This window comes from Massilia forsythiae, assembly GCF_012849555.1.
GTDB lineage: Bacteria > Pseudomonadota > Gammaproteobacteria > Burkholderiales > Burkholderiaceae_D > Telluria > Telluria forsythiae.
Genome location: NZ_CP051685.1, coordinates 3,734,352 through 3,792,022, shown reverse-complemented (window position 1 = coordinate 3,792,022; position 57,671 = coordinate 3,734,352). Strand labels below are relative to the sequence as shown.

Here is a 57,671-nt window from a genome sequence, read left to right as displayed (position 1 = left end):
CATCGACCTGCACGTCAGGGAAGGCGAATTCGTGGCGCTGATGGGGCCGAGCGGCTGCGGCAAGAGCACGCTGCTGAACATCATCGGTCTGCTCGACCGGCCGGGAAGCGGCAGCGTCGAGGTGGGCGGCGCGGCGGTCGAGCGCATCGGCGAACGCCGGCTGGCGGCGCTGCGCAACCGCAGCTTCGGCTTCATCTTCCAGAGTTTTCATCTGATCCCGGACCTGCGCGTGATCGACAACGTCGAGCTTCCGCTCTTGTACCGCAAGGATGGCGCGGGCAGCGCCGAACGGCGCCGGCTGGCGCGCGCGGCATTGGAAAAGGTCGGCCTGGGCGCGCGCATGGACCATTACCCGAACCAGCTGTCCGGCGGCCAGCAGCAGCGCGTGGCGATCGCGCGCGCCATCGTCGGCCAGCCGCAGGTGCTGCTGGCCGACGAGCCGACCGGCAACCTGGACAGCAGGATGGGCGCCGAAGTGATGGACATCCTGCTCGGCCTGAACCGCGAGGGCACCACCGTGGTGATGGTCACCCACGACGAACAGGAAGCACGCCGCGTCAACCGCATCGTGCGCGTGTTCGACGGCCAGCTGGTGGATACGGAGCACGTCCATGCTGCGTAACTACCTGCTGACCGCGTACAAGGTCTTCATGCGGCGCAAACTGTTTACACTGATTAATCTCACCTGCATCGTGCTCACGCTGGTGGTGCTGATGGTGATCACCGCGCTGCTGGAGACCGCATTCTTTCCCACCGGCGTGGAAGGCAAGAGCGGGCGCATGCTGCAGGTGTACGGCATCCGCAGTTCCAGCGCCGACGGCCACAACTTCCGCACCACCCTGCTGGGCTACAAGACCATCGACCAGTACCTCAAGCCCATGCAGGGCGTCGAACGGGTGTCGGCGATCACGGTGCCGGGCGAGGTCTCGGCCTACCAGGGCGACCGCGTCAGCCAGCTGCAGTTGCGGCGCGTGGATGCCGATTACTGGCAGATCCTCGACTTCAAGCTGCTGGCCGGCCGCCTGCCGGACGAGGACGACGACCGCAACGGCCGCCTGGTCGCGGTCCTCAACGCCACCACCGCGCGCCAGCTGTTCGCGGACGGCGCGGCGGTGGGCCATACCCTGAGCGTCGGTGGCCAGGTGTTCCAGGTCATCGGCGTGGTGGCGGACGTGCTGCACGTGAACGCCTTCGCCGACATGTGGGCACCCCTGTCCAGCTTTCCCTCGACCGCCTACCAGGGCGAACTGACCGGCAATTTCGCCGCCCTGCTGCTGGCGCGCGACCCGGCCGACCTGCCGCGCATCCGGCGCGAGGTCGCGCGCATCGCCACCACCTTCGTGACGGAGGACCCGCGCACCTTGTCGAGCACCGTGTTCTGGGCCGACAGCAAGCTCGACGTGTTCGCCCGCGTGCTGCTCGAACGACAAAGCGATGCCGATTCCGGCGCCGCCAGGCTGCTGGCGATCATCGGCGGCGCCATGCTGGCCTTCATGCTGCTGCCGGCGCTCAACCTGGTCAATTTGAACATGGGCCGCATCCTCGAGCGCAGCAGCGAGATCGGCGTGCGCAAGGCCTTCGGCGCCACCAGCGCGCAGCTGGTCGGCCAGCTGGTGGTCGAGAACGTGCTGCTGTGCCTCGCCGGCGGCCTGCTCGGCCTGGCCTGCAGCCGGCTGGCGCTGTGGTGGCTGGAAGCGTCCCGGTTGATTCCCTATCTCGAGGTCCACATCGACCTGCGCGTGTTCGGCGTCGGCATGCTGCTGGCCTTTTTGTTCGGCCTGCTCTCCGGCGTGATCCCGGCCTGGAAGATGTCGCGCCTCGATCCCGTCCATGCCCTGAAAGGAGCCGCCTGATGCTGCGCCACCTGTTGCAACTGACCTGGAAACGCAAGTCCAGGAACCTGATGCTGAGCCTGGAGATCCTGCTCGCCTTCGCCATCGTGTTCGGCATTGCCGCCTTCGTCCTGCGCAGCTGGCAGCTGTACCGCGAACCGATCGGCTTCGACGGCACCGACGCCTGGTCGGTGCAGGTCGCCACCGGCGACGCCAAGGCCGAGAGCATCCCGGCCGACGTCTACGACAAGCTGCGGCGCGCCCTGCTGGCGCTGCCGGCGGTGCGCGAAGCCGGCTTCGCTTCCTACTCGCCCTACACGAATTCGACCTGGACCACCGACGTCGATTCGCCGGCCACCGGCGCCAAGGTCAGCACCAACATCCTGGAAGCCAGCGACGGCTTCGCCGCGGCGACCGGCATGCGGGTCGCGCGCGGGCGCTGGTTCTCCGCCGCCGACGAGGGCGCGGCGGTGCAGCCGGCGCTGCTGAACCGGCGCCTGGCGGCGGTCCTGTTCCCCGGCCAGGATGCGCTCGGGCGCCGCTTCACCCGGACCGACGGCCGCGTCACGACCACGCTGGAAGTGATCGGCATCGTCGACACCTACCGCCACCGCCACCCGCTGATGACGCCGGTGAACTTCGTCTTCACCCGGTTCGCGCCGCAGGCGAGCGCGGCGCGCGTGCGCACGATGCTCGTGAAGCTGGCGCCGGGCACGCCGCGCAGTGTCGAGGCGGCGCTGAACCGGCAATTGCGGCTGGTGCGCAACGACTGGTCGTACACGATCCAGCCGTTGGCGGCGATGCGCGCGTCGCAGATGAAGGAACAGCTGGTGCCGCTGGCCGTGATCGCCGTGATCGCCGCCTTCATGCTGGCCATGGTCGCCTTCGGCCTGTTCGGCGTGCTGTGGCAAAACACCACGCGGCGCATTCCCGAGATCGGCCTGCGCCGCGCGGTCGGCGCGCGCGCCGGCGACATCTACCGCCAGATCGTGCTCGAACAGCTGCTGCTCAGCTCCGTCGCCATGCTGCCCGGGCTGGCGCTGCTGGCGCAGCTGCCGCTGACCGGCGCACTGGGCGCGAGCCTGGACTGGCCGGTGTTCCTGGGGGCGGCGGCGCTGTCGATGGGCGTGATCTATCTGCTATCCTTGCTGTGCTCGCTCTACCCGGGCTGGCGCGCCAGCCGCCTGCATCCGGCGCAGGCGCTGCACTACGAATAACGATCACGAACATCGCATGGAACCACATCGCAGGCAGTGCGTCCTGATCGTCGACGACGACGGCGCGGTGCAGGTCTCGCTGGCCCTGCTGCTCAAGCAGGCCGGCTTCGCCACCGTGTGCGCGGACGATCCGCGCCAGGCATTGGCCCGGCTGGCGGCGACGCCGGTCGACCTGGTGCTGCAGGACATGAATTTTTCCCTGCGTACCGACGGCGAGGAAGGCCTGGCGCTGCTCGCGCAGGTCAAGGAACGCCATCCCGGCGTGCCGGTGCTGTTGATGACGGCCTGGGGCTCGATCGCCCTGGCCGTGCGCGGGGTGAAAGCCGGCGCCGCCAACTTCTTCACCAAGCCCTGGGACAATGCGCAACTGGTCGAGCTGGTCGAGGCGACCCTGCAGCTGGCGCCGGATGCCGCCCGCGCCACATCGAACCCGCCGCGATCGGCGCGCGCCGCGCTGGACGCGCGCTTCGACTTCGGCGCCATCGTCGGCGAACACCCGAAGCTGCTGAAGGTGCTGGAGACCATCGGCCAGGTGGCGCGCACGCGCGCGCCGGTGCTGATCCTGGGCGAGAGCGGCACCGGCAAGGAACTGGTGGCCGACGCCATCCACCGCAACAGCCCGCGCGCGGCGCGGCCGGTCGTCAAGATCAACATGGGCGCGATCACGCCTTCTCTGTTCGAGAGCGAGATGTTCGGCCACGTGCGCGGCGCCTTTACGGACGCCAGGAGCGACCGCAAGGGCCACGTCGCCAGCGCCGACGGCGGCACCCTGTTCCTCGACGAGATCGGTGAGCTCAACCGCGGCGACCAGGTCAAGCTGCTGCGCGTGCTGCAGGACCAGCGCTACCAGCCGGTCGGCGCCAGCCGCGCGGAGCAGGCCGACGTGCGCGTGGTCTCGGCCACCAACCGCGAACTGGCCGAGCTGGTGGCGAGCGGGGAGTTTCGCGAAGACCTGTTCTACCGCCTCAACCTGATCACGATCCGCCTGCCGCCGCTGCGCGAACGGCGCAGCGACATCCCGCTGCTGGCGCGCCATATCGGCGCCGGCGTGTGCGCCGCCTACGGCCTGGACGACATCAAGCTGGCGCCGGCGGCGCTGGACTGGCTGGCGGCGCAGCCGTGGCCGGGCAACATCCGCCAGCTGCGCCAGACGCTGGAGCGCACGCTGCTGCTGGCCGGCCAGGACCGGCCGGGCGGCCGGCCGCTGACGCAGGCCGACTTCATCGCGACCGCCGCCGTCGACGAAGGCGTGCCGGGCGCGCGCCTGGGCGTGGACGGCATGACGCTGGAACAGGTGGAGCGCCACATGATCGAACAGGCGCTGCAGCAGCACACCGGCAACATCTCGCGGGTGGCACGCATGCTCGGGCTGTCGCGCACGGCGCTGTACCGGCGCCTGGAACGGCACGGCCTGGGCGATGGCGAGGCCGGCGACCGCAGCAACGAATGACGCGCCGCCTTCACTTTGCGCATCACGGTAGCGCGCTGCGGCGAGACGCATGCGCCTGCCCGTGAATCCGCGCCTGAATTTGCGTATGAATCTGCGCATGCCTCTGCCGCCGACGCTGCGCACCCGCTTCACTGCCTACCTGCTGGCGCTGCACCTGCCCTTGTTCGGCTGCGCCACCCTGCTGCTGCCGGCGCGGCCGGCGCTGTTCGTCGGCGCCGAGGCGGCGCTGGCAGCGAGCCTGGCGCTCGGCTGGCTACTGCTGCGGCGCGCGCTCGAACCGCTCGGCTACACGCGCCGCTTCCACGAGCTGCTGCAGGACCAGCAGTATGCCGGCCGCCTGGCCGCGCCCGGCATGCGCGAGCTCGACGACCTGGTCGGCATGTTCAACGCCATGCTGGACGCGCTGCACCGCGAGCGCCTGGCGCTGGGCGAACAGCAGGGTTTTCTGGACCGCCTGCTCGAAGCCACGCCGGGCGCGGTGCTGGTATTCGACTTCGACCGCCGCATCAGCCTGCTGAACGCCGGCGCCGCCGCCCTGCTCGGCCTGGCGCAGCCGCTGGGCCGGCCGTTGTCGCACTGGGCCGATGAGGGCAGCGGCGATGGCGATTTCGACGGCGCGTTCGATGCGCGGGCGCGCGAACGCAGCCGCGACCTGGCGCGCCAGCTCGACGCCCTGCCCCTGCACGCCAGCCTGCTGCTGACCGATACCGGCGGGCGGCGCTACCGGGCACGCCGCGGCCAGTTCTTCGACCGCGGCTTCGCGCGCCACTTCCTGCTGGTGGAAGAACTCACGGCCGAACTGGAAGACTCGGAACGCGCCACCTACGAGCGCCTGATCCGCGTGCTGGCGCACGAAGTCAACAACACCGTGGCCGCCACCGGCTCGGTGCTCGATTCGCTGCTGTACTACCGCGGCCAACTGGCGCGGCAGGATGGCGACGACTTCGCCACCGCCATCGTCGCCGCGCGCCGCCGCAACGCCAGCCTGGGCGAGTTCATCGACCGTTTCACCCACGTGGTCAAGATGCCGGCGCTGGCGCTGCGCGCGGCCGCGCTCGGCGACGTGGTGGACGATATCCTGTGGCTGAACCGCGAAACCTGCCAGCGGCGCGGCATCGCGCTCGGCTGGGGACGGCGCGACGCGGCGGCGCCGATGGCGCTCGACGTGCAGCTGGTCGAGCAGGCGCTGCTGAACATCGTCAAGAACGCGATCGAGGCGGTGGAGGCGCGCCGCGCCGCCTTGGCTCATGCGGAAGCGGCGCAGATGCACGATGCGGCGCCGGCGCCGCAGGACTTCATCCGCGTCGAACTGGCGCACGACGATGCCGATGGCGGCAGGCGCATGCGCCTGTCGGTGATCGATTCCGGCGGCCAGCTGGGGGCGGTGCCGGTGCGGCGCCTGTTCACGCCCTTCTTCAGCACCAAGAAGGGCGGCCAGGGCATCGGCCTGATGTTCGTGCGCGAAGTGCTGAACCGGCACGGGTGCACCTATTCGCTGGCGCCGGGCGCGGACGGCGAGACGCGCTTCGATATCTGGTTTCCGGCAGATGAGCGGACGAGACACCGGTAGGGTGGACGGCTGTGCCGTCCACGCGGTGATACGCGGCGGTTGCGTCGTCAAACACGTGACTGGAACCGATATTGATGGCGCGCGATATGCACGCGTCGCATGAACGCGTGGACGGCATAGCCGTCCACCCTACGCACCCACAAATGAAAAACCGCGCCGGGATCGCTCCAGGCGCGGTTTCATCGATGACGTATCGGTTATTGTTTCGGATACTTGATCGTCATTTCCTTGAGCAGGTTGTCGGCATGGTCGACTTCCTTCATCACCCACAGCATGTAGCGGATGTCGACGTGGATCGCGCGCGTGATGACCGGGTCGAAGTACCAGTCCTTGGTGATCGACTCGTAGGTCGAATCGAAGTTCAGGCCGACCAGTTCGCCGCGCTTGTTCATCACCGCCGAACCGGAATTGCCGCCGGTGGTGTCGGCGCTGGACAGGAAGTCGACCGGCACCGTGCCCAGTACCGGGTCCTTGAACACGCCGTAGCGCTTGTCGCGGATCGCCTGCAGCAGGTTGGCCGGGGCGTTGAACGGCTCCTTGTTCGTCGCCTTTTCCAGGATGCCCTGCACGGTCGAGAACGGCCCCTTGACGATGCCGTCGCGCGGTGTGTACGGCGCCACCGTGCCGTAGGTCACGCGCAGCGTCGAGTTGGCGTCCGGGTAGACCGGCTTGCCCTGCGACTTCTTCCAGGCGATCACCGCTTCCATGTACTGCGGCACCACGCGCTCCAGGTTGCCGTCGACTTCCTTGCGGCGGTCTTCCAGCGCCATGCCGCTGTCCTGCAGGCGCACCGCCAGCTGGATGAACGGGTCGTTCGACGCGCGGAAGGCGGCCGGGTCCTTGCCGATCCAGGCCAGGCGCTTGTTGGTGTCGCCCAGCTCGGTCGACTTGTACAGCGCCGGCAGGTTGTTCGGTGCCGGCAGCAGCGCATCCAGGCCCTGCGGGCGCAGCTTCGGGTCGATCTTCGCATAGCGGTTCAGGGCGGCGGCGTAGCGGGCCTGGTCGACGCTGGCCACGAACGACTGCTCCAGGCGGGTCAGGCGCGCCTTGATGAAGGAGAGGTCGCGTTCCTGGTAGCCGGCTTCGCGCTGGGCGTCCGGCTTCTGGCGTTCCAGCGCCAGGCGGTACAGGGTGCGCGCGCTTTTCAGCAGGTCGCTGTGGGTGGCCTCAAGCCAGGCGCTTTCCTGCTGGGTGGCGCGCATGTCGGCGCCGATGGCGGTGTCGAGGTCGCCCAGCAGCGAACCGCCCTTGCCATGTTGTTTATACCAGTTGCGGAACTCGGCGTCCTGCACGTCCTTGATGGCGGCGATGTCCTTGCGCGCGAAGCCGTCCAGCAGGCCCTGCGTCTTCTTCAGCACGTTGTTCAGGCTCTTCGCCACACTGGCGTAGCGCACGTCGTAGTTCGGGTTGCCGAGGGTGGAGGCGGCGATCACCGACAAATCGGCCGTGATCGACGCCACCTTGGCCGGATAGTCGACGTCGCGCGCGAAGCGGATTTCCGACGGCAGCTTGTAGCGGCTGGTGCGGCCCGGGTAGCCGGCCAGCAGGATCGGGTCGCCATTCTTCAGGCCCTCCGCCGAGACCACCAGGAAGTCCTTCGAGCGGTACGGCACGTTGTCGGGCGACGGGTCGGCCGGGCGGCCGTCCTTGCCGACGTAGGCGCGCAGGAAGGAAAAATCGCCGGCCTGGCGCGGGAATTCGTAGTTGTCGATGTCGCCGCCGAAGTTGCCGACCGCGTCGGCCGGCGCGTACACCAGGCGCACGTCGCGAATCAGCAGCTGGCGGATGCGGTAATACTCGCCGCCGCGGTGGAAGGCCGGCACCGAGCAGCGGTACGACTTGTCGGACTCGCATTCGGCGATCAGCGCCTTGATGCGACTTTCCACCTGCTCGTGGCGCTCCTTGCCGGACAGGTTCGGCGCCAGGCCCTTCAATACGCGGTCGGTGACGTTCTCGACCTTCTCGGTCACGTACACCAGCGTGTTGGGGCCGCCCGGCAGTTCCTCGGCGCGGGTCTTGGCCAGGAAGCCGTTGACGATGTAGTTATGCTCCGGGGTCGCGTTGCGCTGCACCGCGCCGTAGGCGCAATGGTGGTTGGTGACCACCAGGCCGTCCGGCGATACGAACGAGGCCGAGCAGCCGCCCAGCGACACCATCGCGCTCATCGGATGCTTCGACAAATCGGCCAGTTTCTCGGCCGGGATGGTGATGCCGATGCGCTTGAGTTCGGATTTCAACTGCGGCAGCTGGTGCGGCTGCCACTGGCCTTCGTCGGCGTGGGCGGCCGTGACCACCCCCATCAGCGCGACGGGCAGGACAATGGATTTGAACAAAATGAGACCCCAGTAAATAAAAGCAAGCGCGAGTATAGTCGCCCTGCTTATATCTGGAAATAAGTTTGTCACACAAAACCACCGCACCGCCATTCGGGGTCAGGGCCGAATGCCGATTCGGGGTCAGGGCGGAATACGGGCGGTTTTCATCGGTAGGGCACGAGCCCGAGCACGAACGCGAACAGCGCCGCCGCCGCTGCTGCGCGCCGGCGCGGATGAGGCTAGAATCATGGGTCCGGCGTCCCTCCCGCCCCACGTCTCCTGCCGCTCATGCCATCCTTCCTGCAACGGTCCACCGCTTCCCTGCGCCGCCTGGCGCCCGACACCTTCACCCTGTGGCTGCTCGGCACCGTCGCGCTCGCCAGCGTGCTGCCCTGCAGCGGCCAGACCGCGGTGGTGCTGGGCAAGGTGACCACGGTCGCCATCGGCCTGCTGTTCTTCCTGCACGGCGCCAAGCTGTCGCGCGAAGCCATGCTGTCCGGCCTGACCAACTGGCGCCTGCACCTGCTGGTGCTGGCCTCGACCTTCGTCATGTTCCCGCTGCTCGGGCTGGCCCTGAAGCCGCTGGCCGGCAGCGTGATCGACGCCAACCTGTACATCGGCATCCTGTTCCTGTGCACCCTGCCCTCGACCGTGCAGTCCTCGATCGCCTTCACCTCGATGGCGCGCGGGAACGTGGCGGCGGCGGTGTGCAGCGCTTCGGCCTCCAACTTCGTCGGCATCTTCGTCACGCCGCTGCTCGTGTCGACCCTGATCGTACGCGGCTCGGCGCACGGCCCCGGCTCGACGCTGGATGCGGTGTGGAGCATCGTCGAGCAGCTGCTGCTGCCCTTCCTGGCCGGCCAGTTCCTGCGCCCGTGGATCGGCAAATGGGTCGACCGCCACAAGCCGATGCTGAAGATCGTCGACCAGGGTTCGATCCTGCTGGTGGTGTACACCGCCTTCAGCGAATCGGTCAACGAGGGCCTGTGGCACAAGCTGTCGCCCGGCTCGCTGGTGACGCTGGGCGTGGTGTGCGCGCTGCTGCTGGCGGTGGCGCTGGCGCTGGCTACCTGGACCAGCCGCCGCCTCGGCTTTTCGCGCGAGGACGAGATCACCATCGTGTTCTGCGGCTCCAAGAAAAGCCTGGCCAGCGGCGTACCGATGGCCAAGGTGCTGTTCGCGCCGGGCGCGCTGGGCATGGTGATCCTGCCGGTGATGCTGTTCCACCAGATCCAGCTGATGGTGTGCGCGGTGCTGGCGGCGCGCTGGGCGCGCCAGGCGGAGGCGCGCGCGCTCGAGGCGGACGCGGTGCAGCGCGGTCTGCCGCTATAATCGCATCACACCGGGAGGACGGCCTCCCCCATCGTGGAACATGTCCGGGACGGCCCGGCTCTTGCAAGGAGAGCCGCATGCGCTCGCATTTCACTTCCGTCCTGTCCGCCAACCTCGCCTGGATCCTGTTGCTTGCCGCCGGCCTGCTCGAAGTCGTGTGGGCCTACACGCTCAAACTGTCGGACGGCTTCGGCAGGCTCGCTCCCTCGCTCGTCACCCTGGCCGCCATGGCCGCCAGCTTCGGCTTGCTGTCGGTCGCGATGCGCAGCCTGCCGCTGGGCACCGCCTACACCGTCTGGACCGGCATCGGCGCCATCGGCAGCTTTGCCGTCGGCATCGTCGTGCTGGGCGAAGCCGTCACGCCCATGCGCCTGTGCGCCGCCGCGCTGATCGTCGGCGGGCTGGTGTTGATGAAATTGTCGTCGGGACATTAACGAAATTCGGGGTCAGAGCACTTTGCACGGCCGATTCGGGGTCAGAGCACAATGCGCAGTGCAGCCGAAACACGACACTGCCGGTTTCGCGAGCACCCGCTTCCCTCTGAAGCAGGATGCTACTTTGTTTCCGTAACATTGATCGACAAAGTGCTCTGACCCCGAAATGCAGCGCCAATGTGCTCTGACCCCGAATTGACTGCGCCATGGCGGTCAGGGGGTGTGCCAGCCGCCGCCGAGGGACTGGATCAGGGCGATGGCGGTGGTCTGGCGGTCGGCCTGTACCTGCACCAGGGTGCGGCGGGCGCTCAGGGCGGTGATCTGGGCCTGCACCACCTCGGTGTAGCTGACCTGGCCGGCCTTGTAGCGGTTGGTGATCTGCTGCTCGACCTTGTCGGCGGCTTCCGAGGCCTGGCGGCGCAGGTCTTGCTGCTGGGCCAGCACCTGGGTGGCGGACAGCTGGTTCTCGACGTCGGCGAAGGCGGCCAGCACGGTCTGGCGGTACAGCGCGGCGTAGCGCTCCTGCTGGGCGCGCGCGCTGTCGACGGCGGCGCGGGTGGCGCCGGCGTTGAACAGGGTCTGCGCCGCCGACAGGCCGAACGACCAGGCCGCGGCCGAGGCGTTGAACAAATCGCCCACCGTGGTCGCGGCGGTGCCGTAGGATGCGCTCAGGCCGATGTCGGGGAAGTAGGCCGAGCGGGCGATGCCGATCTGCTCGTTGGCGGCGGCCACCGCGCGCTCGGCGGCGGCGATGTCCGGGCGGCGCTGCAGCAGCGTCGACGGCACCCCGACCGGTACCGCCGGCACGACCGTGTTCCACGGCGCCGGTGACAGCGCGAAGTCGGCCGGCGCCTTGCCGACCAGGACCGCGATCGCGTGCTCGAGCTGGGCGCGCTGGCTGCGCAGGCCGAGTTCGTCGGCGCGCGCCGTGGAGAGCTGGGTCTGCGCCTGGTAGACGTCCGAATGCGGCACGATGCCGACGTCGAAGCGGTTGGTGGTGATCTTCAGCTCGCGCTCGTAGGCGGCGATGGTCGTATTCAGGATCTCGCGCTGGGCGTCGATCGAGCGCAGCGACAGGTAGTCCAGCACCAGCTCGCCCTGCGCCGACAGGCGCGCCGACGCCAGGTCGGCGGCGCTGGCTTCGGCGCTGGCGCGCGCGGCATTCACGCCGGCGCGCAGGCGCCCCCACACGTCCGGCTCCCAGCTGCCGCCGATCGACAGCCGGTAGTTGTTGCCGACACTGCCGCCGCCGCTGCCGCCGACGATGTTGCCGTTGGTGTCGACACTGGCGCTGCCGCCGCCGCCGCGCGTGCCCGAGCGCGTGCCGGAACCGCTCAGCGACACGGTCGGGAACAGCGCCGCGCGCTGCTGGGCCACCAGCGCGCGCGCCTGGGCATAGGCGGCCACCGCGGCCGCCACATTCTGGTTCGAGACCTCGACCTGGGACGCCAGCTGCGACAGCAGCGGATCGCCGAACAGGTCCCACCACGGCCCGCGTTCGAGGGCATCGGCCGGCGCCGCCGGGCTCCAGCCCTGCAGTTCCTTGAAGGCGGCCGGCGCCGGCGTGCTCGGGCGCTGGTAGGTCGGGCTGACCGAGCAGCCGGCGGCCAGCACGGCGCAGGCCAGCGCCACAGCGTTGAGTGCCGGACGCAAGGCGGGACGGAAGGAGGATTTGTTGCGCATCGCTGCTTTCATGCTCATAAGGTCAGGAATGGGTGGGCGCCGGCTGCGCGTCGTGCGGGTGGCGCGCCAGTTCGTGCTCGTCGGGCTTGCGGCTGCGCAGCTTGTCGAGGTAGACGTACACCACCGGCGTGGTCAGCAGGGTCAGCACCTGGCTGGCCAGCAGCCCGCCGATGATGGCGATGCCGAGCGGCTGGCGCAGTTCGGAGCCTTCGCCGAAGCCGATCGCCAGCGGCAAGGCGCCCAGCGCCGCGGCGAGGGTGGTCATCAGGATCGGGCGGAAGCGCAGCAGGCAGGCTTCGCGCACCGCCTCGGTGGCGGAGATGCCGCGCGCGCGTTCCGCCTCCAGCGCGAAGTCGATGATCAGGATGGCGTTCTTCTTGACGATGCCGATCAGCAGGAACACACCGATCAGCGCGATGATCGAGAAGTCCAGCCGGAACATCAGCAGCGCCAGCACCGCGCCCACGCCGGCCGACGGCAACGTCGACAGCACGGTGACCGGGTGCACCAGGCTTTCGTACAGGATGCCCAGCACGATGTAGATGACCACGATCGCCGCCAGGATCAGCAGCGGCTGCTGCTTGTTCGATTCCTGCGCCTGCTTGGCCTGGCCCTGGAAGCTGCCGCGCACGTTGTTCGGCATGCCGATGTCGGCCTCGGCCTGGCGCACGGCCGCCTGCGCTTCCGACAGCGAGACGCCCTGCGCCAGGTTGAACGAGATCGTGGTCGACAGTTCGCCGTCCTGGTGGTTCACCGAACTCGGAGTCGAACGCTCGGCAAAGCGCGCGATCGCCGACAGCGGCACCATGGTGGTGGCGCGGGTCGACAGCGCCGAGCCGCTGGACGGGTCGCGCGCCGCGGTCAGGTTGGTGGAACTGGTCGGGGTGCCGCCGCCACCGCTGGTGGACGCGGTAGTGGCGGTCGCCGTCGAGCTGGCCGTGGCGGTGCTGGCGGTACTGGTGGCCGCGGTGGAAGTGGTGGAAGCGGCAGCGGCCGGCACGTAGACGTCGTCCAGCGCTTCCGGCGACTGCGCATACTTCTGCGCCACGCCCATGATCACGTGGTACTGGTTCAGCTCGTCGTAGATGTTGGCCACCTGGCGCTGGCCGAAGCCGTTGTACAGCGCATTGTCGATGTCCTTGGCCGAGATGCCCAGGCGCGAGGCGCTGTCCTTGTCGATCTCGACGTAGGTCTCCACGCCGTTCTCGGCCTGGTCGGTGTCCACGTCGATCAGCTCCTTGCGGGTGCGCATGGCGTCGGCCAGCCTGGTGGCCCAGTTGCGCAGGTCGACGCGGCTGTCGCTCTTCATCGTGTACTGGTAGGTCGAATTGCTCTGGCGCCCGCCCATGCGCAAGTCTTGCACCGGGTTCAGGAACAGCTGCACGCCGGTGACCTTGGCCAGTTGCGGGCGCAGGCGCGCGATCACGGCCTGGCCGCTCTCTCCCTTCTTGCGCTGCGAGGCCGGCTTCAAATTGACGAACATGAAGCCGCCGCCGGCGCGCGAGCCGCCGGTGAAGCCGACCACGGTGTCCACCGCCGGGTCGCGCCGGATGATGTTGACCAGTTGGTACAGCTTGCCCTGCATGGCCTGGAACGAGATGCTCTGGTCGGCGCGCATGCCGCCGTTGATCTGGCCGGTGTCCTGCTGCGGGAAGAAGCCCTTCGGCGCGCTTGAAAACAGGAACACGTTCAGGCCGACCACGAAGGCCAGGATCAGCATCACCAGCAGCTTGGCATCCAGCGCCCAGTCGAGCGCGTGCTCGTAGCCTTTCAGGATCTTGTCGAAACCGGCCTCGGACCAGCGCGCCAGGCGGCCGGGCTGCTTTTTCCTTTCGCCTTCCTTCGGCGGTTTCAGCAGCATGGCGCACAGCATCGGCGTGGTGGTCAGCGAGATGACCAGCGAGATCATCACCGCCACCGACAGCGTCACCGCGAATTCGCGGAACAGGCGCCCGACCTGGCCGCCCATGAACAGCAGCGGGATGAACACCGCCACCAGCGACAGGCTGATCGACAGCACGGTGAAACCGACTTCCTGGGCGCCCAGCAGGGCCGCCTTCATGCGGTCCATGCCCTCTTCCACGTGGCGGCTGGTGTTTTCCAGCACCACGATGGCGTCGTCGACCACGAAACCGGTGGCCACCGTCAGCGCCATCAGCGACAGGTTGTTGAGCGAGAAGCCGAGCATGTACATCACGCCGAAGGTGCCCAGCAGCGAGACCACGGTGGCCACCGCCGGCACCACGGTGGCGCGCACGCTGCGCAGGAACACGCTCACCACCAGCACCACCAGCAGGATCGAGATGCCCAGCGTGGCCTCGATCTCGTGCAGCGACGAGCGGATCGAATTGGTGCTGTCCGAGGCCACCTGCAGGCTGACGTCCTGCGGCAGTTGGGCCTGCAGCGACGGCAGCAGCGCGCGCACGCCGTCCACGGTCTCGATGATGTTGGCGCCCGGCTGGCGCGTGACCAGCACGATCACCGACGGCTGGCCGTTGAACAGGCCGAGCGTGTTGATGTTCTCGACGCTGTCGGTCACGTCGGCGATGTCCTGCAGGCGGATACCGGCGCCGTCGCGCCAGGCCACGATCAGGCCGCGATAATCCGCCGCGGTGCGGCCGCCCGTCGGGGTGTTCGCCTGCGAATAGATCTGAAGGCGCATGCCGCTGCCTTCGAGCGCGCCTTTCGGGCGGTTCGGATTGCTGGCCTGGATGGCGGCGCGCACGTCTTCGCTGGACACGCCGTAGCGGTTCAGCAGGTACGGGTTCAGGTCGACGCGCACCGCCGGCAGCGAGCCGCCGCCGATCTCGACGTCGCCCACGCCCTTGACCTGGGCCAGCTTCTGCTGCACCAGGTTCGACACCTCGTCGTAGATCTGGCCGGGGCTGCGGGTCTTCGAAGTCAGCGCCAGGATGATCACCGGCGCGTCCGACGGATTGGCCTTGCGGTAGGTGGGGTTGCTGCGCAGCGTGGACGGCAGGTCGGCGCGCGAGGCGTTGATCGCGGCCTGCACCTCGCGCGCGGCGGCGTCGATCTGGCGGTTCAGCTCGAACTGCAGGCTGATGCGGGTCTGGCCGTTGCCGCTGTTCGAGGTGATCTCGTTGACGCCGGCGATGGTCGCCAGGCGCCGCTCCAGCGGCGTCGCCACCGACGACGCCATCGTGTCCGGGCTGGCGCCCGGCAGGTTGGCGCTGACGGAAATCGCCGGAAAATCCACCTGCGGCAGCGGCGACACCGGCAGCACGAAAAAGGCGGCGATGCCGGCCAGCGCCAGCCCGATCGTCAGCAGGATGGTGGCGATCGGCCGGTTGACGAAGGGCTTCGACAAATTCATGCGTCGGCCTCGCGCGCATTCACCGGCGGTTTCAGCAGGGCCGGCTCTTGCGGCTGGTGTTCATGCGGCGGCTTGCCCTTCTGCCCGCCGTCCGGTCCGGGCTTGGCGCCGCTGTGCGGCTTGGCCGGCGGCTGGCCGCCCCAGCGCCGCGCCAGGCGGTCGAACGACAGGTAGATCACCGGCGTGGTGAACAGGGTCAGCAGCTGGCTGACGATCAGGCCGCCGAAGATGGCCAGGCCGAGCGGCCGGCGCAGCTCGGCGCCCTCGCCCCAGCCGAGCATCAATGGCACGGCGGCGAACAGCGCCGCCAGCGTGGTCATGATGATCGGGCGGAAGCGCAGCATCGCGGCCTGGTGGATCGCGGTGCGCGGGTCCTTGCCCTCGTCGCGCTCCGCCTCGATGGCGAAATCGATCATCATGATGGCGTTCTTTTTCACGATGCCGATCAGGAGGATGATGCCGATGATGCCGATCACGCCCAGGCCCTGGCCGCTGATCATCAGCGCCAGCAGCGCGCCCACGCCGGCCGACGGCAGCGTCGACAGGATGGTCAGCGGGTGGATATAGCTTTCATACAGCACCCCGAGCACGATGTACACGCACACCACCGCCGCCAGGATCAGCCACAGCTGGTTCGACAGCGACGACTGGTAGGCGCCGGACGCACCCAGGAAGGTCATCGTCACCGAGGCCGGCAGCTTGATCTCGGCGGCCGCTTCCTTGATCGCGGCGACCGCCGTGCCCAGCTTCACGCCGGAGGCGGTGTCGAAGCCGATGGTGGTGGCCGGGTACTGCGCCACGTGGGTGATCTGCAGCGGCGCCGCCTGCTCGGTGACGGTGGCGATGGCCGACAGCGGCGTGGCCGATCCGGACCCGGTGCGCAGCTGCAGGTTGGCCAGCGATTCCAGCGACATCTGCTCGTCCTGGCGCGCTTCCAGGATCACGCGGTACTGGTTGGTTTCGGTGAAGATGGTCGAGACGATGCGCTGGCCGTAGGCGCTGTACAGCGCGTCGTCGATGTTGGACGCGGTCACCGACAGGCGCGAGGCGCTGTCGCGGTCGATGTTGACGTAGGCCGCCGCGCCGGTGGCGCCGGCATCGGTCACCACGTTGCGCACTTCCTTGCGGCGCGCCATCGCCGCCGACAATTTGCCGGCCCACTCGGTCACGGTTTTCGTGTCCGCGCCCTCGATCGACAGGCGGTACTGGGTCGGCCCGCTCTCGGCGTCGATGGTCAGGTCCTGGGTCGGCTGCAGGTACAGCGTGGCGCCGGCCACGTTTTGGGTCACGCGGCGGCGCAGGCGCTCCATCAATTCTTCCTGGCCGGCGCGGTCTTCCTTCAGGTTGATCAGCATGGTGCCGGTGTGCAGCATGGTGTTGTTGGCGGCGTCCACGCCGACCGTCGAGCTGATCGAAGCCACGTCCGGGTCGGCCAGCACCTGGCGCGCCACGCGCTGCTGCATCTCGGCCATCGCGGCATACGAGATCGCTTGTCTCGCTTCCACGCGCGCCTGCAACTGCCCCGTGTCCTGGGTCGGGAACAGGCTCTTCGGGATGAAGGTCCACAGCAGCGCGGTCAGCGCCACCGTGCCGAGCGCCACCAGCAGCGTCAGGCCCTGGCGTTCCAGCACCCAGTTCAGGCTGCGGTCGTAGTGCTTGATGACCCAGTCGAAGAAGCCCTGGAATTTCTTGGCGAAGCCGCTTTCGTGCGACTTGTCTTCCTGCTTGAGCCAGCGCGCCGACATCATCGGCACCAGCGTCAGCGAGACCACCGCCGAAATCAAGATCGTGATCGCCAGCGTCACCGCGAATTCGCGGAACAGGCGGCCGACCACGTCGCCCATGAACAGCAGCGGGATCAGCACCGCGATCAGCGATACCGTCAGCGAGATGATGGTGAAGCCGATCTGGGTCGCGCCCTTGAGGGCCGCGTCCATCGGCTTCTCGCCTTCCTCGATGTAGCGCGAGATGTTCTCGATCATGACGATGGCGTCGTCGACCACGAAGCCGGTAGCGATGGTCAGCGCCATCAGCGACAGATTGTTCAGGCTGTAGCCGAGCAGGTACATCACGCCGAAGCTGCCCACCAGCGAGATCGGCACCGCCAGGCTGGCGATGACGGTGGCGCGGACGCTGTGCAAGAAGGCGAAGATCACCAGCACCACCAGCAGCACCGCCAGCACCAGCTCGATCTGCACGTGCTCGACCGAGGCGCGGATGCCGGTGGTGCGGTCGGACAGCACGTCCAGGCGCACGTTCTGCGGCAGGCCGGCCTGCAGCTCGGGCAGGCGCTCCTTGATGGCGTCCACGGTGGCGATCACGTTGGCGCCCGGCTGGCGCTGCACGTTGAGGATGATGGCCGGCTTCATGCCGGCCCAGGCGCCCAGCTTGACGTTCTCGGCGCTGTCGACCACCTGCGCCACGTCGGACAGACGCACCGGCGCGCCGTTGCGGTAGGCGACGATCAGCCCCTTGTAGTCGGGCACCGTCAGCAGCTGGTCGTTGGCGTTGATGGTGTAGGCGCGCGAGGGGCCGTCGAAGCTGCCCTTGGCGCTGTTGGCGTTGGCGTTGGTGATCGCGGTGCGCAGCGTGTCCAGGCCCAGGCCGTAGGAAGCCAGCGCATCGGTATTCGCCTGGATGCGCACCGCCGGGCGCTGGCCGCCCTGCAGCGACACCAGGCCGACGCCGGTCACCTGGCTGATCTTCAGCGCCAGGCGCGTGTTGACCAGGTTCTGCACCTCGGTCAGCGGCATGGTGTCCGAGGTGATGGCCAGGGTCAGCACCGGCGCGTCGGCCGGATTGACCTTGGCGTACACCGGCGGCGCCGGCAGGTCGGTCGGCAGCAGCGAGCCGCCGGCGTTGATCGCCGCCTGCACTTCCTGCTCGGCCACGTCGAGCGTCTCGCCCAGGCCGAACTGCAGCGTGATCACGGACACGCCGGCGGCGCTGGTGGAACTCATGCGCGACAGGCCGGCCATCTGGCCGAACTGGCGCTCCAGCGGCGCGGTGACGGTGCGCGCCATCACTTCCGGACTGGCGCCCGGATACAGCGTCTGCACCTGGATGGTCGGGAAGTCGACCTGCGGCAGCGCCGACAGCGGCAGCAGTTTATAGCCGACCAGGCCGGCCAGCACGATCGCCAGCATCAGCAGCGCGGTGGCGACCGGGCGGCGGATGAAGGGTGCGGATGGACTCATGGCTGCTCCCGGCGCGCGCGTTGTTCAAACCTCATTGCGCGCTGCCCTCCTGCTGGCGGCGGCGCTGCTGGCGGTCGCCCGCGCCCGTGCCGCTATGCGCGCCCGCCGGACGGTCGCCCGGCAGCGTCACCTTGGCGCCATCCTTGAGGCGGTCGGCGCCTTCGGTGATCACGGTCTCGCCGCCCTGCAGGCCTTCGGTGATCTGCACGCGCTCGTTGGCGGCCTGGCCGCGCTTCACGTTGGTCAGCGCCACCGTGCGGTTCTGCTGGTTCAGCACGTACACATAGTCGGCGTTGGAACCGTGGCGCAGCGCCGTCACCGGCACCGTCACGGCATTCTTGATGGTATTCACCTGCAGCTTGACGTTGACGAACTGGCTCGGGAACAGCTTCAGCCCCTCGTTGCCGAAGCGCGCCTTGGCGCGCACGGTGCCGGTCTGGGTATCGACCTGGTTGTCGAGCGCCATGAAGCGGCCCTCGGCCAGCTTGTCGGTGCGGGTGCGGTCGAGCGCGCTGGCGGCCATGGTGGCGTTGTCGTTGATGCGCTGCTGCAGCGCCGGCAGCTGGTCCTGCGGCACCGCGAACTCGACATCGATCGGCGATTGCTGGGTGATCACGGCGATGCCGGTGCTGTCGCCCGAGCTCACCAGGTTACCGATGTCGACCGTGCGCAGGCCGACGCGGCCGGCGATCGGCGCGCGCACCTGCGTGTAGCCGAGGTTGATCTGGGCGATGCCCTCGGCGGCGCGGTCGGTGGTGACGGTGCCTTGCAGCTGCTTGACCAGCGCCGCCTGGGTGTCGACGTCCTGGCGCGCGATCGAGTCCTGGTCCAGCAGCGTGCGGTAGCGCTGCAGCAGCACCTGTGCGCTTTCCAGCTGCGCCTGGTCGCGCTGGCGCTGGCCGGTGGCCTGCAGCAGCGCCATCTGGGCCGGACGCGGATCGATCATCGCCAGCACCTGGCCGGCCTTGACCAGCTGGCCCTCCGTAAAATTGATCTTCTGCAGCACGCCCGATACCTGCGGGCGCACGGTGGCCACCGCCGCCGGCGTGACCGTGCCCAGCGCGTCGAGGATGATCGGGATATCGGTGCGCTCCGCCTTGCCGACGCCGACCGTGGTGGCCGGCGCGCCGCGGCGCCCGCCGCCCTGGCCGCCGCCGGGGCCGCCCGCGCCCGGCCCGCCGCCGCCCTGCCCGGCCTGGCCCTGCGCCCCCGCCCCGCCCTGCGGATCGCGGTGGGTCAGGTGCCAGGCCAGCGCACCGAGCCCGGCCATCGCGAGCACCGCGACGATGGTGCCGATCACGCGCGAGCGGCGCGAATGCTTGGGCTGGGTGGAAGTCTTTTCCTTGTCGGGTGTGACGGTCGAATCCATGCTGGTCCTTGGCGGGCGGGCGTGCGAATGCACGATAAAAAAAGTCCAGCGACTGTAGCATGGCGCGGGCCGCGCTTATGTTTCATTTCGTATAGAAGATAGCCGGAGCGGCAATATCGGCGGCACGGCGGCGTGCGTCGGCGGCGGGGGCTTTACACGATTTGACACCGATGACTGCCTGAAGGCGGGAAATGGAAACAAAAACGGGCGCAACAGCCGTTGCGCCCGTCATGCCGGCAGGGGTTTGCCGGTGTACATACTGTTACAAACCCATACCCCGTCGTCCCCGCGAAGGCGGGGACCCATACTGAGCGACCAAATTCGATATATCGGAAATTACTCGAATACTTTGACGATGCCGACTTTGTAGACTCAGCATGGGTCCCCGCCTGCGCGGGGAGTCGTTTCAGGCAATGCCTGGAACGACGGTTTTTGGGCCATCAACTCAAAACGCCTTCAAGGAATCTCGCACAAGCAATGCGTCACCGCCGCGAACGGCTCGCGCCGTGCGGCCACGCGCGACAGCCAGCCGAGGTCGCGCGCCACGCCGCCCACGGCGCCGGCCGACAAGGCGGTGGACGCCAGCGCCGCGTCGGCGGCCGGGTCCGGCAGCAGGCCCAGTTTCACCTGCACGTTCAGCACCTGCACGTCGGAAAAGCCGAGGCGTTCCAGGAAGCGCTCGGCCAGCGAGCCCGGACGTTCGGCATAGGCCACGCGGAAGTCGTCGCCCAGGTGGGCGCGCTTCGCCGCCGAACGCAGGGCGTCGTCGTAGCTGCCCAGGCGGTCGACCAGGCCGCGCTCCCTGGCTTGCGCGCCGGTCCACACGCGGCCCTGGCCGACGGCGTCGATCTTTTCCGGCGAGGTGCGGCGCGCGATCGCGGCCTTGGTGGTGAATTCGTCGTACACGTGGTTGATGCTGGACTGGATCAGCTGGCTGAAGCGCGGGTCCAGCGGACGCAGCGGGTTGTAGGCGTCGGCCAGCCAGGTGGTGGTCACGCCGGCGGTGTGGATGCCCAGCTTGTCGCCCACCTTTTCCGCGGTCGGCAAGATCGCGAACACGCCGATCGAGCCGGTCACGGTCGACTGGTCGGCGATCACCTCGTCAGCCGCCATCGAGATCCAGTAGCCGCCGGAAGCGGCCACGTCGCCCATCGACACCACCACCGGCTTGCCGGCGGCGCGCGCCAGTTCCAGCTCGCGCCGGATCAGTTCCGAGCCGAAGGCGCTGCCGCCCGGCGAATTCACGCGCAGCACGATCGCCTTGACCTGCTTGTCCTCGCGCGCGGTGCGGATCAGGTTCGAGGTGGTCTGGGCGCCGACCATGCCGGGGCCGCCGGTGCCGTCGGTGATGTCGCCGGCCGCGACCACCACCGCCACCGCGTCGCCGGTCATCTTCGGCTGATGGCGGCCGACGTAGTCGTCCAGGCCGACCTGGCGGAAGGTCTTGTTGGCCTCGTCCCAGGCGCCGCGCTTGACCATCATGGCGCGCACTTCGTCGCGGGTCTTGACGCCGTCGATCAGCCTGGCGTCGAGCGCCACCTTGGCGGCGTTGCCGTTGGCCGCCGCCATCAGCTGCGGCAGCTGCTCGATGCCGGCCGCCAGCGCGCCCGGCGCCAGCTTGCGCGCCTTTTCCACCTCGTTCGTGTAGTTGGTCCACAGGGCGTTGTACAGGAAGCTGTCGGCCTCCTGCGCCGCCGGCGACGGGCCGTTGCCGATGTACGGCTCGGCAAAGCTTTTATACGTGCCCACCTTGATCAGGTTGACCGTGACGCCGACCTTGTCGAGCGCGTCGCGGTAGTAGTTGCGGTGGTGGCCGAAGCCCTCGATCATCACCATGCCCATCGGGTGCAGGTAGACCTCGCTGGCGTGCGACGCCACCAGGTAGCGCTTCTGGTCGAAGCTGCCGCCCCAGGCCACCACCGGCTTGCCGGCCGCTTTCACCCGCTCGACCGCGGCGCCGATCTCGCGCAGCGAGGCCAGGCCGCCGCCATCCAGTTCGTCCAGCAGCAGCACCACGCTGTTGATGCTGGCGTCCTTGGCGGCGCTGTCCAGTGCGGTGAGCACGTCGCGCAGCTGCACCAGGTGGCGCGCATTACCGCTCAGGCCGGCCACCAGCGAATCGCGCACGCTGCCGGCGCGTTCCTCGACCAGCTCGCCCTTCAGGTCCAGCACCAGCGCCGTCTTCGGCGCCAGCGGTTTCAGGCCGCCGCCGAAGATCGCCCACAGCAGCACGATCAGGAACAGCAGGAACAGCAGGTTCAGCAGGAAACGGCGGGTGGCGTCGAGGCCGCGCCAGAACGCGCCGATTCCGCGGCGCAGGGAAGACTTGGGCTTGGATGACATCGAAACTCCGCTTGGTTGAAATTGGATTGGGCCGGTCAGCCGGCGAGCTTGCCGGAAACCGCCGGGGCGGCATCGGCATCGGCAGCGGCCTCGGCGTCCGTGCGGCGGCGCGAGATCGCCAGCAGCCCGGCGAACACCAGCGCGCCGTTGACGATCAAGAGTTCCAGGCCGAGGCGGTAACTGCCGAGCAGGATACGCTGGTTAAACTCCAGCAGCGCGCACAGCAGCGGCGCGCCGACCGTCACCAGCGGCACCAGGCGGTCCGCCAGCACGCGCCGCGTGAACATGCCGAAGGCGAACAGGCCCAGCAAGGGACCGTAGGTATAGCCGGCCAGTTTGAGGATCACGTTGATCATGCTGGGATTGTCCACCAATTTGAACACCAGCACTATCACCAGGAACAGCAGCGCGAACGCCAGGTGCACGCGGCGGCGCAGGCGCACGCGGCCGGCTTCGGACAGGTCGGTGCGGCGCTGGATGCCGAGGATGTCGATGCAGAAGGTGGACGTCAGCGCGGTGATGGCGCCGTCGGCGCTCGGGAACAGCGCCGAGACCAGCGCGACCAGGAAGACGATCTGCACCGCCGCCGGCAGGTGGCCCATCACGATCGTGGAAAAGATCTTGTCGCCGCTCGCCGTCACGCCCACCGTGGGCGCAACCAGGTACAGCAGGCCGCCCAGGAACAGGAACGAGCACAGCACCACCACCAGCACCGCAGTCAGGGCGAGCAGGTTCTTCTGCGAGTCGCGCAGGGTCTTCACCGAGATCGTCTTCTGCATCATTTCCTGGTCCAGGCCGGTCATGGTGATGACGATGAAGATGCCGGCCACGATCTGCTTGAGCCAGAAGCCGGGGCTGTTCGCATCCAGCGTGAACACGCGCGCCAGCCCCTGCTCGTGCATGCGCGCCAGCGCCTGCGCCGGCGACAAATCGAGCTGGCCGAGCAGCCAGGCCACGCAGGCGAACAGGCCGAACAGCATGCAGCTGGTCTGCAGCGTGTCGGTCCAGACGATGGTCTTGACGCCGCCGCGGTAGGTATACAGCAGGATCATGCCGAGGATGACCAGGGTGGTCAGCCAGAACGGCACGCCCAGGCTGTCGAGGATGATCGATTGCAGCACCGCCACCACCAGGTACAGGCGCGCGGTGGCGCCGAACAGGCGCGAGAGGATGAAGAAGCCGGCCCCGCTCTGGTAGGCGCGCCGGCCCAGGCGCACGTCCAGGTAATGGTAGATCGAGGTCAGCCCCATGCGGTAATACAGCGGCAGCAGCAGGTAGGCCACGGCGACGTAGCCGGCCACGTAGCCGATCAGGATCTGCAGGTAGCCGAAGCCGTCGGCGCCGACCGCGCCCGGCACGCTGATGAAGGTGGCGCCGGACAGCGTGGTGCCGACCATGCCGAAGGCGACCAGCATCCAGTTGCTGCTCTTGTTACCGATGAAAAAGGCGTTGTTGTCGGCATGGCGCGCGGTGGCCCAGGCGACGCCGAGCAGCAGCGCGAAATAGCCGATCAGGATGCAGAACAGTAAAGCTGGAGACATGCCGAAGAATCAATGTGGTCGAACCGACCGGCAATATACACCATGGCCCGCAGCCGCCCGGACGGCGCTGCGGAAGGCGTCAATGGACCTGGTGCCCGGACGCCGCTTCGCTCAGCAGGGTATCCACGCGCGCCGGCTTGACCAGGTGCGCGTCGAAACCGCAGGCGGCGCTGCGCGCGCGCGCCTGGGCATTGCCCCACGCCGTCAGCGCGACGATGCGCGGCGCCGGCAGCCAGGCGGCGCGGCGCAGCGCGGTCGCGACTTCGTAGCCGTCCATTTCCGGCATGCCGATATCCAGGAACACCACTTCCGGCACGAATTCCCTGGCGACGGCCAAGGCCTCGCGGCCGCCATGCGCCACGGCGACGGCGTAGCCCTGCAGCGACAGCAGTTCCGCCACCAGTGCGGCGGCATCCGAATTGTCGTCGACGACCAAAACACGGCGGGAAGAATAGAGCTGGCCCATGGCTTGCCTATCAAAAATTTCGCTGTATGTGCCGATTATATGCCCGAGTCGCATAATATTGACAACTGTTGCATTCAATCGAACGCCGGTCCCGGCTGTCCGGCCGCGCGGCGACAGGCATGCTCAGCGAATTGAATGTAAAATCATGCCCGCAACATCGACATGCCGTTCGCCCAGCCCCGCGGCAGCATACCGCGCCTCCGGCGCACGCGCCGTGCGGCCGCGGTCCATCAACGTCCGCACGCCGGCTTTCCATCGAGCACTTCATGAACCTGGCTACCGACCAAAATTGCAATGAGCGCGGCTTGTCCGCAACGGCGCGGCAATTCCTCGCCCTGCGCGATGCGACCATGACGCGTTGGGAACGCGAGATCCGCTCGCGCGTCGAAGGCGCCGACGCCCTGCGCAGTCCGGTGCTGACCAACACCCTCCCGGCGTTTTTCGACAATATCGCGGAAGCGCTCAGCCCCGGCCATTGCCGCCAGGATGCCACCAGCAACACCAACGCCGCCGCCGTCCACGGCAGCGAGCGCGCGCGCATGACCCCGTTCGGCCCCGACCAGGTGATCCACGAATACCAGATCCTGCGCGAGTCGATCGCGGCGGAAGCGGACGGGCGCGTCGCGCTGACGGCGGCCGACTGGAACGTCATCGACCGCTCCATCAACCATGCGGTGCGCGAAGCGGTGCGCGAATTCGTGCTCATCCAGGACGACCTGCGCCGCAAGCTCGCCGCCTCGCTGTCGCACGACATGCGCACGCCGCTGGCGGTGATCATGAACGGCGCCGAAGTGGTGCAGATCGCGTCCGATCCCGCCATCGCCAGGCGCGCCGCGGCCAAGATCGCATCCAACGCGCAGCGCCTGGCGCACATGATGACCGAGCTGCTCGACGCGCTGACCTCGAACGCCGGCGAACAACTGCCGCTCGAACTGTCTGCATTCGACATGGCCGACCTGGTCGCCGAAGTGTCGGCCGAGTACCGGCAATCGGGCGGGGTCGAGGTCTGCGCGCGCACCGAGCCGATCCACGGCTTCTGGTGCCGGCGCACCATGCGCCGCGCGCTGGAAAACCTGATCAACAACGCCATCAAGTACGGCGACGGCGGCGCTGTCGGCATCGTGGCGGCACATACCCGCGGCCGCCTGATGCTGTCGGTGCACAACACCGGCAACCCGATCCCGAAGGAGCGCTACGGACCGATCTTCGACTACCTCACGCGCGACGGCGCCGCCGCAGCGGCCGAGGGCTGGGGCGTGGGCCTGCCGTTCGTCAAGCGCGTGGCCGAGAGCCACGGCGGCAGCATCGCCGTGGACAGCGCGCCCGAGACCGGCACCACCTTCCTGATCGACATACCGGTGGATTGCACGCCCTTCGTCGGCAGCGCCAGCGGCCATTCGCTGGCGGCGCGCTAGCGCACGCCCGGCAGCAGCGTCAACCAACCATGCGAACGACGATTTCCAATGGCTAAGCTCCTGATAGTCGACAGCGATTCCGAGGTGAGCGCAGCGGTGCGCGACATGATGCGCCTGAAGGGGCACGAGGTCGCCGTGGCGCGCACCGCCGCCGAAGCGCTGGCGGTCCTGGCGCAGCAGCGGGCCGACGTCATCTTCACCAACATCGACCCGGTCGACCAGCACGGCCGGGCGTTCGCGGCGGCGGCGCGCGCGCTGCAACCCCTGGCCGCCCTGGTCACGACCAAGGCAAGCGCGGCGCAAGGCGGCGTACCGGACGGATTCGACATGGCGCTGCCCAAGCCGTTTTCGCTGGACGAAGTCGAAGCCGTGATCGCATTGCTGCAGGCAAAACACACCTGGCGCCACGGGTAGCGCGGCGCCGGCTGCGCGGCGCATGGCGCACGCGGCCGCAACCCGTCAGCCCTGCGGCGGCGCGTCGATCAGCGCCTGGATGCGCGCCGCCATGGTGTCCATCGCGAACGGCTTGGTCAGCACCGCCATGCCCGGATCCAGGTGGCCGTTCCTGATCACGGCGTTTTCCGCGTACCCGGTAATGAACAACACTTTCAGGCCGTGCCGCTGGACGCGCGCGGCATCCGCCATCTGGCGGCCGTTCATGCCGCCCGGCAGGCCGACGTCCGTGATCAAGAGGTCGATCGCCCGGTCCGACGCGAGGATCTTCAGGCCCTCCCTGCCGTCGGCCGCCTCGATCGCCGCATACCCGAGTTCTTCCAGGATGTCGACCACCAGCATGCGCACGGTGGCGTCGTCGTCCACCACCAGCACCGTGGCGCCGCGCTGCGCATACGGCAGCGCGCCCTCCCCGGCGGCCGCGCCGGCATCGGCTTCGCCCCGGCGGCGCGGCAGGTAGATGCACACGGTGGTGCCCTCGCCCACTTCCGAGTAGATGCGCACCTGGCCGCCCGATTGCTGGGCGAAACCGTAGATCATCGACAGGCCCAGGCCGGTGCCCTCGCCGATCGGCTTGGTCGTGAAGAAGGGTTCGAACGCGCGCGCCACCACTTCCGGGGTCATGCCGGTGCCGCTATCGCTGACGCACAACGACACGTAGTCTCCTTCCGGCATGTCGAGCAGGCGCGCCGCGCGCGCATCGAACCACTTGTTCATGGTTTCCACCGTGACGCGGCCGCCATCCGGCATCGCGTCGCGCGCATTGATGCACAGGTTCAGCAAGGCATTCTCGAGCTGCGACGGGTCCACCAGCACCGGCCACAACCCGGCCGCGCCCACCACCTCCAGCGCGACGGCGGGGCCGACGGTGCGCTGGATCATGTCCTGCATGCCGCCCACCAGCCGGTTGACGTCGGTGAGTTTCGGATCGAGCGTCTGGCGCCGCGAGAACGCCAGCAGCCGGTGCGTCAGGGCGGCGGCGCGCCTGGTCGCGCCCTGCGCCGCCGTGAGGTAGCGGCCGAGATCGGCGAGACGCCCCTGCTGCATCCTCATCTGCATCAGCTCGATGGATCCGGAAATGCCGGCCAGCAGGTTGTTGAAATCGTGGGCCAGGCCGCCGGTCAGCTGGCCGACCGCTTCCATCTTCTGGCTCTGGCGCAGCTGTTCTTCGGCCTGTACCAGGCGCTCGGCGGCTTCGCGGGATGCGGTCACGTCGCGCCCGATGGCAAAGATCTCATCGCCGCCCGGCGCCGCCGCCCACTGGATCCAGCGGTAGCTGCCGTCCTTGTGGCGGAAACGGTTCTCGAAGGACGGCAGCGCATTGTTCTGCGCCAGCCCGAGCGCCGCCTGCGTCGCCGCGCTGTCGTCCGGGTGCGCCAGGTGCGCCGCGCCGATACCGGCGAGCTCGGCCGGCTCGTAGCCGAGTACCGTTTTCCAGGCCGGATTCGCGCGCCGGTAGGTGCCGTCCGGGGCCATGACGACCATCAGGTCCGGCGAAATGTTCCACATGCGGTCGCGTTCGGCGGTACGGGCCTCGACCTCGCTTTCCAGCCTGGCGTTCAGGTCGTGCAGGTCCAGTTCGGCGCGCCGCCGCTCGCTCGCCTGGCGCAGGCGGTCGGCGGCGTCGCGCACGAACGCGACCTCGTCGTCGCGCCAGGCGCGCGCGTGGGCATCGTTGACGTACAGGACGGCGACGATGCGCCCCTGCTCGACCACCGGATGGTTGATCAGCGCGCCGACCGACAGCGCCACCAGCGGTTCCGGATCGGCGGCGGTGCGCGGGTCGACGCGCACGTCGTCGATGACCACGGTCCTGCCGGCGCGCAGGTCGGCGGCGTACAGGCCGTAATCGTCCAGCCGGTAGGCGCCGGCCAGCGAGGGGAAGCCGGACGCGGTCCAGTCCTGCGGCACGGTGAAGGTCTGGTTGTCCGCGGCCACCAGGCCGTAACCGACCCGGCCGGCCTCGAGCGTGGCGCCGATGACGCCGGTCGCGGCCGCCTGCATGGCGGCGACGTCCTGCAGGTCGCGCAGGCTGTCGCTCAGCTGCAGCAGGGCCGTGCCGAATGCCTCCGCCTTCTTTTGCGCCTGATCGCGCCGGCGCTGCTCCGACACGTCCTGGAAGGTGCAGATCGCCCCCTGCAGCACGCCGTCCTGCAGGATCGGCGTGGCCCGGTACTCCACCCACAGCGGCGCCCCATGCAGCGGAAAGAACAGTTCCTCCTTCACATGGGCGGGAATGCCGGCGCTGGCCGCCAGGTAGATCGGACAGTCGGCCTCGGCATAGGGCGCACCGCCCGGGTGCGAATGGTGGATCAGGTCGTGCAGCCTGCTCCCGACCACGTCCTCGACCCGGGCGAAGCCCATCATGCGCAGGAAGGCGGCGTTGCAGGTGGTGGTCAGGCCGTCGCGGTCGACCGCATAGAAACCTTCGCCGATCGTGTCCAGCAACAGGCGCAGGTTGGCTTCGTTACCGCGCAACATGCCGTTCAGCTGGCGCAGGTGGTCCTCGCTGTCCTTCAGCCGGGCATCCTTGGCGCGCCGCAGCGTGATGTCGCTGAACAGGACCGCGACCACGCGCTTGTCCGGGTCGCCGACGCGGTAGGCGAACACTTCGTAGCGCCGCCCGAGCGCCTGCGACGGCAGTTCGAAGCGCGCCGACTCGCCCGTCAGCGCGATGCGGGCGTAGATGTCGAACCAGTGCTGCTCGTGCTGCGGCAACAGGTCGCGCACCCAGGCGCCGACCGCGTCCGCCAGCCCGGTGTGGCGCTCGAACGCGGCGTTCGTTTCCAGGAAGCGGTAATCGATCGGCCTGGCGTCGTCGCCGCAGCGCACTTCGATCAGGCAGAAGCCCTCTTCCATCGCATCGTGCAGGGTGCGGTAGCGGTCTTCGCTTTCCACCAGCGCGGTGGCGACCTCGTGCTGCGCGGTGCGGTCGCGCAGGATCTTCATGTAGCCTTCCAGCTCGCCGCGCTCGTTACGCAGCGGCATGATCTCGCCATTCCCCCAGAAGCGCGAACCGTCCTTGCGCAGGTGCCAGCGCTCGTCGATGCCGCGCCCGGTGCGGATGGCGGCGCTCATCTCGGCGGCCGGGATGTGCGCATCGACGTCTTCCGGCGTGAAGATCATCTGCGCCGGCCGGCCGATCGCCTCCCTGGCCGACCAGCCCATGACGTTGGCGGCGCCGACGTTCCACGAGGTGATGACGCCGTGCAGGTCGAGGCCGATGATGGCGTAGTCGACCGCATTGTCGATGATCAGGCGGGCTTGGCGGTCGGTGATGGTATGGCTGTCGGGCATGGGCGGGCGCCGTCCGGGGCGCGATGGAAGGGGAACGGTATGGCGGAGCGCTGCCTATTGCTTGCAGACGCAATGGGCGACAGGATACACAATATCGTATGGACAGGACAATCCGGAAAGGCGGGCGCTGCCCGGCGGCCGGCGCCGGTTGCAGCGATGCCACAAGCCGGCGCCGCCATCCCGGCGCTGCGCCCGGGAACGAGGATCAGATGCCCTGGCCCGGCATGCGCTCGAACGGGCCGATGCAGGCGGCCATGGTCTCGTCCTGGCACATCACGAAGCGCGCGCCGGACGGGTGGAAGCGCAGGAAATTGGTGGCGCGCGTGCCGACCTTCATGATCTCGCCCGAGCAATCCTGCTTGCCGTTGTCCTTGACGATGCGGTCCTGCAGCTTGTAGAAGCCCCTGGCGCTGGGTTTGACGTCCACGGTGAACTCGCTCTCGGAGATCTCCTGCGCGCTCTTGACCAGCGTGGTGCCGTCGCCGCGGAAATGATAGGTTTCCGAGCAGCCGAGCTGGGGGATGCTCAGGGTCCAGATGCCGAGCAGCGGATGGGATGCGGGCGGGGCGGTGGCAGCGGATGCCGGCGCCGCGCATGCCGGCTGCAGCGCCGCCGACACAAGACAGGCAGCGGCAAATGCGGCGGCCAGCGCAACGGGCTGGCGCGCGATCGATGCGGAGGGCGTTCGCATGGCGGCTCCTGGCAGTGGCAGACGGAATGCAGGGACGCCGGCGCCCCTGCATTGTCATTATTGCACACGGGCGGCGCCGGCCGGCGCGCCGCGCGCGGGCGGATCAGCCGTTTTCCGGCGTGGCCTTCGGCTTGGCCGGACGGCGCGAGCGCGCGGCCGGCTTGCGCGACGGCGCCTTGTGGGCCGGACGCGACGACTTCTTGCGCGCTGCCTGGTCGGCCTGGGCGTCCTCGCCTTCGCCCGGCTCGGCGTCCGCGGCAACATCGGTGCCGAGCGCCGCAGTGCCGGCCGCCGCGGTTTCGACCGCCGCGGTGTCGACCGCCGCAGCCGTCGCCGCGGCGCCGTCCTGCTGGTGTTCCGGCTCGGCGGCGCCCGCTGCCGCGCCGTCGCCGCTGGACGATGCGCTTGCCGGCGCGCCGGCGGCATCGGCCGGCGGCGTCACGGCGGCCGGCGTGGCGGCTGCGGCGGTGTCGGCGCCCTGTGCACCGGCATCCTTGCGCGCCGCCGTCTTGCGCGGTGCGCGCGGGGCGCGGCGGCGTTCCTTCGGCGACGGCGTGACGTCCGCCGGCGGCTGCTGCGCGCCGGGCACCTGGTCCGCCGCGTCCACCGCCCGGGAGGCAGCCTCCGGCTGGCCGTCGCCCGCATCCGGCATCGTGGCGGCCGCTGCGGCCGCGGCGGCATCGATCAGCGAAGCCACCGGCGAGGCCTCGACCGGCCCGGCTTCCGCCAGGTCCGGCGTCGGCGCCGTCCACGCGCCCGGCGCCTGCACCGCCGCGTCGTCGGCGCGCACGCCATCGTCGCGCGCGCCCGGCGCCGCAGCGGCGCCGCTGGCTTCGGACGGCTGCTCGGCCTGCTGCTCGCGGCCCTTGCGTCCGCGCCCGCGGCCACGGCCGCGCGCTTCGCGTACCGGCGCTTCCACGGCCGCCGGCGCGGCATCGGCGCCCTGCTCGGCAGCATCCGCCGCTTCCGCGTCGAGGGCGCCCGGCGCTGCCGCCTGTTCCAGCTCCACGCCGCCGGGCATTGCCTCGGCGGCCTGGCTGGTGCGGTACACGTAGGTGCCGGACTTTTCGTCGCGGCCGAATTCGAACAGGCCGCGCGTCTGCGCCTCTTCCAGCAAATTGCCGAAAGTGCGGAAGCCATAATAAGTTTCCGAGAAATCCGGACGGCGGCGCTTCAGCGTGTCCTTCAGCAGCGAGGCCCAGATCTTGCCGGTATCGCCGCGCTCCGAGACCAGCGCGTCGAAGGTCTCGACCACCATTTCCAGCGCCTGCAGCTTGCGCGTTTCCATTTCTTCGCGCTTGCGGTTGGCCTCGTCGGACGGACGGCGCTGCTGCGGCTGGGCGCGGCGCTCGTCGCGCTTGGCGGCCGCGCGCCGCACTTCGCGCGCCAGGTCGTCGTAGAAGATGAATTCGTCGCAGTTGGCCACCAGCAGGTCGGAGGTCGATTGCTTGACACCGACGCCGATCACCTTCTTGGCGTTTTCGCGCAGCTTCGACACCAGCGGCGAAAAGTCGGAGTCGCCGCTGATGATCACGAAGGTATCGACGTGGGCCTTGGTGTAGCACAGGTCGAGCGCATCCACCACCATGCGGATGTCGGCCGAGTTCTTGCCGGACTGGCGCACGTGCGGAATCTCGATCAGTTCGAAATTCGCCTCGTGCATCGGTCCCTTGAAGCTCTTGTAGCGATCCCAGTCGCAATAGGCTTTCTTGACCACGATGCTGCCCTTGAGCAGCAGGCGTTCGAGGACCGGCTTGATGTCGAATTTCTCGTAGTTCGCATCGCGCACGCCGAGGGCGACGTTCTCGAAGTCGCAGAATACCGCCATGCTGATGTTTTCAGAAGATGAAGCCATGAATTGTTGTTGGGTAGTGATGAAGGACAAACTTTGCGGCGATTATACGCAAGGTGACAAAAACCACACCAAAAATGCCGATCATCCCGATTTCTTCACCTTGTCCAAAATTTTCTTTCAACTACCTCATCAATTTCATTGAATCGCATACAATCTTGGTGGTTTGATTGCGCATGTTGCTTCTTCATTGCATGCCGCCGGCGTAGCGCCATTCTCACGGACCTGTTTATTTCCTTTCGCTTTAGTATTGAACATGTTGGAAGTTTCTTCTAGCAGCCCTGCGTGGCCGGCCGACGGCGGCGAACTGGGCGCCATGATCCGTGGTTTCGACTGGTCGTCCACGCCCCTCGGACCGATCGGCGCCTGGTCGCCGGCGCTGCGCACGCTGGTCGACCTGGTGGTGCATTCGCCGATTCCCACGGTCCTGCTGTGGGGTGCCGAACTCATCCAGATCTACAACGACGGCTATGCCAAGGTATGCGGCCCGCGCCATCCGCGCGCACTCGGCCAGCCCAACCGCGAATGCTGGCCCGAGGTCAGGCCGTTCATCGATCCCGTCAATGCGGATGTGCTGCAGGGCCGTTCGCGCCAGTTTTTCCACCAGAGCGTGGTGCTGGAGCGTAACGGCGTCCCAGAGCAAGCCTGGTTCGACCTGGTCTACAGCCCGGCCTACGACGGCGCACGGGTCAAGGGCGTGTTTGCCACCGTCATCGAAACCACCGAGAGCGTGCGCGCCACCCAGGCGTTGCAGTTGAACGACGAACGCTTCCATACCTTCGCCAGCGCCGGCGTGGTGTACAGGATGAGTCCGGACTGGAGCGAGATGCAGCAGCTCAATGGCCACGGCATCCTGGCCGACACCGTGGCGCCGAATCGCGACTGGCTGCACGAGTATATCCACCCCGACGACCAGCCCGGCGTGCTGGCGGCGATCGGCCGCGCCATCGCGTCGCGCAGCGTGTTCGAACACGAACACCGCGTGCGCCGGGCCGACGGTTCGTTCGGCTGGACGCTGTCGCGCGCAGTGCCGATGCTGGATGCCGACGGCGCCATCCGCGAATGGTTCGGCACCGCCACCGACATCACCGAGCGCAAGCGCTCGCAGGAAGAGCTGCGCCGCGCCGACCAGCGCATCGCCCTGGCGCTGGATGCCGGCGCGGTGGCCGGCACCTGGTATTGGGACGTGGTGCGCGACCGCTTCACCGCCGACAGCCGTTTCTCGCGCTACTTCTCGCTCGACCCGCAAGCGCTGCAGCGCGGCGTGCCGCTGGCCCAGGTGGTGCAATCGATCCACCCGGACGACGAACCGATGGTGGCGCGCCTGATCGGCGAAGCCATGGCGCGCGGCGGCCACTACCGCGCCGAATACCGGGTGCGCCAGGGCGATGGCGGCTACCGCTGGGTGGAAGCCAACGGCCACGTCGACCACGATGCGCACGGCCAGCCGCTGACCTTTCCGGGCGTGATCGTCGACATCGAGGCGCGCAAGCAGCGCGAGGCGCGCCAGGCTGCGCTGCTGCACCTGGGCGACCGCCTGCGCCAGGCCGAACAAGCCGACGATGCCGTGCGCATCGCCGGCGCGATCGCCGGCGCCACGCTGGGCGCGGCGCGCGCCGGCTTCGGCCGGGTCGACCGCATCGCCGGCACCATCGAGGTCGCCGACGACTGGTGCGCCGGTCCGGCCATCGGCAGCATCGCTGGGCTGCACCATTTTTCGGATTACGGTTCCTACCTGGCCGACCTGCTGCGCGGCAACACCGTGGCGATCGCCGACGTCGGCGCCGACCCGCGCACCGTCCCTACCCAGGGGGCCATGCATGCACTGCACATCACCGCGCTGCTGAACGTGCCGCTGCTCGGCAGCGGCGGCCTGGCCGCCGTATTCCTGGTAAACGACGAACGTCCACGCGCCTGGAGCGAAGAGGATATCGCCTTCATCAAGGGCGTGGCCGACCGCACCTGGGCCGAAATGGCGCGCCTGGACGCCGCCCGCGCGCTGCGTGAACTCAACCTCGACCTGGAACGCCAGGTGGCCGCCACCACGGTCGACCGCAACCGCCTGTGGCAACTATCCCAGGAAATCATGCTGGTGGCCGGCTTCGACGGCGCCATCACGGCGGTGAACCCGGCCTGGACCGCCGTGCTCGGCTGGCAGGAAAGCGACCTGCTCGGCGCCAACCTGTTCGACCTGCTGCATCCGGACGACCTGGCCCACACCATCGAGGGCGCACAAAGCCTCGACGTGACCGGCGAGCTGGCGCCGAATTTCGAGAACCGCTATCGCCACCGCGACGGTAGCTACCGCTGGATTTCCTGGAACGCCAACAAGGGCGACGGCGTTATCGTCGCGGTCGGGCGCGACGTCAGCGCCGACAAGGCGCGCGCCGCCGCGCTGCTGGAGGCCGAGGAACGGCTGCGCCAGAGCGCCAAGATGGAAGCGGTGGGCCAGCTCACCGGCGGCCTGGCGCACGACTTCAACAACCTGCTGGCCAGCATCGGCGGCAGCCTGGACCTGCTCGGCCTGCGCGTCCGCATGGGCAAGACCGACGACCTGGCGCGCTTCGTCGACATCGCCCAGGGCGCGGTGAAGCGCGCCGCGGCGCTGACCCACCGGCTGCTGGCGTTCTCGCGGCGCCAGCCGCTGGATGCGCGCGCGGTCGACGTCGAACGGCTGGTGGCGGGCATGCTCGACATGGTCCGGCGCAGCATCGGTCCGGAAATCACGCTGGACGTGACCGGCCAGCCGGGATTGTGGCCGACGCTGGCCGACCCCAACCAGCTCGAGAACGCCCTGCTCAACCTGTGCATCAACGCGCGCGACGCCATGCCGGACGGCGGCCGTCTGTATATCGGCATGGCGAATACGGTACTGGAAGCGGACGAAGCGATGGGTTACGAACTGCCCGCCGGCGACTACGTGCGGCTGAGCGTGCGCGACACCGGCACCGGCATGACGCCGGAAGTGGCGGCCAAGGTGTTCGACCCGTTCTTCACCACCAAGCCGATCGGCCAGGGCACCGGCCTGGGGCTGTCGATGATCTACGGCTTCGCGCGCCAGTCGGGCGGCCATGTGCGCCTCGACTCCAGCCCCGGCCGCGGCACCACCATGCACCTGGTCCTGCCGCGCTGGCACGGCGATGCGGGCATGGCGGACGATGGCAAGGCCGTCCCGGCAACGCCGGCGGTGCAGGACGGCATCGCCGTGCTGCTGGTCGACGACGAGGCGGCGCTGCGCGGCCTGATGGCCGAGGCGCTGATGCGCTTGGGCCACCACGTGATCGAGGCCGGCAACGCCGTCGGCGCCCTGCGCGCGTTGAATACCGGCGCCACGGTCGACCTGCTGGTCACCGACATCGGCCTGGCCGGCGGCACCAACGGCCGCCAGCTGGCCGAGGCGGCGCGCCAGCTGCGTCCCAGCTTGAAGGTGCTGTTCATCACCGGCTATGCCGAGGCCAAGCTGGTCGAGCGCAGCAGCATGGACGACGGCACCCAGCTGATGACCAAGCCGTTCGCGCTGGATGCGCTGGCGCAGCGGGTGGCGCAGATGGCCGCGCAGCCGGCGCGCTGAGCGCTCAGCCCAGCCGCGCCAGCGTGGCGGCGTCGGGCTCGCCGCCGAAGAACTGGTCGATACAGCGCTGGAACAGCGCCTCGTCCGGAGCGACGTCGGCGAACAGCGTCATGCTGGAGCGGAACTTGAGGTCGTCGGGATGATCGAGTATCTCGCCGATGGCGCGCTCGCCATGGCTTGCCACGGCCGCAGCGCAGGCGCGCAGGCGCGGTCCCAGCAGCGGATGCGCCAGGTAGGCGGCGGCTTCTTCGCCGGAGGCGATCGCGTACCGTTGGGCCATGGCGCTGCCGCCCAGGCCCGCCACCTGCGGAAAGATGAACCACATCCAGTGGCTGCGCTTGCGGCCGGCCTGCAGCTCGGCCAGCGCCTTGTCGTAGACGCCTTGCTGCGCCTCGACGAAGCGCTCCAGGTTGAAATCGGTTTGCATGATTCTTTCCTCCTGCAACCATGCTACCGCGATACGCCATCCCCTGAAGCCGCGCTGTCGCGAAACCGGCGACGGCCGCCGGCCGCATGCCGCCGCGCGGCGCCGTCGATACGGCCCCGGCGCGCGCTATAATCGGACGCTGGAGCCACTTTCCGCACCCATGCCATGAGCGCCACCTCCACCGTGCTGGTCGTCGAGGACGACGTCCACATCGCCCACGTCCTGATGTTCTTGCTGGAGCACCAGGGCTACCAGGCCATCCACATGGCCGACGGCCGCGCCGCGGCCGCCTACGTGATCGCCAACCCGCCGCCGCAGCTGGTGCTGCTGGACGTGATGCTGCCCTACGTGGACGGCTTCGAGATCATCGCCCTGATCCGCGCCCAGGCCGCCTGGCAGGCGGTGCCGGTGCTAATGCTGACCGCCAAGAACACCGAGCGCGACACCGTGCGCGCGCTGGACGCCGGCGCCGACGACTTCGTGATCAAGCCGTTCCAGCCGCAGGAATTGCTGGCGCGCCTGCGCCGTTACCTGCAGCCCGCCGCCTGACGACGGCATGACGGCGGCCCGTCCGGGGGCCGCACGCACGGCCGCGCCATACTGTCCAGGTAACTGCTAGTATGTTCAAAAAGCGGACCTCGCGTATGCCACCACTCTCCGAACCAGCCACGGCCCCACTCCCGCCGGACGACCTGCAGCAGCGCTTCGGCGACCTGCTCGAGCACCTGCCGGCCGGCGTCGTCGTCCATGGTACGGATGGCATCATCGTCAGCGCCAACCGCCTGGCCGCATGCCTGCTCGAGCGCAGCGTGGACGCCCTGGTCGGCACCGCGGTCGACGCCGCGGAATGGGGCCTGGTGTACCAGGACGGCGCGCCGATGCCGATCGAGGCCTACCCCGTCATCCAGGTGCTGCGCAGCGGCGCCAAGGTGTCCGGCACGATCGTCGGCGTGCCCGTCGACGGCCACGGCGAGCGCCGCTGGCTGCTGTGCAACGCCTATCCGGAATGCGGCGACGACGGCCGCATGCAGGGCGTGGTGATTTCCTTCACCGAATGCACCGGCCTGGTCGACACCGAGCGGCGCCTGCAGAAATCCGAGGAACGCCTGCGCCTGATCCTGCAGGGCACCAGCGACGCGCCCTGGGACTGGGACCTGGCCAGCGGCGAAACCTATTATTCGGAACGCTGGTGGGACATGTTCGGCTACCACCCGGGCGAGCTGCCGGCCGACGCCGGCACCTGGCGCCGCCTGATGCATCCGGACGACCTGCCGCACTGCACCGCCTTCCTGGTGCACCTGCTGGGCGACGGCCGACAGAGCTACAGCCTGGAATTCCGCCTGCGCCACCGCGACGGCCACGACGTGCCCGTGCTGGCCAAGGGATTCGTGCTGCGCGATGCGAACGGGCGCGCGCTGCGCCTGTCCGGCACCGTCACCGACCTCACCGAGCGCAAGCGCGCCGAGCGCCGCATCTACGAACTGGCGTATTTCGACCACCTGACCGGCCTGCCCAACCGGCGCTTCCTGATCGAGGAACTGGACAAGACGCTGGCGCGCAGCAGCCGTTCCGGCCAGCTGGGCGCGGTGATGTTCATCGACCTCGACAACTTCAAGCTGCTCAACGACACCATGGGCCACGACGTCGGCGACATGCTGCTGCGCCAGGTGGCGCAGCGGCTGCGCCAGGCGCTGCGCGACAGCGACCAGCTGGCGCGCCTGGGCGGCGACGAGTTCGTGGTGGTGCTGGAAAACCTGGGCGCCGGCCGCGACGACGCCACCTTCCACGCCGGCCAGGTGGCGCGCAAGATCCTGGGGCTGCTGGGCCAGCCGTACGACCTGCCCGGCAGCCCCGGCGCCAGCACGCCCAGCATCGGCATCACGCTGTTCGACGGCGCCGGCGGCGGCATCGACACCCTGCTCAAGCAGGCCGACCTGGCCATGTACCGCGCCAAGGGCGACGGCAGGAACACCGCGCGTTTCTTCGACCAGAGCATGCAGGCGGCGGCCGACCGCCAGGCGGCGCTCGACAGCGCCCTGCGCGACGGCCTGGCCGGGCGCCAGTTCGTGCTGTTCTGCCAGCCGCAGTTCGACCGCGCCGGCTGCCTGGTCGGCGCCGAGGTGCTGGCGCGCTGGCAGCACCGCGAGCACGGCCTGGTGGGCGCGCGCGAATTCATCGGCCAGGCCGAGACCACCGGCCTGATCGTGCCGCTCGGCCTGCAGGTGCTGGAAGAAACCTGCCGCGCGCTGGCGCGCTGGTCTGCCTTGCCGGCGCTGGGACGCGTCAAGCTGGCCGTCAACGTCAGCGTGCAGCAACTGCGCGACCCGGATTTCCCGCGCACGGTGGCGGCGCTGCTGGCCGCCACCGGCGCCAGCGCCGACCGCCTGTGCCTGGAGCTGACCGAGAGCGTCTTCGCCGGCAACGTGCAGGGACTGAGCCTGCACATGCGCCAGCTGCGCGACCAGGGCGTGGCCTTTTCGCTGGACGATTTCGGCAGCGGCCAGTCGTCGCTGGCCTGCCTGCTGCGCTTTCCGCTGGCGGCGGTCAAGATCGACCGCGCGTTCGTGCAGGACGGCGATGCCGGCGGCGCCATCGTCGAAGCCATCGTGGCGCTGGCGCGCAAGCTGGGGCTGGAAGTGGTGGCCGAGGGCGTGGAGCAGGAAGCGCAGCGGCGCTTCGCGCTGGCCTGCGGCTGCGATGCGCTGCAGGGTTACCTGCTGGGCCGGCCGGTGCCGCTGGACGAGTTCGAGCGCCTGTACGGCGCCGGGCCGAACGCGTTGACGGTCGCCCCGGCGTAGGGTGGACGTGGCCGGCGAGGCGGCTCCGCCGTCCACGCGTCGATTGATATCGGCTCCGTTTTCGCGCCGGATGATCCCGCCGCCGACGATCACCGCGTAGACGGCGGAGCCGTCTACCCTACGATGCGTTGCCGTGCGCAACCACAGCCATGTCGGTTGCCGGCGCCGCCGGCAATTCGACGATGAACGTGGTCCCTTCCCCGCTGCGGCTCTCGAAGCGGATCGTGCCGCCATGCTCCTCGACGATCGCCTTGCAGATGCTCAATCCGAGTCCGGTGCCGCCCTTGCGGCGCGAATCGGCGGCGTCGGCCTGGGCGAAGCGCTGGAACACGCGTTCGCGGAAATCCTCGGGAATGCCGGCGCCCTGGTCCGCCACCGCCAGCCGCACCTTGCCGGGCGCGGCCTCGATGCGGGTGTGCACGGTGGTGCCCGGGCTGGAAAACTTGACCGCGTTCGACAGCAGGTTGGTCAGCACTTGCGTAATGCGGTCGCGGTCGACCGCGGCGCAGGGCGCGGCCTCGCTGGCGCCGGCGCCGTCACTGGCGTCCAGCGCCAGCGCCACCCCGGCCTGGGCGGCGAAACCGCGCATCGCGGCGACCGCGTCGACGGCGATCGGCGCCAGCGGCTGCACCGTGCGCTCGATCGGCGTCCTGCCCGCCTCCATCTTCTGGATGTCGAGCACGTCGCCGATCAGGCGGATCAGGCGCTCCGAGCTGGCGTTGGCCACGCCCACCAGGCCGCGCGCGGCGGGCGGCAGGTCGCCGGCCATGCCGTCGGCCAGCATCGCCAGCGAGGCGCTGATCGAGGTCAGTGGCGTGCGCAGCTCGTGCGAGACGGTCGCCACGAATTCGTTCTTCATGCGCTCCACCTGGCGCCGGCCCGAGATATCGTGCAGGAAGATGCTGAAGAAGGCGCCGTCGGCGGTGCCGGCCACGCCGGTGGTCATCTCGACCGGCACCTCGGCGCCGTCGCGCGTGATCAGGACGCGCTCGACGCGCTGGCCGACGATCTCGTGGTCGCCGGTCTGCAGGAACTGGCGCAAGGCGGCGCGGGTGAGCGGACGAAATTGCTCCGGCACCACCAGTTCGGCCACCGACCGGCCCAGCGCCTGCGCGCGGGTCCAGCCCAGCATCTGCTCGGCGGCCGGATTCCAGTCGCGCACCAGGCCCTGCAGGTCGACCCGGATGAAGGCGTCCTGCGCGGTCTCCAGGATCACCGCGACGCGCTGCTCGCTGGCGCGCACCGTGGCCAGCGCCTGTTCCAGCTCGCGCGTGCGCTGGCCGACCCGCTGCTCCAGCGTGGCGTTGAGTTCTTCCAGTTCCGCGCGCCGGCGCACCAGGTCGTCCACCAGCGCGCCCAGCGCGCCGGCCAGCGCGCGCACCTCGGTATAGCGCCCATGGCCGGCCTCGATGGCGGCCGGCTGGCCGGCGCGGATCTGCTGCGCCGCCTGGGCCAGCTCGCCCAGCGGGCGGGTGATGCGGCGCGCCACCAGCACCCCGGCCAGCGAGAACAGCGCCGCCAGCAGCACGCCTGCCACCAGGCCGTACTCGCGCAGGCGCCGCACCGGCGCGTAGGCGTCGGCCACGTTCTGGCGCACCAGCACGGTCCACCCCAGCCCCGGATAGGCGCCGTAGCCGTGCCCGCGCATGTAGCCGACCAGGTAGGAAGCGCCGTCCGGCCAGCGCTCGACCAGGTAGCCGCCGTCGGCGGCGGCCTTGGCATCGGCTTGCGCGGCGCCGAGGCTGGGCAGCGCCAGGCGCGTGCCCAGCAGCGCGCGCGGTCCCAGCAGCACGGTGCCGCCGGCGTCGACGATCAGCGCCTGGGCCTGGCGCCGCTGGGTGACGCCGCGCATCACCGAGCGCTCGACGTCGCGCGCCCACTGCCAGGACAGGTGCACGCCGAGCACGCCGCGCGGCGCCCCGGCCGCGTCCAGCCAGGGAAAGGCGACGTCGACGAAGCGCAGCGGCTCGGCCTGGCGCGGCAGCAGGCTGGCCAGCAGCTTGGCGTCGTGCACGTCGCCGGCGTGGACGCCGCGCAGGGCGTCGCGGAACCAGGGACGGCGCGACACGTCCGCCCCTTCCAGCAAGCCTTGCGCCGCCACCTGTACGGTGCCGTCCATGCCGGCCATGCCTATCCAGCTGTAGTAGTCGTAGCTGGCGCGCACCCGGTCCAGCGCCGCGCGCCGCTGCGCATGCGGCGCATCCGGCCCCAGGTCGGCGCGCTGGGCGATCAGCGCGACTTCGCGGTAGCGCTCGTACATGCCGCGCTCCAGCTTGTCGGAGGTTTGCGCGGCCAGTTCGGCCAGGCCGTGGCCGATGCTGGTCTTGACCTGCTCGGTGGCCTTGCGCTCGATGGCGGCGGTCAGCACCAGCGTCAGCACGATCGACAGCAGGGAAAAGGCGAGCGCCATCCAGGCGCTCAGGGCGCGCGGCGGCAGGCGGCGCAGGAAGGCAAGGGAAAACGGCATCGGCAAGGGGAAAAAAACGCTGGCGCAAGCGTAGCACAGCAAGCATGCATGGAGGACAATTTGTTGCAATGCGGCATGCACCCATCCTGGCCGGCGAGCGGCCGCCGCACGGAGCGGGACGTTTTCCGGTAAACTTGCCGGTCATTGTCACTTCGCTTCACGCTACCGTTCCGGGAACACCGCCATGCAAGACACCGCCGCCGCCGCGCCATCCGCCATCCTTGACTACGTCACCTCGTGCACGCTGCCGACGCCGTGGGCGCAGTTCACGCTGCACGCGTTCGTCGAGCACGGCACCGGCAAGGAGCACCTGGCCATGACGCTGGGCGACCTGGCGGGCGCGCCGCCGCTGGCGCGCATCCATTCGGAATGCCTGACCGGCGACGTGATGTTTTCGCAGCGCTGCGACTGCGGCGCCCAGCTTGAAGGCGCGCTGAAGCGCATCGCCGACGAGGGACGCGGCATCCTGCTGTACCTGCGCCAGGAAGGCCGCGGCATCGGCCTGGTCAACAAGATCCGCGCCTACCGCCTGCAGGAAGCCGGCGCCGACACGGTCGAGGCCAACCTGCAGCTGGGCTTCCATGCCGACGCCCGCAACTACGAGCTGGTGCTGCCGATGCTGCAGCGCTTCGGCGTCGAAGCGGTGCGCCTGATGACCAACAACCCGCGCAAGATCGCCGCGCTGGAAAAGCTCGGCATCCGGGTGGCCGAGCGCGTGCCGCTGCTGGTCAACCGCAACGCCTTCAACAACGGCTACCTGGACACCAAGCAGGCCAAGCTGGGCCACATGATGACCCCCCTGGCCGAGCCGGCGCTGGACGGCGAGCTGTAATCTTCTTCCCCGGGGCGCAGGCGCGCCGCCCCGCTGCGCTGTTTCCCTTGCAAGGCCGGTACGCCCGCGCGGACTAGGCCGCGCTCGCGCGCAGGCAGGGCAAGGTCAACACGAAGGTGCTGCCCTGCCCCAGCCCGGCGCTGTGGGCGCTCACCCGGCCGTCGTGCAGCTCGGCCAGGCGCCGCACCAGCGCCAGCCCCAATCCCAGCCCGCCTTCGGCCCGTCCGGCCGTGCGCGTGGCCTGCGTAAACGAGTCGAACACCTGCGGCAGCAAGCCGGCATCGATGCCGATGCCGTTGTCGCGCACGCTCACCTCGGCGCGCCCATCGGCGGCGCGCAGCGACAGCACGATCTCGCCGCCCTCCGGCGTGTACTTGGCGGCGTTGGCCAGCAAATTGGCCACCACCTGCACCAGACGCTTGTGGTCGCCCAACACCTGCGGACGCGCCGCGCCCAGATCGACCTGCAGGCGGTGGCGGCGCTGCGCGATCAGCGGCTTGATCTGCTCGAGCGCATCGCCCACGGCGGCGCGCAGGTCGAGCGGCGCCTTTTCCAGCGCGAGCAGGCCGCGCCGCACGCGCGACACGTCGAGCAGGTCGTCGACCAGGTGCGTCATGTGGCCGACCTGGCGGTCGATGATGTCGCTGGTGCGGCGCAGCTGGGCCGGGTCGCCGCCCTTCGACAGGCGCAGCAGGTCGGCGGCGGCGCGGATCGGCGCCAGCGGATTGCGCAGCTCGTGCGCCAGTACCGCCAGGAAGTCGTCCTTGCGCGCATCGGCGTCGCGCAGCGAGGCCAGCGCCGCCTCGCGCTCCTGCTCGGCCTGGCGCCGCGCCGCCTCGGCGTGGTACAGCATCAGCGCGCAGCGCCAGGTGACGGCGGTGAACAGCGCCGCCATGCCCCATACCAGCAGGGCGATGGCGGTGCCGCTGTCGATCGCCTCGAGGTGCAGCGCGACCCCGACCGCGGCGCCGAGCAGCACCGGCATCGCCAGCGCCGACAGCAGCAGCCGGCGCGCGATGCGGGCGCCGGTGGCGCCGCCGGTCACCGCCACCATGATGCCCTCGGATGGGCGCAAACCGAATATCCCCAGCGGCAGCAGGATGAGCACCAGCGTGGTCAGGATCGAGGTGCCGCGCCCCGGCAACAGCCGGTACAGGTAGGTGTCGTGGAATACGTAGCCGCCCAGCGTCAGCAGCGCCAGCAGCAGCACGCCCAGCGCCAGCCACTGCCCGTGGCGCACGCTTCGCGCGCGCAGCGTCGCCAGCAGGCCGATGCCGACGCCGGCGAACATGGTGGCCGTCAGCGGCGACGACAGGGCCCAGGCGCGCAGGTGCGGCGGCGCATGCAGCATGAAGGGTGGCGGCGCCCAGCGGGCGGCATGGGCGGCCAGGATCGCCAGCGCCATCGCGCTCAGGAACGCGGGCGGCAATGCGGCCGGCAACGCGAACGGGACGGCCGCCGGGGCCTGCGCCGCGCCGCGCTGGCGCCACAGCGCCAGGCCGGCCAGGATGCTCATCATCGCGGTCATCGGCACCATTGTCGGCAGTCCCGGCAACAGCGAGGTCAGGTGGCCGATGCCGAGCGCCCAGCCCAGCAGGCAGCAGGAGGCGATGACGATGCAGCCGAATCCGGCGACGAAGGGCAAGTCGGGCTTGAAGGCGTTGGTCAAGACGAATGCAGCTCCTGTATGTACGTGGTCGACGCATTTTACCGGCGCCGAATTACCTGAATCTTAAATAAATGGCACAGCGCTGCCGGGATGGAGACATTTTGACAACGCGGCGGGAATCGCCCATCATCGGCGCATGCACCCGCTACGCCGCAACCTCGTGTTCGTCCTGGCCTGGATCCTGTTCTGGACCCTGATGATCCTGGTCGCGGTGCAGGACTTCATCCGCAACGAGCACGACAGCGAACTCTGGAAACCGGTGCTGTGGGAAGGCTCGTCGGCGCTGGTGACCACCGTGCTGGCGCTGGTCCAGCTGCGCGGTTCGCGCGCCGATGCGCGCCTGCTGGGCACGCCGGCGCGCTGGTTCGCCAGCCAGGCGCGCTGGCTGCCGCTGTACTGGATCGCCTTCGTGCCGCTGGCGTTCGGCGTGCGCCACGGCGTGTACGCGCTGGCCGGCCAGGTATACCGCCACGATCCGCTGCCGCGCCTGTTCCTGTACGAGTCGATGAAGATTTCGCTGTTCGTCGGCCTGTTCACCGCGATCCGCTTCGGGGTCGAGTCCTACCGCGCGCTGCTGGACGCCAGGCTGCGCGCCGAGCAGGCCGACGCCCTGCTGCGCCAGGCCCAGCTGCAGCAATTGACCAGCCAGATGCAGCCGCATTTCCTGTTCAATGCGCTCAACACCATTTCGGAACTGATGTACGCCGACGTCGGACGCGCCGACGCCGCCCTGGTGCGGCTGGCCGACGTGCTGCGCGCCACGCTGGAACTGGGGCACCGGCACCAGGCGCCGCTGGCGGCCGAGCTGCGCCTGGCGCGCGGCTACGCCGGCGTGATGGCGGAACGCTTCGCGGGACGGGTGGAGATCAGCTGGAGCATCCAGGACGAGTTGTGCCTGGACGAAGAGCGCGACGATGCGCTTGGCGAGGCCGGAGCGCACGCCGGCATGCTGCCCGGCGAAACACTGCCTGCCGGCGCGCTGGCCGGCGTGCCGGTACCGGTGATGAGCCTGCAGCCGCTGCTGGAAAACGTGTTCAAGCACACGGTGGAGCGGCGCCGCGGCCTGACCCGCATCGCGGTCGCGGTGCGGCGCCGCGACGGCATGCTGGTGCTGAGCGTGGAAGACGATGCCGGCCGCCTGCGCGATGCTGCCGGCGATGGCATGGACGGTCACACGGGTAACGGCACCGACAGCGGCAGCGGCGATGGCCTGGCGGCGCCGCGTGCGGGCGGCGGCATCGGCCTGTCCAACCTGCGCGCGCGCCTGGCCGCCCTGTACGGCGAGGATGCCAGCCTCAGCCTGCAAGCGCGCCCGGGCGGCGGCGTGCGCGCCGAACTGCGCCTGCCCTGCCGGGCGGCGCCGGACGATGGCGGAGCGCCGGCATGCGCATCTTGATCGTCGACGACGAAGCGCCCGCGCGTGCGCGCCTGCGCCGCATGCTGGCGCCGCAGGACGGCATCGAGGCGCTGGCCGAAGCGCAGGACGGCCTCGAAGCGCTGGCGTGCATCGCCGGCTTCCTGCCCGACGTGCTGTTCCTCGACATCGCCATGCCTGAATTGTCCGGCATCGAACTGGCGGCGGCCCTGCCCGACCCGGCGCCGCTGATCGTGTTCGTCACCGCCCACGACCGCTACGCGCTGCAGGCTTTCGATGCCGATGCCGTCGATTACCTGACCAAACCCTTCGACGCCGCGCGCCTGCGGCGCACGCTACAGCGTGTGCAGGCACGCCATCAGGCTCGCCTGCGCGAGCATCGGTCCGCCCCGGCCGCGGCACGGCCCTCACAGCCTCTGCAACAGCTGCTGGTGCCCGAGCGCGGCGGCACGCGCGTGGTGCGGACCAGCGACATCCAGTGGATCGAGACCGCAGACAACTACGTGGTGCTGCATACCGGCGCCGCCAGCCCGCTGCTGCGCCGGACGCTGGCGGCGCTGCTGCCGCAGCTCGGACCCGCCTTCATGCGCTGCCACCGCCGTGCCGCCGTGCACCTGCCCAGCATCGAGCGCGTGCTGGTGCTGGACAAGGGCGATTGCGAATTGCTGCTGCGCGGCGGTGCGCGCGTGCCGTGCAGCCGCCAGTACCGGGAAGCGGTGCTGGAACGGCTGTGATGCCGGATCGCCTGCCGCAGGCGGGTCAGTGCGCCGACGTGCCGCGGTCGCGCTGCCCGGACGATTGGCCCTGGCCCGGCGGGGTGTACTGGCCGCTGACGGTGGCCGAGGCGCCGTCGGCGGATGCGGTGAACTCGGCCGACGCCGCGCCGTCGCCGCTGCCGGCACGTGCCTTGGCGCCGGCGCCGTCGCCGCGGGTGAACGGATCGGCATACTGACGCACGGTTTCCTGCTGGGCGCGCAGGCCGCGCTCGGTCTGCTCGGTGGCGTCGCGCGCCACTTCGTCGGCCAGGGCGCGGGCGGTGCGGGTGGTGGTCTGCACGTGCTGCTCGGTCACGCGCGCCATGTCGACCTGGGCATCGGCGGCCAGGCGCGAGATGTGCTGCTGGTAGGCGCGCAGCTTGTCGCTGGTCGGCTGGGCGCGCGAGGATGCCGCGCTCAGCAGTTCCGACTGGCGGTCGACGCTCATGATCTGCTTGCCGGCCAGGGCCGATTCTTCCAGCAGCGTCTGCATCAGCTGGATGTTCAGGTCGCACATCTGCTGGAACGAGCGGAACATCGATTTCGAGATGTCGTTCATGAAGGCAGTCTGGGCATCGACATGGGTGCGCACTGCCGGATTAATGCTTTGTGGAAATGGGAACATGCGTTACCTCATAGGATTGATGGGTTGTTCGAAAGGTCCTGCTGCGATGCCGCAAATCGTCTGCGGCACGAAGCTCACAGAGTAAGTGCGGCACGACGTTAATGTTTGATCTGCGCCAATAGTGTTGGGCTTGTATCTTCAAAAACATTGTGCTCTGGCTTGATACTTGCATTCGGCCCGCATTACCTGAATCCTTGCGGAGGCCGCTCATGTTCCTGCGAAACGATGTGATCGCGTATGTGGCTTTGCAGCGCACGCTGCGCATCCTGTGGATCGACCACCGGCTTGCCCTGGCCTGGACCTTCGAGCTCGGCATCGAGCACAGCCAGCCGCGCAGCATCCCGCTGCAGACGCTGGCCGACGACGTGCTGGGGCGGCGCGCGCGCCTGCTGGCGCACGACCCGTATGCGGCGCCGCCGCCGCCGCCGCACCTGCCCGCCCGCCACCGCGCGCTGCAGAACAAGGCCTGGCGCATCGTGAACACGCTGCAGCAGCAGGCGCCGGCGCTATACCGGCCGCGCGAGCGCGCCGCCCTGGTGGCGCAGTGCGCGCTGGAACACGGCGTGTCGCGGCCCAGCGTGCTGCGCTACCTGCGCCGCTTCTGGGAGCGCGGCCAGACCATCGACGCGCTGCTGCCCGACTACGGCAACTCGGGCGCGCGCGGCAAGGTGCGCGCCGCCACCGAGGGCGTCAAGCGCGGCCGGCCGCGCAAGGCGGGCATGCATCCGGGGCTGAACATCGACGCCGCCACGCGCGCCATCTTCCGCAGCGCGGTAACGCGCCACCGCGCCGTCCAGCCCGCCGGCGCCGGCTTTTCGCGGCGCGCCGCCTACCGCCAGATGCTGCGCGAATTCTTCGACGGGCACGATGCCGGCGCCGTGCCCAGCTTCGGCCAGTTCAGTTACTGGCTGGACCGGGACGGCATGCCGGAAGCGCGGGCGACGGCGTTTGCGGTGCAACACGATGTTGCAATATGACCAATCGAGTGCAGTCCGGGCCACGATGGTGCAGTGCAAAACAAGGATAAAAAAAGGCTGTCGATCGCTTCCACTTTGCAACACGTGGCAGGCATGGCGACGCAGCGCGCCATCGCGAAAACAAAGTCTGGACGAAGAAAAATAAAGTCTGGCGCCGGCTCGGCCGACCGGTGCACCCGGCATCTGCGTCGACCGGCGCAAAAGCAGGCCAGAACAAACTTTATTTGAAAATAAATCATTACATCGAACTTACGTTCGAATAAAAGGAAAAATACTTTATTTTTTACTGTGCAGAACCGGATCTATCACCTCTCGCTGGCACGGGTATTGCTGAAACACAAATAAGCAAACACGTTTTCGCAATAAGAGTTTTCCCAGTCCAAAGAGGTGCCGATGAAACGTTTGTCTCCGTCGCTGACGCGACGCGAATTCCTGTACCGTGCCGCCGCGGTGGGCGGTACGGCCCTGTTGCTCAACACGATGAACGCCTGGGGGATGGGGATCGCCTCCACGGTCAATGCCCCGCCCGCGCTGTCCGGCAGCGGCAGGGGCAAGAAGGTGGCGGTGCTGGGCGCCGGCCTGGCCGGCATGACCGCCGCCTACGAACTGTCGAAACTCGGCTACCAGGTCGAGGTGCTGGAAGCGCGTCCCTTCGCCGGCGGACGCTGCCAGACGGCGCGCAAGGGCTTCGCGCTGCAGGAACTGGGCGGCGAGGCGCAGACCTGCCGCTTCGACGAAGGCCAGTACATCAACCACGGCCCCTGGCGCATTCCGCTCGACCACCAGTCGACGCTGTACTACACGCGCCAGTTCGACGTGCCGCTGGAAGTCATGGTCAACGAGAACGATCATGCCTGGGTCTACATGGAAGACGCCGGGCCGTTTTCCAAACGGCGCCTGCGCCCGGAACAGGTCAAGGCCGACATGCGCGGCCACGTGGCCGAGCTGCTGGCCAAGTCGGTGCAGGACAAGCTGCTCGACACGCGCCTGAACCCGGACGACCAGCGCCTACTGCTGGATTACCTGGCGCACGAGGGCGCGCTGAACGCCAAGGACCTGGCCTACAAGGGCCGCAACGGGCGCGGCTGGGCGGTCAATCCGGGCGCCGGCCTGCGTCCCGGCACGGCGTCCGATCCGCTCGCCTTCCGCGACCTGCTGTCGTCCAAGGTCGGCAAGGTCTACAGCGCGGTGCAGGAATTCCCGATGCACACCACCATGTTCCAGCCGGTGGGCGGCATGGACCGCATCGCCCAGGGCTTCGCCAGCCGCCTGGGCGGCAAGATCCGCTACGGCCAGGAAGTGCAGCGCATCCGCCAGACGCCGGACGGGGTCACCGTCGCGCTCAAGGACGTCGCCAGCGGCAAGCTCTCCAGCGTCAGCGCCGACTACGTGCTGTGCGCGATCCCGCTGTCGGTGCTGCGCACCATCGACACCGATTTCTCGGAGCGCTTCAAGGGCGCGATGAAGGCGGTATCGTACGCGCCGGTCGGCAAGATCGGCCTGCAGATGAAGCGCCGCTTCTGGGAAGAGGACGACCAGATCTACGGCGGCCACGTGCTCACCGACATCAAGGGCATCAACACCATTTCCCTGCCCTCGTCCGGCTGGCAAAGCAGGAAAGGCGTGGTCCTCGGCTACTACCACTACGCGCTGGACGCGATCGAAGCCAGCGCCCTGTCGCCAGCCGAGCGCGCCGAGTTCGCGGTCAGCGCCGGCGAAAGGATCTTCCCGCAATACCGCGACGCCTACGAGAACGCCTTTTCGGTGGCCTGGCACCGGGTCCAGTACAACCTGGGCGGCTGGGCCGAGTGGGACGAGGCCGGGCGCAAGAACGCCTACCCGGTCCTGCTCGAAGGCGAAGGCCGGGTGCTGCTGGCCGGCGAACACCTGAGCTACCTGACCGGCTGGCAGGCCGGCGCCATCGAATCGGCCTGGCAGCAGATCGAACAACTCCACAAGAGGGCCAGCGCATGACACGCAACGCATCCATCCTGCGCGCAGCGGTTGCCATCGGCCTGGTGCTGGCGACCAGCGCGGCCGGCTTCGCACACGCCCAGTCCGCGCCGCCGGCAGTCGACGGCAAGACCCTGTTCGCCAAGAACTGCGCCGCCTGCCACCAGGCCAACGGCCAGGGTATCCCGGGCGCCTTTCCGGCCCTGGCCGGCAACGCCTTCGTGCAGGGCGCGCCGCTGGAAGTCGCGACGGTGCTGCTCAAGGGCCGCGGCGGCATGCCCGACTTTTCCGGCAGCCTCGACGACGGCGACATCGCCCAGGTGCTGAGCTACGTGCGCAGCAGCTGGGGCAACGCCGCGGCGCCGCTGGCCGCACCGGACGTCGCCGCCCAGCGCAGCGCCCTCGGGGTGGCGCCGGCCTCGCACAGCCGCTTCGGAAATAAGCACTGAAACCCATTCACGCAACCCGACGAAAGCCTTCCATGACGCTCCGCTCCCGCATCGCCCCCCTTGCTACCTGCGCCGCCATCCTGCTGTCCGCGCTGCCGCCCGCCTCGGCCCAGGCCATCGTGCGCCACAAGCTGCCGAACTCCGACTTCCCGATCGCCCAGGCGGTCACCCTGCCGCCCGGCACCACCATCCACTTCATCAGCGGCCAGGTGCCGCCGGCGGTCAGCAAGACGGCCGACCAGAACACCCTGGCCGCCTTCGGCGACACCCGCACCCAGACCATGGGGGTGCTGACCAAGATCCAGGACATCCTCAAGGGCATGGGCCTGTCGATGGGCGACGTGGTCAAGATGCAGGTGTTCCTGGTGGGCGACCCGGCCAAGGGCGGCAAGGGCGACGTGGCCGGCTTCATGGAAGCGTATACCCAGTTCTTCGGCGGCGCCCAACCGAACCTGCCGGCGCGCGCCGTGGTGCAGGTGGCCGGCCTGTCGAATCCGGGCTGGCTGGTCGAGATCGAGGTGGTGGCCGCCAAAAAATAACGCGCCGCCGCGGCGCCGGCCGTTCCGGAAAATCCGACGCAACGCCGCCCATCCGGGCGGCGCGGGGACGGCTGCGCGCGTCGCGCGCGCACAGCCGCCAACCGCGGCGTCGTCACGCATCGTCCAAAACGCAATCCACAACAAGGGGTAATCCATGCACAAGGCCATCCTCCATTCCGGCGTCGCCGCCGGCGTCCTTTCCTGCGGCCTGGGCCTGGCGCAGGCCGCCGACGACAAGCCGGCCGCCGCGCCGGCCGACACGCCCGCCGCAGCCGTGCCGGCAGCGGTCGAAGCCGGCCCGGCCAACGCCGGCGTCGTGATCGTCACCGGCACCCGCGCCGCCGGCCTGAAGGTCGAGAACAGCGCTTCGCCGGTACAGGTGCTGGACGCGACCTCGCTGGGCCGCACCGGCCAGCCCGACCTGCTGCAGGCGCTGTCGCAGAACCTGCCGTCGCTGAACGCCCAGGCCTTCGGCGGCGACATGGCCAACATGACGCTGTCGGCGCGCCTGCGCGGCCTGTCGCCCAACAACACGCTGGTGCTGGTGAACGGCAAGCGCCGCCACGGCACTTCGAACCTGGCGGTGCTGGGCGGCCCCTACCAGGGCGGCGCCGCGGCCGACCTGAACTACATCCCGGTCTCGGCCATCGACCACATCGAGGTGCTGCAGGACGGCGCCGCCGCCCAGTACGGCACCGATGCCATCGCCGGCGTGGTCAACATCATCCTCAAGCAGAACGCCCAAGGCGGCAACATCAACCTGAACGGCGGCGGCTACCGCGACAAGGACGGCCGCGAAGGCGGCGGTCACACCGGCGACGGCAGCATCAACCTCGGCCTGGCGCCGTTCGGCGACGCCTGGCTGAACCTGACGCTGGAAACCAAGTACCACGGCTTTTCCGATCGCGGCGGCATCGACCCGCGCGTGATCAGCCCGGCGCGCCTGGCCGCCCTGCCGCAGCTGCGCAATGCCGCCGGCTACCCGTACGTCAACCACATCGCCGGCGACGCCCAGTACCGCCAGCACATCGGCGCCGCCAACTTCGGCGTCGACCTGAATCCGGACCTGCAGCTGTACGCCTTCGGCACCTACGGCAAGAAGGAAGCGCGCGCTTTCGAGAACTACCGCATGCCGGACCGCCTGCCGGCGATCTACCCGACCGGCTTCTCGCCGCAGGAAACCTTCGACGAGGAAGACTATGCCTTCACCGCCGGTATCAAGGGGCGTCTTGCCGGCGACTGGCGCTGGGACCTGTCCAGCACCTACGGCAAGGACACTGCGAAACTCGGCGTCGCGCACTCGGCCAACGTCTCGCTGTACGCCGACACCGGCAGCACCCCGCTGACCTTCTACGCCGGCAAGTTCGTCGCCAGCCAGTGGACCAACAACCTCGACCTCAGCCGCGAGTTCGACGTCGGCTGGTCGGCGCCGCTGAACTTCGCGCTCGGCCTGGAACAGCGCCGCGACGAGTACGAAATCGGCGCCGGCGACGCCGCCTCGCGCTATAAGGAAGGCTCGCAATCCTTCCCCGGCTTTTCGCTGACCGACGCCGGCAGCCACAGCCGCAACAACCGCGCCGCCTACGCCAACCTGGCCGGCCAGCCGCTGAAGGGCTGGACGGTCGACCTTGCCGGCCGCTACGAGCACTTCAGCGACTTCGGCAGCGCCCGCGTCGGCAAGCTCACCAGCCGCTACGACTTTTCGCCGGCGGTGGCGGTGCGCGCCACCTACTCGAACGGCTTCCGCGCGCCGACATTGGCCGAATCGTATTATTCGGCCACCAACGTCTCGCCGCGCAGCGCCTTCGTGCAGCTGCCGCCGAATTCGCCCGGCGCGCGCCTGGTCGGCGTGAACGGTCTGCGCCCGGAAGCCTCGACCAACGTCAGCGCCGGCATCGTCCTGAATCCGGCGCCGGACCTGGCGATCACCGCCGACGCCTACCAGATCACGATCCGCGACCGCATCGTCGGCTCCGGCGCGCTGTACGGTTCCGGCGGCGCGGTGAACTCGCCGGCGGTCACCGCGGCGATCATCGCCAACGGCAACGTGCTCGACCCGACCGTGGTGCAAACCGGCATCAACATCTTCTCGAACGCCGTCAACACGCGCTCGCGCGGCCTGGAATTCGTCGCCACCCTGAACAGCAGCTACGGCGCGGCCGGCAAGGTCGACTGGTCGCTGGCGGCCAACTACAACAAGGTGCAGGTCATCAAGATCAACCAGGCGCCGCTGCAGCTGCAGCCGCAGACCCTGCTCGACGCCAGCGCCATCGCCGACCTGGAGACGGCGTCGCCGCGGGTGCGCGTGAACCTGGGCGCGCTGTGGCGCTTCGGGAACTGGACCGTCAACCTGCGCGAGGCGTTCTACGGCAGGTCGTCGGCGCTGGATTCCTCGGACGGATCGACCTACTACAAGACCGAGATCAAGCCGGCCGCCATCACCGACCTGGAAGTGAGCTACCGCATCGGCCGCGCCTGGACCGTGTCGGTGGGCGCGAACAACCTGTTCAACCGCTATCCGGACCAGGTGAACGCCCAGCTGCAGGCCGAGCGGCGCGCCAACCTGGACAATGCGGCGGTGACGGTGTACCCGACCTTCTCGCCGTTCGGGATCAACGGCGGGTATTACTACGGGCGGGTGGGCGTGAAGTTCTGAGGCCGCCGATGGCCGGCGGCACTGCTCAGGCGGGCTCGCGCGCCGGCAAGGCGGCGCCGCAATCCTTGCAAAAGCCGGCGCCGGCCTCGTGGCCGCCGCTGCCGCAGGCGGGGCAGGTACGCATGCCTGCCTGCGCCGGCGGCGGCGATGGCGGTGTCAGGCCCGGCAAGGGTCCCGGGCGCAGGTCGCCGCGGCGCAGCGTCATCTCGGCGGTCACGATCCCGGTCGGCACCGCCAGGATGCCCCAGCCGATCAGCATCATGAACGAGGAGATCGCCTTGCCCAGGTGGGTGTGCGGCGTGATGTCGCCGTAGCCGACCGTCGTCATGGTCACCGTGGCCCAGTACATCGCCACCGGAATGCTGGTGTAGCCGTTCTGCGGGCCTTCGACCACGTACATGACGGTGCCGAAGATCAGGATCGCCATCAGCACCACCGACAGGAACACCATGATCTTGCGGCGGCTGGCCGCCAGCGCCTCGCCCAGGCGCGTGTATTCCTCGATGTACAGGGTCAGCTTGAAGATGCGGAATACCCGCAGCAGGCGCAGGATGCGGATGTCCAGCAGCAGCGCACTGCCCGCCACCAGCAGCGAGAAATAGGCGGGGACGACCGACAGCAGGTCGATCACGCCGTAGAAGCCGGTCATGTAGCGCCACGGCCGCTGCACGCAGAGTACGCGCGCCGCGTATTCCGCCGTGAACAGCAGCGTGAAGCCCCATTCGGCCACGTGCAGCAGGCCGCCGTATTCGCGGTGCAGGTCCGGCACGCTGTCCAGCACCACCACCAGGATGCTGAGCATGATCAGGCACACCAGGATGATGTCGAAGCGGCGCCCGGCGGGCGTGTCGGCCTCGAAGATGACGTCGAACATGTGGCGGCGCCAGCCGGCCGGCGGCTTGCCGTAGGTGTCCGGCACCTGCGATACATAAGGCCGTGCAGGCGCCTGCGCAGTCCCCTCCTGCTCGCGCGGCTTGTTTGCGCGCGATTTCACGATCCAGCTTTCATTACAACGCTTTCAACGGTACCTGTCTCAATCGGCGTGGCGCTCGACCCAGGTGGCGAAGCATTCCATGAACTGCTGCAGGAAGGCGCGCAAGCCGTCGTCGGTCAGGCGGTCGCCGTCGAGCTTGGTGGCGATGCCGCCGATGTAGGCTTCCGGCGCCTGCATGCACGGCATGTTGAGGAACACGAGGCACTGGCGCACCGCGTGGTTGGCGCCGAAGCCGCCCAGCGCGCCCGGCGAATTGCTGACCACCGCGCACGGCTTGCCGCTCCAGGCGGCCTGGCCGTACGGGCGCGAGCCGACGTCGATGGCGTTTTTCAGCACCGCCGGCAGCGAGCGGTTGTATTCGGGCGTGCAGAACAGGATGCCGTCGGCGTCGTGGATACGGCCGCGGAACTCGGTCCACGTCGGCGGCGGCGTGTCGGTCTCGTCGTCCTGGTTGTACATCGGCAGCTGGGAAATGTCGACGATCTCCAGTTCCAGCGTCGGCGGCGCCAGCAGCATCAGGTTCTTCGCCAGCCGGCGCGTGAACGAGTCCTTGCGCAGGCTGCCCACCAGTACTGCGATCTTCCTCGTTGCCATGTCGTTCCTTTTTGCTGTGACGGATGCGGTGCCTGGAGTGTAGCGATTTTTTCAAGGGCGCGGCGGACACGATGGCCGCGCCGCCGCCCGGGTCATACTCAGGCGGCGCGCAGGCGCGGCGGCTCGCCCCAGGCCTTGAAGGCGCGCTCGATCAAGAGGGTCTCGCGCCCGTCCAGCACGCCGTCGGCATGGACGATGTCGAGCATCGCCTTCATGGTGCTCATGCGCAGCGCCGGATCGGCGACCTCGCGCAGCAGTTCGTCGAGCAGCGCGGCGTCGATCTCGACGTCGCCGGCGCAGCGCCGGGTGGCGGTGGACAGCAGGTCTTCGCACAAGCCCTGCACCACCCGGTCGAAGCGCGCGTCGTCGATGCAGGCGCGGCGCAGGATGCCGGAGGAGCGCATCGCGTCGACTTCCTCCGGATCGAGGTGGCCGTCGACCATCATGGTCAGGGCCAGCATCCGGCTGACGGCGTCGGGACTGTCGGTGGTGTAAGTGCGCATGGTGTTCTCCTTGAAAAGTGATGACGGCAGATTAAGGCCCGCACGATCTAAAGTAAAATCGATTTATCTTTAATGATCATCAATTTTTTTGGAGTTGTTTCTTGATTAATTACAAGCACCTCCAGTATTTTTATGCCGTGGCTAGCAGCGGCACGATCGCCGCCGCGTCCAAGCGCCTGCACGTGACGGCGCAGGCGATCAGCGGCCAGCTGCAGCTGCTGGAAGCGCAGATGGGCGAGGCGCTGTTCCGCAAAAAGGGCCGGCTGCTGGAGCTGACCGAGGCCGGCAAGACGGTGCTGCTGTATGCCGAGCGCATCTTCGACCTCGGCAACGAACTCGAACAGAACGTCCGCCGCGGCCTGCTGCGCGCGCCCGAGACGCTGCGCGTGGGCGTGTGCGACATGATCCCGAAGACGATGGCCTTCCGCCTGCTGCAGCCGGCGCGCGGCGCCGGGCTGGCGATGCGCCTGGTGTGCCGCGAAGGCCGGCTGGACGCGCTGATGCTGGAACTGAGCGCGCACCGCCTCGACCTGGTGATCGCCGACCGCGGCCTGCCGCCCGGCGGTGCGGTGCGCGGCCACACCCACCTGCTGGGCGCCAGCACCCAGACCGTGCTCGGGCACCCGGACCTGCGCCGCGCCTGGCCCGGCGCCTTTCCGCGCTGCCTGGCGGGCGCGCCCTTCCTGCTGCCCGGCGCCGACGCCGCCGTGCACAGCCAGCTGCACGCCTGGTTCGAGCGCGAGGCGCTGCGGCCGATCGTGGTCGGCGAGTTCGACGACGGCGCGCTGCTGATGTCGTTCGCGCGCGAGGGCGCCGGCTTCGTGCTGGCGCCGACCGTGCTGGCGCCCACCATCTGCGCTGAATACGGCCTGGAAGCGCTGGGCGAGGTCGGCACGATCGCCGAGCAGTTCCATGCGGTGACGGTGGCGCGCCGCGTCGACCACCCGGCGGTGCAGCGCATCCTGGAACAGGCGGCGCTGGTGTTCGCGCCGGATGCGCCGGCCGCGCCCTGAGCCTGCGCCGGAGCGGGCGATCGATATTTACGTTTCTTTACCCAAGTGGATCATTGCGCCGTAAAAAATCTGTCGTAAGCTCGTCTGGCTTGCGTTTAGGAAACAACCGCCGGCACCCCCTTCCTTTTTCGCGCCGGAGGCACATGGTCTCGATCCTGACGCTCGCCAGCCGGTCGCGCCATGCCCGGCTCAAGCTGCTGGACTACTACCTGCAGCGCGCCGTCACCAGCCGCAGGCTCAGGCGCGCCGCCACGCGCGCCACCATCGCGGTGCTGCACCGATTGCACGGCAGCCCGGCCCGCGCCACCCTGCCCGATCCCTTGCAGCAGGCGCCGCACGCCGCCGCCACGCCCCCCGCGCTACAGGCGCTGCGCGAGCGCGGCATCGCGCCGCTCGGCCGCCTGCTGCCGCCCGCGCACTGCGCCGAGGTGCGCGCCTGGCTGCGCCACCGCGACCTGGTGGCCGCGCGCGGCGACGGCAGGACCTTCCGCTTGGACAGCGCGCCGCCCGGCGTCGGCATCGGCGACGTGCCGCTCGGCATTGTCGTCGACTGCCCGCACATCATGGCGCTGGCGAACCACCCTACCATGCTGCGCCTGGCGCGGGACTATCTCGGCTACACGCCGATCATTACGCTGATCGGCCTGCGCTGGTCGTTCGCCGGCGCTGCCGCGGACGGCATGGTGCAGGCCTTCCACCGCGATTCCGAGCCCGGCTGCATCAAGATGCTGGTGTACCTGACCGATGTCGACGCCCTGTCCGGCCCGCACAGCTTCGTGGCCGGCAGCCACCGCGACCGCATGCCGCTGCGCCTGCGCCGCTACGAGGACGACGAGGTGGCGCGCACGCACGGCGCCGCCGAGGTGGTCACGGGCGCGGCCGGCACCGCCTTCGCCATCGACAGCAAGGGCATCTACAAGGGCACGCCGCCGGCGCGCGGGGCGCGCCTGCTGCTGGTGGTGCAGTATTCGCTGCTGCCCTGCCTGCTGTACGACTACACGCCCTTGCCGTACCGCGGCGGCGGCGTCTTCGACCGTTACGTCAACCGCCTGGTGATCGAGCAGCGCTAGCCTTCAAAAGCGGGATTCAGATGCGGCGCCGGCGGTATTCGTCGAGGAAGGAACGCGCCTCGCGCGGCGACAGCACCTTGATTGGATCGCCATGCCAGGCGTACAGGAAGGGCGCGCCGCCGTTGCGGTCGGTCAGCTTGGCGCGGATCAGGAAGCGGGTGCCGGCCGGATAGCGCGCCGGATCGGCCAGCGCGCGCGAACACTGCACGCGCATCGAGGTGGCATAGGCCTGCCCCGCCACGGGCCGGATGCGCAGGCGCGCGCCCGCACCTTCCCCGCCGATCGCCACCGATTCCACCGCCACCTCGCGGTAAGCCCAGGGATCGCGCGCCATCGGGACAGCGGCCCGGCTTACTGCTGGGCGCGGATCAGCAGCGCGGTCGATTGCGCCGCCATGCCTTCCTCGCGCCCCAGCCAGCCCAGCTTTTCGTTGGTCTTGGCCTTGATGTTGACCTGCTGCGGCGAGACGCCCAGGTCTTCGGCGATGCGCGACACCATCTGCGGGATGTGCGGCGCCATCTTCGGCTGCTGGGCGATGATGGTGGCGTCGATGTTGCCGATGGTGTAGCCGGTGCCCAGCACGCGGTGCGCCACCTCGCGCAGCAGCGTGCGC

42 protein-coding genes (2 of these 42 cut by a window edge) are annotated in these 57,671 nt (G+C 69.1%); 22 read left to right on the top strand and 20 right to left on the bottom strand.

The genetic code is table 11. From position 1 onward, the window contains the following. From HH212_RS16260 to HH212_RS16240, 5 genes are all read left to right on the top strand, one after another. Positions 1–622 carry the 3' portion of an ABC transporter ATP-binding protein gene (locus HH212_RS16260; RefSeq protein WP_170203423.1) on the top strand. 68 nt of this gene lie to the left of the window's left edge, so 622 of the gene's 690 nt are visible here — the last part of the coding sequence; the start codon falls outside the window, past its left edge; its stop codon occupies positions 620–622. Beyond that, positions 612–1,853 (top strand): ABC transporter permease, encoded by a 1,242-nt coding sequence (locus HH212_RS16255; RefSeq protein ID WP_170203422.1) that lies wholly within the window; start codon positions 612–614, stop codon positions 1,851–1,853. The genes HH212_RS16260 and HH212_RS16255 overlap by 11 nt, the downstream gene beginning before the upstream one ends. Continuing rightward, complete coding sequence (locus tag HH212_RS16250) at positions 1,853–3,049, top strand: FtsX-like permease family protein (protein ID WP_170203421.1); 1,197 nt, start codon at positions 1,853–1,855, stop codon at positions 3,047–3,049. The genes HH212_RS16255 and HH212_RS16250 overlap by 1 nt, the downstream gene beginning before the upstream one ends. Before the next feature lie 16 nt (positions 3,050–3,065). Continuing rightward, positions 3,066–4,499: a sigma-54-dependent transcriptional regulator gene (locus HH212_RS16245; protein ID WP_170203420.1), complete on the top strand. Its 1,434-nt coding sequence runs from the start codon at positions 3,066–3,068 to the stop codon at positions 4,497–4,499. Between the two features lie 97 nt (positions 4,500–4,596). Then, the gene (locus HH212_RS16240) at positions 4,597–6,069 is read left to right on the top strand and encodes a sensor histidine kinase (protein ID WP_170203419.1); all 1,473 of its coding nucleotides are present in this window, start codon (positions 4,597–4,599) and stop codon (positions 6,067–6,069) included. Between the two features lie 197 nt (positions 6,070–6,266). Here the strand turns inward: HH212_RS16240 and HH212_RS16235 are convergent, their stop codons facing one another. Beyond that, positions 6,267–8,402 carry a S46 family peptidase gene (locus HH212_RS16235; RefSeq protein ID WP_370663878.1) on the bottom strand — a complete coding sequence of 712 codons (2,136 nt, stop codon included), beginning with the start codon at positions 8,400–8,402 and terminating at the stop codon, positions 6,267–6,269. 270 nt (positions 8,403–8,672) lie between these two features. Between HH212_RS16235 and HH212_RS16230 the strand changes: the two genes are divergently transcribed. Together HH212_RS16230 and HH212_RS16225 are read left to right on the top strand one after the other, a co-directional pair. Then, entirely contained in the window at positions 8,673–9,716 is a 1,044-nt protein-coding gene (locus HH212_RS16230) for a bile acid:sodium symporter family protein (RefSeq protein WP_170203418.1), read from the top strand. A 77-nt stretch (positions 9,717–9,793) separates the two neighbouring features. After that, complete coding sequence (locus tag HH212_RS16225; RefSeq protein WP_170203417.1) at positions 9,794–10,150, top strand: DMT family transporter; 357 nt, start codon at positions 9,794–9,796, stop codon at positions 10,148–10,150. Between the two features lie 213 nt (positions 10,151–10,363). Here the strand turns inward: HH212_RS16225 and HH212_RS16220 are convergent, their stop codons facing one another. From HH212_RS16220 to HH212_RS16190, 7 genes are all read right to left on the bottom strand, one after another. Next, positions 10,364–11,833, bottom strand: a complete 1,470-nt coding sequence (locus HH212_RS16220) for an efflux transporter outer membrane subunit (protein WP_170203416.1) — start codon at positions 11,831–11,833, stop codon at positions 10,364–10,366. Between the two features lie 22 nt (positions 11,834–11,855). Next, complete coding sequence (locus tag HH212_RS16215) at positions 11,856–15,167, bottom strand: efflux RND transporter permease subunit (RefSeq protein ID WP_170203415.1); 3,312 nt, start codon at positions 15,165–15,167, stop codon at positions 11,856–11,858. Then, positions 15,164–18,364 carry an efflux RND transporter permease subunit gene (locus HH212_RS16210; RefSeq protein ID WP_170203414.1) on the bottom strand — a complete coding sequence of 1,067 codons (3,201 nt, stop codon included), beginning with the start codon at positions 18,362–18,364 and terminating at the stop codon, positions 15,164–15,166. Before HH212_RS16210 ends, HH212_RS16215 begins: the two co-directional genes overlap by 4 nt. Before the next feature lie 31 nt (positions 18,365–18,395). Continuing rightward, positions 18,396–19,733 (bottom strand): efflux RND transporter periplasmic adaptor subunit, encoded by a 1,338-nt coding sequence (locus HH212_RS16205; protein WP_170203413.1) that lies wholly within the window; start codon positions 19,731–19,733, stop codon positions 18,396–18,398. Positions 19,734–20,189: 456 nt separating this feature from the next. After that, the gene (gene sppA / locus HH212_RS16200; RefSeq protein ID WP_170203412.1) at positions 20,190–22,076 is read right to left on the bottom strand and encodes a signal peptide peptidase SppA; all 1,887 of its coding nucleotides are present in this window, start codon (positions 22,074–22,076) and stop codon (positions 20,190–20,192) included. 35 nt (positions 22,077–22,111) lie between these two features. Next, entirely contained in the window at positions 22,112–23,617 is a 1,506-nt protein-coding gene (locus HH212_RS16195; RefSeq protein WP_170203411.1) for a sodium:solute symporter, read from the bottom strand. A 79-nt stretch (positions 23,618–23,696) separates the two neighbouring features. Continuing rightward, a complete protein-coding gene (locus HH212_RS16190; protein WP_170203410.1) occupies positions 23,697–24,083 on the bottom strand; it encodes a response regulator in 387 nt (128 codons plus the stop codon). 266 nt (positions 24,084–24,349) lie between these two features. Between HH212_RS16190 and HH212_RS16185 the strand changes: the two genes are divergently transcribed. Next, positions 24,350–25,498: a sensor histidine kinase gene (locus HH212_RS16185; protein ID WP_170203409.1), complete on the top strand. Its 1,149-nt coding sequence runs from the start codon at positions 24,350–24,352 to the stop codon at positions 25,496–25,498. 48 nt (positions 25,499–25,546) lie between these two features. Then, the gene (locus HH212_RS16180; RefSeq protein WP_170203408.1) at positions 25,547–25,912 is read left to right on the top strand and encodes a response regulator; all 366 of its coding nucleotides are present in this window, start codon (positions 25,547–25,549) and stop codon (positions 25,910–25,912) included. 45 nt (positions 25,913–25,957) lie between these two features. On the opposite strand, the gene HH212_RS27750 is transcribed toward HH212_RS16180, so the two are convergent. The 3 genes from HH212_RS27750 to HH212_RS16165 all read right to left on the bottom strand — a co-directional run bounded on the left by HH212_RS27750 (position 25,958) and on the right by HH212_RS16165 (position 31,794). Further along, a complete protein-coding gene (locus HH212_RS27750; protein ID WP_170203407.1) occupies positions 25,958–29,248 on the bottom strand; it encodes a PAS domain S-box protein in 3,291 nt (1,096 codons plus the stop codon). A gap of 205 nt (positions 29,249–29,453) precedes the next feature. Then, positions 29,454–29,939 (bottom strand): hypothetical protein, encoded by a 486-nt coding sequence (locus HH212_RS16170; RefSeq protein ID WP_229217312.1) that lies wholly within the window; start codon positions 29,937–29,939, stop codon positions 29,454–29,456. Positions 29,940–30,042: 103 nt separating this feature from the next. Next, positions 30,043–31,794, bottom strand: coding sequence for an NYN domain-containing protein (locus HH212_RS16165; protein ID WP_170203406.1), 1,752 nt, complete (start codon positions 31,792–31,794; stop codon positions 30,043–30,045). 253 nt (positions 31,795–32,047) lie between these two features. Between HH212_RS16165 and HH212_RS16160 the strand changes: the two genes are divergently transcribed. Next, the gene (locus HH212_RS16160; RefSeq protein WP_170203405.1) at positions 32,048–35,362 is read left to right on the top strand and encodes a PAS domain-containing protein; all 3,315 of its coding nucleotides are present in this window, start codon (positions 32,048–32,050) and stop codon (positions 35,360–35,362) included. Positions 35,363–35,366: 4 nt separating this feature from the next. On the opposite strand, the gene HH212_RS16155 is transcribed toward HH212_RS16160, so the two are convergent. Continuing rightward, a complete protein-coding gene (locus tag HH212_RS16155) occupies positions 35,367–35,789 on the bottom strand; it encodes a DUF1810 domain-containing protein (protein WP_170203404.1) in 423 nt (140 codons plus the stop codon). Positions 35,790–35,954: 165 nt separating this feature from the next. Between HH212_RS16155 and HH212_RS16150 the strand changes: the two genes are divergently transcribed. Next, entirely contained in the window at positions 35,955–36,338 is a 384-nt protein-coding gene (locus HH212_RS16150; protein ID WP_170203403.1) for a response regulator transcription factor, read from the top strand. Between the two features lie 95 nt (positions 36,339–36,433). Beyond that, a complete protein-coding gene (locus tag HH212_RS16145) occupies positions 36,434–38,587 on the top strand; it encodes a putative bifunctional diguanylate cyclase/phosphodiesterase (RefSeq protein WP_170203402.1) in 2,154 nt (717 codons plus the stop codon). Positions 38,588–38,705: 118 nt separating this feature from the next. Here the strand turns inward: HH212_RS16145 and HH212_RS16140 are convergent, their stop codons facing one another. Further along, complete coding sequence (locus tag HH212_RS16140; RefSeq protein WP_170203401.1) at positions 38,706–41,054, bottom strand: sensor histidine kinase; 2,349 nt, start codon at positions 41,052–41,054, stop codon at positions 38,706–38,708. A gap of 184 nt (positions 41,055–41,238) precedes the next feature. Between HH212_RS16140 and ribA the strand changes: the two genes are divergently transcribed. After that, positions 41,239–41,886 carry a GTP cyclohydrolase II gene (gene ribA / locus HH212_RS16135; RefSeq protein WP_170203400.1) on the top strand — a complete coding sequence of 216 codons (648 nt, stop codon included), beginning with the start codon at positions 41,239–41,241 and terminating at the stop codon, positions 41,884–41,886. 73 nt (positions 41,887–41,959) lie between these two features. Here ribA and HH212_RS16130 read toward each other — a convergent pair whose 3' ends face one another. Next, complete coding sequence (locus tag HH212_RS16130) at positions 41,960–43,555, bottom strand: sensor histidine kinase (RefSeq protein WP_229217311.1); 1,596 nt, start codon at positions 43,553–43,555, stop codon at positions 41,960–41,962. Positions 43,556–43,691: 136 nt separating this feature from the next. Here HH212_RS16130 and HH212_RS16125 point away from each other — a divergent pair, with 136 nt between their 5' ends. After that, positions 43,692–44,951: a sensor histidine kinase gene (locus HH212_RS16125; RefSeq protein WP_170203399.1), complete on the top strand. Its 1,260-nt coding sequence runs from the start codon at positions 43,692–43,694 to the stop codon at positions 44,949–44,951. Next, positions 44,939–45,664, top strand: a complete 726-nt coding sequence (locus HH212_RS16120) for a LytR/AlgR family response regulator transcription factor (protein ID WP_170203398.1) — start codon at positions 44,939–44,941, stop codon at positions 45,662–45,664. The genes HH212_RS16125 and HH212_RS16120 overlap by 13 nt, the downstream gene beginning before the upstream one ends. A 25-nt stretch (positions 45,665–45,689) precedes the next feature. On the opposite strand, the gene HH212_RS16115 is transcribed toward HH212_RS16120, so the two are convergent. After that, a complete protein-coding gene (locus tag HH212_RS16115) occupies positions 45,690–46,310 on the bottom strand; it encodes a phasin family protein (protein WP_170203397.1) in 621 nt (206 codons plus the stop codon). A gap of 209 nt (positions 46,311–46,519) precedes the next feature. Here HH212_RS16115 and HH212_RS16110 point away from each other — a divergent pair, with 209 nt between their 5' ends. The 5 genes from HH212_RS16110 (at position 46,520) to HH212_RS16090 (ending at position 52,884) form a co-directional block, all read left to right on the top strand. Then, positions 46,520–47,287, top strand: coding sequence for a hypothetical protein (locus HH212_RS16110; protein ID WP_170203396.1), 768 nt, complete (start codon positions 46,520–46,522; stop codon positions 47,285–47,287). 393 nt (positions 47,288–47,680) lie between these two features. Continuing rightward, positions 47,681–49,261: a flavin monoamine oxidase family protein gene (locus HH212_RS16105; RefSeq protein WP_229217310.1), complete on the top strand. Its 1,581-nt coding sequence runs from the start codon at positions 47,681–47,683 to the stop codon at positions 49,259–49,261. Next, positions 49,258–49,689, top strand: a complete 432-nt coding sequence (locus HH212_RS16100) for a c-type cytochrome (RefSeq protein WP_170203395.1) — start codon at positions 49,258–49,260, stop codon at positions 49,687–49,689. The genes HH212_RS16105 and HH212_RS16100 overlap by 4 nt, the downstream gene beginning before the upstream one ends. Before the next feature lie 32 nt (positions 49,690–49,721). After that, positions 49,722–50,228, top strand: a complete 507-nt coding sequence (locus tag HH212_RS16095) for a RidA family protein (protein ID WP_170203394.1) — start codon at positions 49,722–49,724, stop codon at positions 50,226–50,228. A 154-nt stretch (positions 50,229–50,382) separates the two neighbouring features. Further along, entirely contained in the window at positions 50,383–52,884 is a 2,502-nt protein-coding gene (locus tag HH212_RS16090; protein ID WP_170203393.1) for a TonB-dependent receptor plug domain-containing protein, read from the top strand. A gap of 25 nt (positions 52,885–52,909) precedes the next feature. On the opposite strand, the gene HH212_RS16085 is transcribed toward HH212_RS16090, so the two are convergent. From HH212_RS16085 to HH212_RS16075, 3 genes are all read right to left on the bottom strand, one after another. Next, positions 52,910–53,758 carry an ion transporter gene (locus HH212_RS16085; protein WP_170205476.1) on the bottom strand — a complete coding sequence of 283 codons (849 nt, stop codon included), beginning with the start codon at positions 53,756–53,758 and terminating at the stop codon, positions 52,910–52,912. Positions 53,759–53,917: 159 nt separating this feature from the next. Beyond that, entirely contained in the window at positions 53,918–54,472 is a 555-nt protein-coding gene (locus HH212_RS16080) for an NADPH-dependent FMN reductase (RefSeq protein WP_170203392.1), read from the bottom strand. A 98-nt stretch (positions 54,473–54,570) separates the two neighbouring features. Next, positions 54,571–54,975 (bottom strand): tellurite resistance TerB family protein, encoded by a 405-nt coding sequence (locus HH212_RS16075; protein WP_170203391.1) that lies wholly within the window; start codon positions 54,973–54,975, stop codon positions 54,571–54,573. Positions 54,976–55,076: 101 nt separating this feature from the next. Here HH212_RS16075 and HH212_RS16070 point away from each other — a divergent pair, with 101 nt between their 5' ends. Next, positions 55,077–55,988 (top strand): LysR family transcriptional regulator, encoded by a 912-nt coding sequence (locus HH212_RS16070; protein ID WP_170203390.1) that lies wholly within the window; start codon positions 55,077–55,079, stop codon positions 55,986–55,988. 143 nt (positions 55,989–56,131) lie between these two features. Beyond that, positions 56,132–57,058 (top strand): phytanoyl-CoA dioxygenase family protein, encoded by a 927-nt coding sequence (locus HH212_RS16065; protein ID WP_170203389.1) that lies wholly within the window; start codon positions 56,132–56,134, stop codon positions 57,056–57,058. A gap of 16 nt (positions 57,059–57,074) precedes the next feature. Here HH212_RS16065 and HH212_RS16060 read toward each other — a convergent pair whose 3' ends face one another. Beyond that, positions 57,075–57,392, bottom strand: a complete 318-nt coding sequence (locus tag HH212_RS16060) for a hypothetical protein (protein ID WP_170203388.1) — start codon at positions 57,390–57,392, stop codon at positions 57,075–57,077. 17 nt (positions 57,393–57,409) lie between these two features. After that, a protein-coding gene (gene ispF / locus HH212_RS16055; RefSeq protein WP_170203387.1) for a 2-C-methyl-D-erythritol 2,4-cyclodiphosphate synthase crosses the window boundary here: on the bottom strand, positions 57,410–57,671 show its 3' portion. It continues 251 nt past the right edge of the window; only the last 262 of its 513 coding nucleotides appear in the window; the start codon falls outside the window, past its right edge; its stop codon occupies positions 57,410–57,412.

Coding starts and splice junctions, on each gene's coding strand:
- HH212_RS16255 (WP_170203422.1), top strand. CDS start 612: ATGCTGCGTAACTACCTGCTGACCGCGTACAAGGTCTTCATGCGGCGC.
- HH212_RS16250 (WP_170203421.1), top strand. CDS start 1,853: ATGCTGCGCCACCTGTTGCAACTGACCTGGAAACGCAAGTCCAGGAAC.
- HH212_RS16245 (WP_170203420.1), top strand. CDS start 3,066: ATGGAACCACATCGCAGGCAGTGCGTCCTGATCGTCGACGACGACGGC.
- HH212_RS16240 (WP_170203419.1), top strand. CDS start 4,597: ATGCCTCTGCCGCCGACGCTGCGCACCCGCTTCACTGCCTACCTGCTG.
- HH212_RS16230 (WP_170203418.1), top strand. CDS start 8,673: ATGCCATCCTTCCTGCAACGGTCCACCGCTTCCCTGCGCCGCCTGGCG.
- HH212_RS16225 (WP_170203417.1), top strand. CDS start 9,794: ATGCGCTCGCATTTCACTTCCGTCCTGTCCGCCAACCTCGCCTGGATC.
- HH212_RS16220 (WP_170203416.1), bottom strand. CDS start 11,833: ATGCGCAACAAATCCTCCTTCCGTCCCGCCTTGCGTCCGGCACTCAAC.
- HH212_RS16215 (WP_170203415.1), bottom strand. CDS start 15,167: ATGAATTTGTCGAAGCCCTTCGTCAACCGGCCGATCGCCACCATCCTG.
- HH212_RS16210 (WP_170203414.1), bottom strand. CDS start 18,364: ATGAGTCCATCCGCACCCTTCATCCGCCGCCCGGTCGCCACCGCGCTG.
- HH212_RS16205 (WP_170203413.1), bottom strand. CDS start 19,733: ATGGATTCGACCGTCACACCCGACAAGGAAAAGACTTCCACCCAGCCC.
- sppA (WP_170203412.1), bottom strand. CDS start 22,076: ATGTCATCCAAGCCCAAGTCTTCCCTGCGCCGCGGAATCGGCGCGTTC.
- HH212_RS16195 (WP_170203411.1), bottom strand. CDS start 23,617: ATGTCTCCAGCTTTACTGTTCTGCATCCTGATCGGCTATTTCGCGCTG.
- HH212_RS16190 (WP_170203410.1), bottom strand. CDS start 24,083: ATGGGCCAGCTCTATTCTTCCCGCCGTGTTTTGGTCGTCGACGACAAT.
- HH212_RS16185 (WP_170203409.1), top strand. CDS start 24,350: ATGAACCTGGCTACCGACCAAAATTGCAATGAGCGCGGCTTGTCCGCA.
- HH212_RS16180 (WP_170203408.1), top strand. CDS start 25,547: ATGGCTAAGCTCCTGATAGTCGACAGCGATTCCGAGGTGAGCGCAGCG.
- HH212_RS27750 (WP_170203407.1), bottom strand. CDS start 29,248: ATGCCCGACAGCCATACCATCACCGACCGCCAAGCCCGCCTGATCATC.
- HH212_RS16170 (WP_229217312.1), bottom strand. CDS start 29,939: ATGCGAACGCCCTCCGCATCGATCGCGCGCCAGCCCGTTGCGCTGGCC.
- HH212_RS16165 (WP_170203406.1), bottom strand. CDS start 31,794: ATGGCTTCATCTTCTGAAAACATCAGCATGGCGGTATTCTGCGACTTC.
- HH212_RS16160 (WP_170203405.1), top strand. CDS start 32,048: ATGTTGGAAGTTTCTTCTAGCAGCCCTGCGTGGCCGGCCGACGGCGGC.
- HH212_RS16155 (WP_170203404.1), bottom strand. CDS start 35,789: ATGCAAACCGATTTCAACCTGGAGCGCTTCGTCGAGGCGCAGCAAGGC.
- HH212_RS16150 (WP_170203403.1), top strand. CDS start 35,955: ATGAGCGCCACCTCCACCGTGCTGGTCGTCGAGGACGACGTCCACATC.
- HH212_RS16145 (WP_170203402.1), top strand. CDS start 36,434: ATGCCACCACTCTCCGAACCAGCCACGGCCCCACTCCCGCCGGACGAC.
- HH212_RS16140 (WP_170203401.1), bottom strand. CDS start 41,054: ATGCCGTTTTCCCTTGCCTTCCTGCGCCGCCTGCCGCCGCGCGCCCTG.
- ribA (WP_170203400.1), top strand. CDS start 41,239: ATGCAAGACACCGCCGCCGCCGCGCCATCCGCCATCCTTGACTACGTC.
- HH212_RS16125 (WP_170203399.1), top strand. CDS start 43,692: ATGCACCCGCTACGCCGCAACCTCGTGTTCGTCCTGGCCTGGATCCTG.
- HH212_RS16120 (WP_170203398.1), top strand. CDS start 44,939: ATGCGCATCTTGATCGTCGACGACGAAGCGCCCGCGCGTGCGCGCCTG.
- HH212_RS16115 (WP_170203397.1), bottom strand. CDS start 46,310: ATGTTCCCATTTCCACAAAGCATTAATCCGGCAGTGCGCACCCATGTC.
- HH212_RS16110 (WP_170203396.1), top strand. CDS start 46,520: ATGTTCCTGCGAAACGATGTGATCGCGTATGTGGCTTTGCAGCGCACG.
- HH212_RS16105 (WP_229217310.1), top strand. CDS start 47,681: ATGAAACGTTTGTCTCCGTCGCTGACGCGACGCGAATTCCTGTACCGT.
- HH212_RS16100 (WP_170203395.1), top strand. CDS start 49,258: ATGACACGCAACGCATCCATCCTGCGCGCAGCGGTTGCCATCGGCCTG.
- HH212_RS16095 (WP_170203394.1), top strand. CDS start 49,722: ATGACGCTCCGCTCCCGCATCGCCCCCCTTGCTACCTGCGCCGCCATC.
- HH212_RS16090 (WP_170203393.1), top strand. CDS start 50,383: ATGCACAAGGCCATCCTCCATTCCGGCGTCGCCGCCGGCGTCCTTTCC.
- HH212_RS16085 (WP_170205476.1), bottom strand. CDS start 53,758: ATGTTCGACGTCATCTTCGAGGCCGACACGCCCGCCGGGCGCCGCTTC.
- HH212_RS16080 (WP_170203392.1), bottom strand. CDS start 54,472: ATGGCAACGAGGAAGATCGCAGTACTGGTGGGCAGCCTGCGCAAGGAC.
- HH212_RS16075 (WP_170203391.1), bottom strand. CDS start 54,975: ATGCGCACTTACACCACCGACAGTCCCGACGCCGTCAGCCGGATGCTG.
- HH212_RS16065 (WP_170203389.1), top strand. CDS start 56,132: ATGGTCTCGATCCTGACGCTCGCCAGCCGGTCGCGCCATGCCCGGCTC.
- HH212_RS16060 (WP_170203388.1), bottom strand. CDS start 57,392: ATGGCGCGCGATCCCTGGGCTTACCGCGAGGTGGCGGTGGAATCGGTG.